Genomic DNA, 54,209 nt, shown 5'->3' on the forward strand with positions numbered 1-54,209 from the left:
CTTGTTGAGGGAGTCGTCAGTATCTACAACGATGCTCTTGAACGCCAGGTTTTACGGGGATGAAATTCAACAGCCTGTTAGCTGCGAAAGCGCTTGCGCGTCAGCGCCAGGGCGACCCAGAAGGCCACCACCGTGGTCACCACCAGCACCAGGCCGTGGCGCCAGGGGTGGGCGGGCCACTGGTCCATGAACAGAGGCCGCACCAGTTCCACCGCATTCGTCAGCGGCAGCCAGTCGGAGATGGCGCGCACGATGGGCGGCAACTGCTCGCGCGGGAAGAACACGCCCGAGAGGAACATCATGGGCGTGAGCACCAGCGTGAAATAGTAGGTGAAGAAGTCGTAGCCCTTGGCCAGCGCGTTGAAGATCAGCGCGATGCTGGAGAACATGATGCCCACGCCGAGCAGCACCGGCCAGGCCACCAGCAGCTTGGGGCTGTGGCTGATGCCCAGCGCCAGCATCACTCCGAGGATGGCGGTCACGGTGAACAAGGCCTTGAAGGCAGCCCAGAGCATCTCGGCCAGCACCACGTCGTCCAGGCGCACGGGGGCGTTCATGATGCCGTCCCAGGTCTTTTGCACATGCATGCGCGAGAAGGCCGAGTACAGAGCCTCGAAGCTGGCGGCATTCATCGCGCTCATGCAGATCGAGCCGCTGGCCAGGAACAGGATGTAGGGCACCCGCGTGCCTTCGCCCACGTTCACCTGGCCCACCAGCGCCCCCATGCCGTAGCCGAAGGCCACCAGCCACATCAAGGGCTCGGCGATGTTGCCCACCAGGCTGGGGATGGCCAGCTTGCGCCAGACCAGCAGGTTGCGCAGGAACACGGGCCACCAGCGCGCCGACAGCGAAGGCGGCATCCACACGGATGGTGTGGGCGGTGGCAGCGGGGCCGATGGGGTGGTGGTCGCGGCGGTTTGCATGTCCCTATTGTGCTGTGCATTGGCCGGGCATGCCCATTGCTTGCGCCTGGCGCATGAGCGCCACCGTCCTGCACCTGCCTCCCTCCGCCCCCACACTGTGGCGCGAGCGGCTCGGGCTGCTGCTCGAATCCACGGGGGAAGGCGTGTTCGGCATCGACCTGGCGGGCGACTGCATGTTCATCAACCGGGCCGGCGCGCGCATGCTCGGCTTTGCGGCCGAGGAGGTGATGGGGCGCAACATGCATGCGCTCACCCACCATTCCCACCCCGATGGCAGCCCCTATGCCGACAGCGACTGCCCCATCTTCAACGCCTTTCGCAGCGGCCTCCCATGCCGGGTGGACAGCGAGGTCTTCTGGCGCCGCGACGGCACGGCCTTCGCGGTGGAGTATTCGAGCCACCCCATCGTGGAGGAGGGGCGGGTGCAGGGCGCGGTGATCACCTTCCTGGACATCAGCGAGCGCAGGCGCGCGGCCAGCGAGCTGCAGCGGGCGCACGACGAACTGGCCCGCGCCAACGACGAACTGGAGCGCCGTGTGGCCGCGCGCACGCAGGAGCTGTCGCAGGCCCTGGGCCAGCTGCGCGAGCTGTCGGCCTACTCGGAACAGGTGCGCGAGGACGAGCGCACACGCATCGCACGCGAGGTGCACGACGAGCTGGGCAGCCTGCTGGTGGCCCTCAAGATGGACGTGAACTGGCTGCACAAGCGCCTGGGCGAGCAGGGCGCCCGCACGCCCGAGGCCGCGGACGGCATGCGCCAGCAGATGCGCTGCAAGTGCCAGAACATGAGCCGGCTGATCGAGAATGCGGTGGACAACGTGGGCCGCATCATCACCGACCTGCGCCCCAGCATCCTGGACCACCAGGGCCTGTGGGCGGCGCTCGAATGGCAGGCCCAGGAATTCGTGCAGTCGGCGGAATTGCAGCTGGACTGGCAGATGGACGTGCCCGAGGCGCTGCACCTGCCCGAGCCGGCCGCCATCGCGGTGTTCCGCATCTTCCAGGAGATGCTGAGCAACGTGGGGCGCCACGCCCAGGCCAATGCCATCGCGGTCCGCATCGCTACCCGGGAGCAGCAATTGCAGTTGTGCGTGCAGGACAACGGCGTGGGCGCCACGCGCCAGGCGCTGGAGGCGCCCACCGCCTACGGCGTGATGGGCATGCGCGAGCGTGCGCGCCAGCTGGGCGGGCACCTCACGATCACCAGCGAACCCGGCGAAGGCTCCTGCCTGCAGCTGAGCATCCCGCTGGAGGCGATGGCATGAGCACCGCCAGCGTGCGCGTGCTCCTCGGCGACGACCACCGCATCGTGCGCGAGGGCCTGAAGCAGGTGCTGGGCGACCCCGCCAACGGCCTGCCCGAGATCGTGGTCGCGGCCGAGGCCACGGGCGGTCAGGAGGTCCTGGACCAGGTGGCCGGGCTCGGCGGCACGGCGGGCCTGGACCTGGTGCTGCTCGATATCGCCATGCCCGGCATGGACGGGCTGGAGGTGCTGCAGGTGCTGCGCAAGGCCTGGCCGGGCCTGCCGGTGCTGATGCTCAGCACCTACCCCGAACGGCAGTACGCGGTGCGCTGCATCCAGATGGGCGCGGCCGGCTACCTGCACAAGAGCGCCGACCCCGACGACATGGTGGCCGCCGTGCGCAAGGTGGCGGCCGGCGGCCGCTACCTCACGGAGGCCACGGCCCAGGCGCTGGCGGGTGCCGTGGAGCGCACCGGGGTGGTGCGAACTGCCCAGCAGGGCATGCCAGCCGGGGTGGACGCGCTATCGTACCGGGAGCACCAGGTGTTCCGCCTGCTCACCGCGGGGCAGAGCGTGGGCGAAATTGGTGCACAGCTCAAGCTCGCGCCCAACACGGTCAGCACCTACCGCGCCCGCATCCTCGAAAAGACCGGCGCGCGCAACGATGTGGAGCTGGCCCTGCTGGCGCGCGGCACGCCAGCGGAGTGATTTCACGGCCTTGCAGGCCCGGTTTGTAGTGCTGCCCCTACACGCTGTAGACAACGCACCTGCGAATTCATGACACCGGGCCGGTGGGGCCGGCAACTGGCCCGTGCCTTGCGTAGCGGCTGGCATCAACTTCACCGAGGTGTGCCATGTCCGAATTCTTCTCGCCTTTCGATGCCGACCGCCCGTTGATGCTCAAGTGCAGCTGCGGCCGCGACCACACGGCGGCCGACCACCATGCCGAGGCGTCGGCCGACGCCGCAGCCGCCACCCTGCGCCAGCGCAGCCTCACGAGCGAGTTCGAGGCCTACAGCAACGAATTCATCGAGGCCACCCTGGTCAAGGCCCTGTTCCCGCAAGACGCCATGCGCCGCCGCTTCATCAAGGCCGTGGGCAAGGGCACGGCCATGGCCGCCATCGCCAGCGTGCTGCCCGTGGCCAGCATGCAGGCCATGGCACAGGAAAAAGGCGCGCTGGAGAAGACCAACCTCAAGATCGGCTTCATCCCGATCACCTGCGCCACGCCGCTGATCATGGCCCACCCGCTGGGCTTCTACAGCAAGCAGGGCCTGAATGTCGAAGTCACCAAGACGGCGGGATGGGCGCTGATCCGCGACAAGATGATCAACAAGGAGTACGACGCCACGCACTTCCTCTCGCCCATGCCGCTGGCCATCTCCATGGGCCTCGGGTCCAACGCCACGCCGATGAACGTGGCCACCATCCAGAATGTGAACGGCCAGGCCATCACGCTGAGCCTCAAGCACAAAGACAACCGCGACCCCAAGAACTGGAAAGGCTTCAAGTTCGCGATCCCCTTCGAGTACAGCATGCACAACTTCCTGCTGCGCTACTACCTGGCCGAGGCCGGCCTCAACCCCGATACCGACGTGCAACTGCGCGTGGTGCCGCCGGCCGAGATGGTGGCCAACCTGCGCGCGGGCAACATCGACGGTTTCCTCGGCCCCGATCCGTTCAACCAGCGCGCGGTGTTCGAGGAAGTCGGTTTCATCCACGTGCTCACCAAGGACCTGTGGAACGGCCACCCCTGCTGCGCCTTCGGCACCAGCACCGAGTTCATCCAGAAGAACCCCAACACCTTCGCCGCGCTGTACCGCGCCGTGCTCACCTCGGCCGCCATGGCGCGCGACCCCAAGAACCGCGAGCTGATCGCCAAGGTGATCGCGCCCCAGGCCTATCTGAACCAGCCCGAGGCCGTGCTCAACCAGGTGCTCACCGGCAAGTTCGCCGACGGCCTGGGCAAGATCCAGAACGTGCCCGACCGCGCCGACTTCGACCCCATGCCCTGGCAGAGCATGGCCGTGTGGATGCTCACGCAGATGCAGCGCTGGGGCTACATCAAGGGCGATGTGGACTACAAGCAGATCGCCGAGAAGGTCTTCCTCATCACCGATGCCAAGAAGCAGATGAAGGCCCTGGACCAGAAGGTGCCTGACGGCGCCTACCCCAAGTTCACCATCATGGGCCGCGAGTTCGATGCCGCGAAAGCGAGCGACTACGCCAAGAGCTTCCCGATCCGCAAGGTGGCTTGAGATGTCTCCGTCCAAGAACCTTCACCTGCGCGCGGGCCTGCTGTCCGTGCTGATCTTCCTGGCGGTGCTCGGCATCTGGTATGTGGCAACGGCCTCGTCCGGATCGGGCGGCAGCGCGGCCGGCATGACGGCCGAGCAGATCGAGTACGCCAAGATGATGGGCAAGGACCCGGGCGCCAGCACCAAGAGCAGCGGCTTCCCCACCCTGGCCGAGATGGGCACCACGGTCTGGGGCCATGTGTCCAACCCGTTCTATGACAACGGGCCCAACGACAAGGGCATTGCCATCCAGCTCGCGCATTCGCTGGGCCGCGTGGCGCTGGGCTTCGGCCTGGCCTGTCTGGTGGCGATTCCGCTGGGTTTCGTGATCGGCATGTCGCCGCTGCTGCGCCGCGCCTTCGATCCCTTCATCCAGGTGCTCAAGCCCATCAGCCCGCTCGCCTGGATGCCGCTGGCGCTCTACACCATCAAGGACTCGTCGATCTCGGGCATCTTCGTGATCTTCATCTGCTCGGTCTGGCCCATGCTGGTGAACACGGCCTTCGGCGTGGCCTCGGTCAAGCGCGAATGGCTCAACGTCTCGGCCACGCTGCAGGTCAACCCGCTGCGCAAGGCCTTCCTGGTGATCCTGCCGGCGGCGGCGCCCACCATCCTCACGGGCATGCGCATCAGCATGGGCATCGCCTGGCTGGTGATCGTGGCCGCCGAGATGCTGGTGGGCGGCACGGGCATCGGCTACTTCGTGTGGAACGAGTGGAACAACCTGTCGCTGACCAACGTGATTTTCGCCATCCTGGTGATCGGCGTGGTCGGCATGCTGCTCGACCTGCTCTTCGGCCAACTGCAGAAGGTGGTGACCTATGTGGAGTGATGTCGCCCAGCGCCCCGCCGCATCCACCACCCCTGATGCCCACCCGCAACGAAAGGCCCCGTCCGTGACCTCCGGTTTCCTTCAGATCGACCGGCTCAGCAAGGCCTTCGTGCCGGCCAAGCCGGTGTTCGCCGACGTCTCGTTCACGCTCGACAAGGGCGAGTTCGTCTGCATCATCGGCCACTCGGGCTGTGGCAAGACCACCATCCTCAACGTGCTGGCGGGGCTCGATACCGCTACTTCGGGCACCGTCATCATGGACGGGCGCGAGGTCGCCGGCCCCAGCCTGGACCGGGGCGTGGTGTTCCAGAGCCATGCACTCATGCCCTGGCTCACGGTGCGCCAGAACATCGCCTTCGCGGTCAAGTCGCGCTGGCCGGACTGGAAGGCCGCGCAGGTCGATGCGCATGTGGAGAAATTCGTTGCCCTGGTGGGGCTCACGCCCGCCATCGACAAGAAGCCCTCGCAACTGTCGGGCGGCATGAAGCAGCGCGTGGGCATTGCGCGCGCCTTTTCCATCCAGCCCAAGATGCTGCTGCTCGACGAGCCCTTCGGCGCGCTCGACGCGCTCACGCGCGGAACCATCCAGGACGAGCTCATGGCCATCGTGCGCCAGACGCAGCAGACGGTGTTCATGATCACCCACGACGTGGACGAGGCCATCCTGCTGTCCGACCGCATCCTGCTCATGAGCAACGGCAACGAGTCGCCCGCGGGCTACCACCCGGGTGGCATCGCCGAGGTGGTGGTGAACCCGCTGCCACGCGAACGCACGCGCAGCAGCCTGCACCACCTGGACGGCTACTACGCGCTGCGCAACCACATCGTGGACTTTCTCGTGACCCGGGCCAAGGCCCACTGATCCCGCCGGCCGCCAGCCCCGCCGTGCTGCCCGACCAGGTGGCAGGGAGGGCTGCACCCCCGATGTTTTCCCCTGCCCTCAGTCAAAACCCATCCAACCCAAGGAGCCATCACCATGAACCGCAACGACGTCACCGAAAAGATCATCAGCACCAAGGTCGCCAAGGGCCTGCAATGGGATGCCATTGCCAAGAAGGTCGGCCAGTCCAAGGAATGGACCACGGCCCTGTGCCTGGGCCAGATGACGGCATCGGCCGAACAGGCCAAGGTGCTGGGCAAGATCTTCGGCCTCACGGCCGAAGAGCAGAAGTGGCTGCAGGTCGTGCCCTACAAGGGCTCGCTGCCAACGCCCGTGCCCACCGACCCGCTGATCTACCGCTGGTACGAGATCGTCAGCGTCTACGGCACCACCATCAAGGAACTGATCCATGAGGAGTTCGGCGACGGCATCATGAGCGCCATCGACTTCAGCATGGACATCACGCGCGAGGCCGACCCCAAGGGCGACCGCGTCAACGTGGTGCTCTCCGGCAAGTTCCTGCCCTACAAGCAGTATTGAGGCGCTCCCGGCCCGCAGCTCAGGGTCAGAGCACCTTGACTGCCCGGCCAATGAACTGGATGGGGCCCGTGGGCTTGCCGATGGGCGAGCCAGTGGGCGGCTCCAGCGTCAGCTCGAAGAGCTGGTTGGGCTGCAGCGGCGGCAGCTTGTCGAGCTGCACCTGCAGCGGCTGGCCAGGCTTGACCAGGCCCAGGGAGACGGGGCCATTCCAGTCGTCGGCCTTGGTCCAGAATTCCAGCGCCTTGTCGGCCGGTACCTCGGCCACGCCCAGCGGTATGAGGCTGATCTCGCGTGGCGAGCTGGCCTGCACTACCCAGCCGGGGGCCTTGTCCTGCGGCGCCACCAGCACCACCATGAAGGTCGGCGGTGCCGCCACGGGCGCGGTGCGGGTGACCAGCACCGCTGCCAGCAGGGCCGCCATGGCAAAGCCGGAGCCTGCGAGCGCGCGCCACAGGCCCAGGTGGTTCCACCAGCCCTCGGAGCTGCTGCGCGCCGGCACCACCGCTGTGGCGGTTTGCGGCTGTTGGCGCAGGCCTTGCAGCGATGCCTCGATGCGCGAGGCCAGGTGCACCGGCAGCGGCACGGGCTCGGCCAACAGGGTCAGCGGCAGCAGCCGCTCCTCCCAGTCGTTCACCGCCTGCTGCAGCTCGGGCTCTGTGGCCAGGCGCTGCGATACGGCCAGGCGTTCGGCCGCGGGCAGCGTGCCCAGCACGTATTCGCCGGCCAGCACTTGCAGGTCGCCATGCGGGTCTTCGGGGTAGGGCGTGCTCATGCCATGCACTCCCGCAGCGAGGTCAGGCTGCGCCGTATCCAGGCCTTCACGGTGCCCAGCGGCGCGCCCAGGCGCTCGGCGATCTCGCCATGCGAACAGCCTTCCACATAGGCGTGCAGCACGCAGTTGCGGCGCGCGGGCTCCAGCGCCTCCAGGCAGTGCTGCAGCCGGCCCAGGCTGACGTTCAGCTCGAAGCTGCTGGCGGCATCGTGGAAGGCCTGCACGGACATGTCGGCCTCCAGGGTGTGGGTGGTTTCCTCGTCGATGTCGACGTGGCGGCGCGCGTTGCGCACGGCGTTGAGCGCCAGGTGGCGCACCACGCTGTAGATCCAGCCGCGCGCGCTGCCCCGCGCCGCGTCGTAGCCTGCGGCCCGGCTCCAGATGTTCACGCAGGCGTCGTGCACGATGTCCTCGGCCAGCGCACGCTGGCGCACGATGCGCAGCGCCACGCCCAGCATGCGCGGGCCTTCGTGCTCGTACAGCCGGCGCATGGCCTGGCGGTCGCCGGCCGCGCAGGCGGCCAGTGCCGCTTCGTAGTCAAAATCGCCAGGGGTTTCAGGCACGGGTTGCGAAGGGCTCGGCACGGTCGTCGAATGGCTGCGTGGCGCAGTGCGCGCACCCAGGGCGTGGCTGCATCCTAGCCCACTAGGCCACGCTTTCGCACGCAATCCCCAGGAGTCCAGGGGATTGCGTTCTTCTCGCTGGAAAGAGTGGCGCTTACGCGGCCTTCCAGAAGATGTAGTCCGCCTGGTACTTCACGATCTGGCGCTCGCCCTTGTTGGCCGCGCTGCATGCGGCCGCGGGGGCGGCGCCGCCCTTCAAGGCCACGCGCTGGATATAGGTCACGCCGGTCATGGCGCCAGAGCCCATGGCCGGGTTGGCTTTCACGAGTTGGTAGGGGATGTTGCCGGCACCGGCCGGGGCCACCGCGACCTGGGTGGCAGTCAGCTTGGAGCCGTCCTTGGATTCCCAGGTGGCGGGTGGGCCGTAGTAGGTGCCTACCTGCTTGCCGCCGCGGTCGTTGAGAACGGCCTTGGGGCCGACGAAGAACCATTCGGTCTGGCCGGGGGCATTGGCCTTGTCGCGGCATTCGTAGGTGATCTCGCCCACGCCCACGGTCTCCATGGCGACCTTGTTGCCACCGGGCACCTTGACGGTGTCCGGCAGGCTGTCCTGCGAGAACATGGGGCCGGACGACATCATCGAACCGCAGGCCGTCAGCAGGGCCGCTGCGGCGATGGCACCGGTCAGGGGGGCGAGACGGGAGAGGGTAGCTGGGTTGGTCATAGCGTTTCTCTTCTTCAAATGGGTTGAAAGAACAGCAGCAAAAGGGGGCTGCTGCAGGTACTACCCGCGAGAACGCCGTTTGGATGCACGTGTGGTGCAATTTCCTGAAAATATTTTTGGAACCCCTTTCTCAGAGGGTCATGGGCCAGGAACTGGTCTTGACGCGTATGGGCAAGGGCCGGTGCTCATAGGGCAGGTCTGCCGCGCCCGTGATCGCGGCGGCGATGGTGCGTGCCTGGCGTGCAATCGGTTCGATGAAACGGCTGGCCTGCCCGCCGATGGTGATGCAGTCGCCCAGGGCATGGATGCCCGGCACGCTGGTCTGCAATTGTTCTGGCGTCACGGCGATGCCACCGTCCCAGGCCAGGCCGGCGCTGTGCGCCAGGCGCGTGGGGGTCTGCAGGCCTGCGGCCACGATCACCTGGTCGGCTGTGAACTGGCGGCCATCGATGGTGGTCAGCTGCAAGGTGCCGTCGGGCGCGGGTGCCGGCAGGGTGTCGAGGGAGGCCACGCGCACGCCGCCCACGAATGCAATGGGAAGCCGGGACCACGCGGCCAGCAGTTCGTGGGCGCGGGCTTCGCCGGCACAGCGTGCCAGGGGCAGGGCTTCGGTGTCCAGCAGCGTGATGCTGTGGCCGCCCAGGGCCAAGTCGTTGGCCAGTTCGCAGCCAATGAGGCCGGCGCCCACGATGAGCACGCGGCGCGGCGTGTGGCCCAGGGCAGTGCGCAGGCGCTGGTAGGCCTGCAGGTGGTTGATGCGCCAGCACAGCGCCGCCGGCAGGCCGGGAGGCAGGGCCGCTTGCGCGCCATGGGCCAGCACCAGGTGCCGGTAGCGCAGGGGGCCGCGCGTGGTGCGCAGCGTGCCGCCGCCGCCGGCGGCGGACGGTTCCACGCGCACGGCGTAGGTGTGGGCCAGCAGGCGCACGTTCAGCCGGGCTGCCGCGGCGGTGCCGGTTTCGCGCACCAGGCGTTCGGGGGGCAGGTGCCTGGCCATGGCGATGGACAGCTGTGGCTTGTCGTACAGGTCCCCGCTGCAGTCGGTCACCAGGGTGATGGGCCGCTGCGGATCCAGCGCGCGCAGGGCCTCGGCCATCTGCCAGCCGGCACGGCCCGCGCCCACGATGAGTACGCCGGGGTCGGTCTGGCGCCGTGCCGGGATCGGCGCGCTGCTGCTGCGTGCCTGGGCCTTGAGCGCCTCCATGCTGGGTGCCAGATAGGGCTCGAAATCGTTCTTGTTCACGCCGCACAGCGGGCAGGCCCAATCGTCGGGAATGTCGGCGTAGCGGGTGCCGGGTGGCAGGCCGCCATCGGGGTCGCCCTGCTCCTCATCGTAGATGTAGCCGCAGGCGTGGCAGATGTACTGCAGCCAGGAGTCGTCGGCCAGCGCGGTGTGGGTGGCTGTGGCTGCGCTCATGAAGGCATCTCCTCGGTGGACAGGCGCGCGATCTCCTTGCGCAGGTGCTTGATGGCCGGCGTGACGATGGCCACGAAGTGCGATTCGCGCACCCGGCGCTGCACGTCGGAGCTCATCAGGTAGCCGCGCGCGCCCTGGTGCATCAGGGCCGATTGGGCGGCGCGCAGGCACAGCTCGGCACCATGGGCGCGCGCGTCCAGCACGTCGATGAAGAATTCGGTACGGGTGTCGAACGGCGTCTCGGCCAGGCGCATCACGCGCGCGGTCAGCGCGTCGAGCTCGGCCTGCAGGGCATCGGGCCGGTCTTCAAGGAACTGGTTCACATGGCCGAGCTGGGCCTCCACCGCCCACATGGAGTCGATGGCACCCTGGGTGACGCCCACGGCCATGCCACATTGCAGCATGACGAAGGCGGCGCGGATGCGTGCGATGGTCGGGCGTGTCGGGTCGGCGATGGTGTGCTCCGCCCCCACGAAGTGGTCCTTGAGCCGCAGCGCATAGGTGCCCGTGCCCTCCATGCCCGAAAAGCTCGGGCACTCGCGCATCTCCACGCCCGGGGCATCGCAGCGCAGCAGGAACATCAGCTCGCGCGGGGCGGCGCCCTCGGGCTGGGCAATCGCGGCTACGGCGCCGCAGTAGTGGTCAGGCCCCAGGTTGCTGACCCAGGGCAGGGTGCCGTTCACGAGGTAGCCGCCGTCCACCGGCGTGGCCTGGAGCAGCAGGCTTTCGATCTGGGCATAGCTCTTCATGGGGTTGGAGAGTGCGGTTCCGCCCAGGCCCGCGCCGCTGGCGTGCCGCTGCAGCACCTCGCCCATCAGCGCCGGATTGCCTGATTGCTGCAGGTACAGCCCGCACACTGCCTGGCACCAGAGCATGAAGCCGGTGGCGCCGCACACGCGCGAGACCTCGGCCATGGCGCGGATGGCCAGGCCATAGTCCGCCGGGCCGGCCGTGCTGTCCAGGTGCACCCCCATGGCACCTACAGCGCCCAACTGTTGCAGTTCGGCGCGCGGGTAATAGCCCACGCGGTCGATGGCCTCGGCCTGCGCGGCCAGCGGGCCCTGGGCGATGGCGCGCACGGCGGCGATCAGGGCGTCGCCCCGCAGGGCGCCTTCCAGGTGGAGTTGGGGAGGGAGGTCGGCGGGTTTCATGGGGGCGGGCTCCTGGGGTGTGCGCGGCAGGGCAAAGACGGCGAGGGGGCTCAGTCGGCCAGGCTGATCTCGAACGGAATGGGGTTGCGCATGCTGTTGGCCACGGGTGAGTAGAAGTTGGCGTGCTGCACGATCTCGTCGAGCACCTCGCGCGGCGCATCGCCTTCGACCAGCACCTTCACGCGGATGGCCTGGAAGCCCATTTCGGGTGGCAGCTTCTGCAGCGCACCGCCGGCACCCCAGGCGGCGGGGTTGCCGATGTCGCCTTCCATGAAGACCTCGATCTTGCTGAGCTTCACCTGCTTCCAGGTGGCCACGGCGGTGATGCCCACGGCCAGGCAGCCGCCCAGGCCCGAGAGCACGATCTCGCCCGGTGCCGGCGCCGTGTCCTGGCCGAACAGGTGCAGCGGCTCGTCCACCACCACGGGCGTGTGGTTGCCCACGGTGCTCAGCGAGCGGTACTGGCCTTCCATCACCGTGTGGACCTTGTTGGTGCCGCGGCTCGCCGGGTTGTTGCGGCCTTTCTCGGCAAAGGCCATCAGGCCATCGCGGTCGATGGGGCGCAGGGCCGTATGGATGGTGGTGACAGGGGCAGCGGGTTCCAGCAGATCGGTGGACATGGTTTTCCTTGGAGGGTTGAGAGACGAGAAAGAAAAAAGGGGGCGGGGCAGGGGCCCCGCAGGGATTCAGGCCGCCAGGGCCAGCGCCGGCTTTCTGGCCGGGCGCAGCAGGGGCAGACCGCTTTCGATGGGCAGCTTGTCGTCGCGCGACCATTCGTTCCACGAGCCGAAATACATGCGCACATCGGCAAAGCCGGCCTGCTTGAGCGCCAGGAAGGTGTTGGACGCGCGTGCACCCTTGAAGCAGTACAGGTACACCGTGTCGCTCGGCGCAATGCCGGCGGTGGCGCATTCCGCGCGCACCTCGTCGGGCGACTTGAACACCGGGCCCTGGGGCGAGGGCTTCATGAAGCGGTACCACTCCACCCACTTGGCGCCCGGCAGGCGGCCCTTGCGCGGCGCGAAATCCTTGCCGTAGGGGCTGGAGCTCTCGCCAATCCATTCGTCCACGTCGCGCACGTCCAGCAGCACGGTGTCGGTGCCCAGGGCCTCGGCCACATCGTCCTTGGTCAGCATCACGTCGGCCGTGGCCAGGGTGGTCGGGAAGATCGCGGGCGTGGGCACCACGGCCTCGGTGGAGACGGGCAGTTCGGCCGCCTTCCAGGCCGAGTAGCCGCCGTTCAATACTTTGACCTTGGGGTAGCCCAGCCAGGTCAGCAGGTAGTAGCCGCGGCAGGACTGGCCGTAGCCGCTGTTCAGGGCGTCTTCGTAGAACACCGCCGTTTCGGCACCCGACAGGCCGATGGCCCCCAGGTGCGCGGCAAAGGTGTCCTTGAGCTCCTGCAGCCCTTCAGGGCTGGACGTGGCCAGGAAGGTGAAGGTCTCGCGCAGGTTGACCGCGCCCGGGATGTGGCCCAGGGCGTAGGTGTCGGCGTCGCGGGTGTCGATCAGCACGACGGGCTCTGCAGCCTGCAGGGCCTGCAGCTGGGTGGGCGAGATCAGGACGGCGTCGGAATCGGTGCTCATGGGAAACCTTTCGGTGCGGTGGTGGGCAGGATGGCCTGCGTCCCTTACCGCAACAGGTGTGCCAAAGGCGCAAAATTGCGTTCTGATCTCTGAGTATTGTTGCCTGTTCTTTGTTGATTGCTATCGTATGAGGAGCAAATTTGACCGTCTTGCATGCGCCGACACCAAGTCACGGCGGGATGCTGTGGACACAGTGTCGACAAATTGTCGACACAGGTACCGCTCAGCGCAGCCCTGCCTTGCGCAGCCGGTAGCTGAACTGGCGCAGGGTCAGCCCCAGGCTCTGGGCAGCGCGCGACTGGTTGCCGTGGTGCTCTGCCAGGGCGCTCCGCAGGGCCTGCGCGCTGTGGGAGTGGGCGGGGGTGTAGTCACGCACCAGCGGAGGCTCTGCGGGGGGCGGTGGCGCCACGGTGGCAGGCGCTGCCGCGCCGGGCAGGAAGCGGTCCAGCTGTGCGCCCGTCACCAGCGTGCCATCGGCCAGCAGCACCAGCCGCTCAATCACATTGCCCAGCTCGCGGATGTTGCCGGGCCAGGGCTGCGCCTCCAGCCGCGCCAGCGCGTCGGGCGCCAGGTTCACGTTGCGCTGGTGCGCCTGGTTGGCCCGGCTCACGAAGTGCAGCGCCAGCGCGCGCACGTCCTCGCGCCGCTCGGCCAGCGAGGGCAGGCGGATCGGGATCACGTTGAGCCGGTAGTACAGGTCCTGGCGGAAGTTGCCGGCCTCCACCTCGTGCGCCAGGTCGCGGTTGGTGGCCGCCACCAGGCGCACGTTGACCTTGATCTCGCGCTGGCCGCCCAGGCGCACCAGCGTGCCCTCCTGCAGCGTGCGCAGCAGCTTGGACTGCAGGGCCAGCGGCAGCTCGCCGATCTCGTCGAGGAAGATGGTGCCGCTGTCGGCCTGCTCGAACCAGCCCGCGCGCGCAGCCGTGGCCCCCGTGAACGCGCCGCGCTCGTAGCCGAACAGTTCCGACTCGAACAGCGCGTCCGGTATGGCCGAGCAGTTGACCTTGATGAAGGGCCGGTCGCGCCGGCCGCTGGCCAGGTGCACGGCGCGCGCGAACAGCTCCTTGCCGGTGCCCGATTCGCCCAGCAGCAGCACCGTGGCCTGCGTCTGCGAGACGCGTTCGAGCTCGCCCAGTGCCTGCAGCAGCGGTGGCGAGTTGCCGATCAGGCCGTAGCGCGCGCTCTTGGTGTTGAGCGCGTTGGCCAGCACGGCATTGCGCGCCTCCAGCTGGCGCGTCTGTTCGGCCACCAGGGCTTCGAGCTGCAGCAGTTGGCCCACCAGCGTGGCCAGCACGCGCAGCACGGCCAGGTCGTCGTTCAGATGGCGCTGGCGGCTGCGGATGCGGTGGCAGGCCAGCACGCCGATGGGCGCGTGGTGGAGCTCGATGGGCAGAGCGATGAAGGCCACGGTCTCGGGCGGCAGCTGGCTGCGCGCCACGGCGCGGGCCAGGAACAGCGGCTCGGCATCGATGTCCTGCACGATGGCCGGCTGGCCCGTGTCCAGCACCCGGCCGGTGATGCCTTCGCCCCAGGCATAGCGCCCGCGCTGCACCTCGGCCTGGGTCAAGCCGTAGGCATGCTGGATCGAGGCCGTGCGCGGCGCGCCAGCCGCAGTATCGTCCACCAGCACGATGCGCCCGCGGTTCAGGCCCAGCAGCTCGCTCATCAGGTGCAGCATTTCGCGCAGCACCAGCCCGGGCGCCAGGCTGCGGCCGATCAGGCGCATCACCTCGCGCATCAGCAGCAGCTCCTGGGCGTGCCAATCGGGCTGCGCGCGCGGGTGGCCGGGAGAAGGCGGGGCGGTCATGCACCGGCTGTTGCAAGTTCTGCGCCACGCGGGCTCCTCCGGGTGCATTAAAGTCGGCACCCACGGGCCGCCTGGCGGCCCTCCCCAATCACCTTCTGTCGAAAGCACCGCCATGACCACCTTCGGAACCCCCCTGTCCCCCCATGCCACCAAAGTCATGCTCCTGGGGTCGGGTGAGCTCGGCAAGGAGGTGCTGATCGCGCTGCAGCGCCTGGGCGTGGAAACCATTGCGGTGGACCGCTACGAGAACGCACCGGGCCAGCAGGTGGCCCACCACAGCCGCACCATCACCATGAGCGACCCGGCCCAGCTCAAGGCCCTGATCGAGGCCGAGAAGCCCCACCTGGTGGTGCCCGAGATCGAGGCCATCGCCACGCCCATGCTCGAAGAGCTGGAGGCTGCCGGCACCGTGCGCGTGATCCCCACGGCCCGCGCCGCGCGCCTGACCATGGACCGTGAAGGCATCCGCGTGTTGGCTGCCGAGACCCTGGGCCTGCCCACCAGCCCCTACCAATTCTGCAACTCGCTCGAAGAGCTGCAGGCCGCCATCGACGCCGGCATCGGCTACCCCTGCATCGTCAAGCCGGTGATGAGCAGTTCGGGCAAGGGCCAGAGCAAGATCGACGGCCCCGATGACGTGAAGAAGGCCTGGGACTACGCCATGGCCGGCGGCCGTGTGAGCCATGGCCGCGTGATCGTCGAGGGCTTCATCGACTTCGACTACGAGATCACCCAGCTCACGGTGCGCGCCAAGGGCGCCGATGGCCAGATCGAGACCCATTTCTGCGACCCCATCGGCCACGTGCAGGTCAGCGGCGACTACGTGGAAAGCTGGCAGCCCCACCCCATGCACCCGGCCGCGCTGGAGAAATCGCGCCAGATCGCCAAGGCTGTGACCGACAACCTGGGCGGCCAGGGCCTGTTCGGCGTGGAGCTGTTCGTCAAGGGCCAGGACGTCTGGTTCAGCGAAGTGAGCCCGCGCCCGCACGACACCGGCCTGGTGACCCTGTGCACCCAGAACCAGAGCGAGTTCGAGTTGCACGCCCGCGCCATCCTGGGCCTGCCGGTGGACACCAGCCTGCGCAACCCCGGCGCCAGTGCCGTGATCTATGGCGGCGTGGAGGCCGTGGGCATCGTCTTCGACGGCGTGGACGAGGCCCTGCGCGTGCCCAACACCGACCTGCGCCTCTTCGGCAAGCCCGAGAGCTTCACCAAGCGCCGCATGGGCGTGGCCCTGGCGCGCGCGGAGAATGTGGACACCGCGCGCGACAATGCCAAGCTGGCCGCCAGCAAAGTGAAGCCGCGCAAAGCCTGACCGGCCTCAACCGTCCTCGCGGATCTGCCGTCCGGTGAGCTTGAGGAACAGGTCCTCCAGGTTCGCCGGCCGGTGCAGGGTGCGCAGATGCGGGTGCGCACCCAGCGCCTGCAGCAGGGGCTGGGCGTTCTGGGTGTAGAAGAACACCGTCTCGCCACTGATCTCCACGCGTGCGGCGAGGGCGCGCAGCGCGGCGTCCTCGGCCAGGGCCACGGCGCCCAGGCCGAAGACCTCGACCACATCGGGCTCCAGGTGCTGGGCGATCAGCTCGCGCGGGCGGCCCTCGGCGATCTTCCTGCCATGGTCCAGCACCAGCAGGCGCGAGCACAGGCGCTCCGCCTCGTCCATGAAGTGCGTAGTCAGCAGGATGGACTTGCCCTGCTGCAGCAGTAGCTGCAGGCGCTCCCACATCAGGTGGCGGGCCTGCGGGTCCAGGCCCGTGGTGGGCTCGTCCAGCAGCAGCAGGCGCGGGTCATTGACCAGGGCGCGCGCCAGGCTCAGGCGCCGCTTCATGCCGCCCGACAGCTCGCCTGGTTTGGCATTCGCCTTGTGCGTGAGGGCCGCGAATTCGAGCAGTTTGGGCACGCGCTCGTCCATGGCTGCGCCCTTGATGCCAAAGTAGCGGCCGAACACGCGCAGGTTCTCCGCGCAGGTGAAGTCCGGGTCCAGGGTGTCGAACTGCGTGACCACGCCGATCTGCGCCTTGATGGCCAGGGCATCGTGCGGCATGTGCAACGGCCCCGCTCCCGCGGCCGGGTGGAAGCGCACGCTGCCGCTGTCGGGGTTGGTCAGGCCCAGGCACATGCGGATGGTGGTGGTCTTGCCTGCCCCATTGGGGCCGATCACGCCCAGGCATTCCCCAGGGGCGATGGCGAACGAGACATCGTTGACCACCGTGGCTTCGCCATAGCTTTTGCGCAGTTCGCGCACGTCGAATAAATCCGTCATGCACCGATTGTGTGCGATGTGGCGGATCGCCGTGCCCGTGGCGCTGTGATGCCCGTCGACCATCGATGATCTGGCGCAGCCAAGGCCAGCGCCCCCGTGCAAGGGCCGCCCCGCCGCACTGGGGGCGTCCCCCTCAGGGGGAAAGGCGCGCAGCGACTCAGGGGGGGTCAGGCTTCCACCATGCGGCCTCTTCCCTGGGCCTTGGCCAAGTAGAGTGCGGCATCGGCCCGTGCCATCAGGTCGGGCAGACGGGTTTCCGCCGGCAGCAGCACGGCCATGCCGGCGCTGTAGTCCAGCGCAAAGCCCAGTTCCGCCATGCTGATGGTCTGCAGGCGGTTGCGCAGGCGCTGGTCGAAGGCGATGCCCGCGGGCGCGCTGTTGTGCAGCAGCAGCACGCCGAATTCCTCGCCGCCCAGGCGTCCGACCAGATCGCCGGTGCGGCAGGTTTCCTCCAGCAGGCGGGCAAACAGCTTCAGCGCGCGGTCGCCGGCCTCGTGGCCGTGCGTGTCGTTGATCTGCTTGAAGTAGTCCAGGTCCAGCACCAGCGCCGTCAGGGGCAGGTGGTGGCGCCAGGCGTGCGAGAGCATGTTCTCGGCCTGCTTGTTGAAGCCGCGCCGGTTGAGCACGCCCGTGAGCCCATCGGTCATGGCCAGGGCGCGCAGCTTCTGCTCGGCTTCGGCGCGCCAGGCCACCAGCACGGCGACCGTGCCCAGCACCAGGCTGACGTTGGTGGCCACGGCGGCGGCCAGGTTGACGGGGTGGGGTGTGCGAAAGCTGGGGTACTGGTCGGTGAAGGCGCCCAGCAGGCCGCGGGCCAGCGTGAACGCGGCCGAGGTGACCAGGCAGGCCATCAGCAGGCGGCGCCAGCGCGGGTCGGCATAGTGCGCCGGGTAGAGCGTGGCGCGGGCCACGATGAGCAGGATGGCGGACATCAGCAGGTTGGCCCAGCCCACGCGCCAGGCGTAGTGGTCGAACGCCAGGGTGTAGCCCAGCGGGGTGATCACCACCAGCACCAGCAGCAAGGATTGCAAGGGGCGCTCGCCCAGCCACTCGCGCAGTGCGCGGTAGAGCATCCACTGCGCCAACGCATTGCAGGCCACCGAGACGGTGGACAGGGCCTGGTCCCACCACGTTCCGGCCGCGATGATGGCGGCCCAGGCCATGGCCTGCAGCAGCATGCTGGCCTGCACATGGCGGGCCGCCGTGCTCACGCCGGGCCCCATGATCAGCGGCAGGGCGGCCGAGATCATGAACAGGTTGGCGGCCATCACCGCCATCAGTGTCAGAAAATCCAGTGGCATGGAGGGGGTGCCGCCTGCGGCAGGCGGCGGTTCTACTGGAAGGCCACCTCGGCAAAGCTGCGCAGCTTGCGGCTGTGCAGGCGGTGGATGCCCCCTGCGCGCAGGATCTCGATGGTGCGCATGCCGATGCGCAGGTGCTGGTCCACGCGCTCGCGGTAGAAGTGGTTGGCCATGCCGGGCAGCTTGATCTCGCCGTGCAGGGGCTTGTCGCTCACGCACAGCAGGGTGCCGTAGGGCACGCGGAAGCGGAAACCGTTGGCCGCGATGGTGGCGCTCTCCATGTCCAGCGCCACGGCGCGGCTCTGGCTGAAGCGGCGCTGGGGCATGTTGTCGGGCAGCAGCTCCCAGTTGCGGTTGTCGGTGCTGGCCACGGTGCCCGTGCGCATGATGCGCTTCAAGTCCGCCTCGGCGATTTGGGTCACGTCGGCCACGGCCTGCTCCAGCGCCACCTGGATCTCGGCCAGCGCCGGGATAGGCACCCACAGCGGCAGTTCCTCGTCGAGCACATGGTCCTCGCGCACATAGGCGTGGGCCAGCACATAGTCGCCCAGTTGCTGGCTGTTGCGCAGGCCGGCGCAGTGGCCCAGCATCATCCAGGCGTGCGGGCGCAGCACGGCGATGTGGTCGGTGATGGTCTTGGCATTGGCCGGGCCCACGCCGATGTTCACCATGGTGATGCCGCTGCGGTCCTCGCGCACCAGGTGGTAGGCGGGCATCTGCGGCAGGCGCGGCGGGGCCACGCCCAGCGCATCGGCGTCTGCCGCGGGCAGCCCGACGCGGCGCGTGACCACGTTGCCCGGCTCGATGAAGGCCACGTACTCGCTGTCGGGCTTGGCCATCTCGGCATGGCCCAGGCGCACGAATTCGTCGATGTAGAACTGGTAGTTGGTGAACAGCACGAAGTTCTGGAACCACTCGGGCGCCGTGCCCGTGTAGTGGCGCAGGCGGTGCAGCGAGTAGTCCACACGCGGCGCGGTGAACAGCGACAGGGGCTGCGCTTCGCCCTGGCGCGGCGCCCAGGTGCCGTTGGCGATGCCGTCGTCCATGGCGGCCAGGTCGGGCAGGTCGAAGACGTCGCGCATCAGCATGCGCCGCTCCTGCGTCAGCGTGCCCTCGATGTGGTCGTGCTCGGCGAACGAGAAGTGGATGGGGATGGGCTGTGCGCTGGTGCCCACTTCCAGTTCCACATTGTGGCTCTTGCGCAGCAGGCGGAACTGCTCGGCATAGTAGTCGCTGAACAGGTCGGGCCGGGTCAGCGTGGTCTCGTAGCGGCCAGGGCCTTCCACGAAGCCATAAGCCAGCTTGGTGTCGGCCCGTGCCACGGTGGTGGTGTGGATGCGCACGAAGGGGTAGAAGGCGCGCACATGCCCTCCCGGCGTCTCGCCGGCCACAAAGCGGTGCATGGCATCGCGCAGATGGCCGATCTGTTGCTGGTAGATGCGCTGCACCTGGGCCAGGGCCTCGGCGGGATCGGTGTGGCGGGTGGGGGCGATGAAGTCGGGAATCAGGGGCATGGACCCTATTGTCCACAAGCGGCGGGGCAACTGGCTGACAGCCGTTGGTTGCGCACCAGAAATTCACGCGAAACCCCCGCAGCCTGGCGCCTGGCGCGGGTTTGCGGGGGTTCAGGCGGCTGTCCGGGCGGAGTGGCCCAGCAGCCATTGGCGGATGGCGGGGGCGTCCATGGGCTCCGAGACCAGGTGCCCCTGGACCAGGTCGCAGTCCAGGCGGCGCAGCAGGGCCATCTGCTCGGCCGTTTCGACCCCCTCGGCCACGGTCTTGAGCTGCAGGCTGCGGCCCATCTGCACGATGGCCGTGACGATGGCCACGTCGTCGGCGCTGCCGGGGGTGTCCATCACGAAGGAGCGATCGATCTTGAGCTTGTCGATGGGGTAGCGCTTGAGGTAGGCCAGCGAGGAGTAGCCGGTTCCGAAATCGTCGATGGAGATGCCCACGCCCAGGTCCTTGAGGGCCTGCAGCGTGCCGAGCACCTGGCCGGTCTGGTGCATCAGCACCGACTCGGTCAGCTCGATCTCCAGGTACTGCGGCGCCAGTCCCGTGGCCTGGAGGGCCGTGGCGATCTCGCCGGCCACGTCGCGCTGGCGGAACTCCAGCGCCGACAGGTTGACCGCCACGGGCACCAGGGCCAGCCCCTCATCCTGCCAGGCCTTGAGCTGGCGGCAGGCCTCGTGCAGCACCCAGCGGCCAATCGGCGTGATGAGCCCGCGCGACTCGGCAAAGGCGATGAACTCGATCGGCCCCACCAGGCCGCGCACCGGGTGGCGCCAGCGCACCAGGGCTTCGAAGCCCCGCAGCGTGCCGTCCTTCAGGCAGATCTGCGGCTGGTAGTGCAGCACGAAGGCGCTGTCTGCGATGGCCTCGCGCAGCAGGCGCTCCTGCTGCAGCACCTCCATGGCGCGCAGGTCCATGCCGGGCTGGTAGAACTGCCGGTTGCCGCGGCCACTGTCCTTGGCCTGCTGCATGGCCGCGTCGGCGCAGCGCAGCAGCGCGTCGCCCGTGGCCCCGTCGTCAGGGAACAGGCTGATGCCGATGGACGGCGACATGGTCAGCGGCAGGTGCCCCACTGTGAAGACGGTGCGCATGGCCTGCAGCACGGCGTCGGCGACGCGGGCGGCATCCTCGGGCGCCTGGATGTGGGTGAGCACCAGCACGAACTCGTCGCTGCCCAGGCGGGCCACGACGTCGGCATCCCCCACGCAGTGGCGCAGCCGGTCGGCCACCTCGCGCAGCAACTGGTCGCCGGCATGGTGGCCGAGCGAATCGTTCACGGTCTTGAAATGGTCCAGGTTCACGAACAGCACCGCCACCCGGTCCTGGCGGTGGCGGACCAGGGCCTTGGCCAACTGGTCCATCAGGTGGCGGCGGTTGGGCAGTTGCGTGAGGGAGTCGTGCAGGGCGTTGAAGGCCTCGCGCTCCTGGGCCTGCTTGCGCGCGGTGATGTCGCGCACCACCACGATGCGGTAGTCCGCATGGTGGAAGGGCATGGTCTTGCCGACCACCTCCACCGGAATGGCGTGGCCGTCCTTGTGGCGGATGGTGACTTCGTAGGGGTCTTCGCGGCCACTGCGCGTGTAGTCGAGGGCCACTGCGCGCCATTCGGGGCTGATGAAGTTGAAGATGGACAGGCCCACCACCTCGTGCAGCGCATAGCCCGTGAGCCGGTAGAGTGCCTCGTTGCCGTCGGAGATCAGGCCGTCGCGGTGGAACACGATGGCCTCGTCGGTCGCCTCGGTGAACTTGCGCATGCGCTCTTCGCTCTCGCGCACCGAGCGCTCGGCGCGCCAGCGCTCGGTGATGTCGGTGATCAGCACGAAAGAGCCCAACTGCCGGTCCTTCTGTGCGGCGTCGAAGTGCGGAATGAGATTGACTTCGATCATGCGCAGCTCGCCATTGGGCAGGGTCTGCTCGCGCGCATACTTGACGTGCTCGCCCCGGCTGGAGCGCTCCACATGGGGCTGTATGGCCTGCCAGGCCTTGTCGCCAATGGCCTCCTGCACCGTGAGGCCGAGGATGGATTCGGTGGAATGGCCGTTGTAGGCCGCATAGCCCTGGTTGGCGAACAGGCAATGCAGGCCGGGCAGGTCGAAATAGGCCATCAGCGCAGGCACGGAGTCCGCGATCAGGCGCAGCAGCAGGTCGCTGGAGCGGCCCTGCTCGGCGGTGCTGGCTGCGTTGATCGTTTCTGGCATGTACCACCCGGTTCCTGCACTGCATTCGTTATAGCCGATCCACCTGACAACGGCGTAAGGTAGTTGCCCCTATGCCGCCGGCAAATGGTCCTTTTGTGGCGTGGCCCGGATAATCGGGTCCATGACTTCCAAAGAAAACCAAGCCGCCGCTGATTTCAGCGCGCTGGCCCTCGGCCCCGCCACGCTGGCCAACCTGCAGCAGCTGGGCTACACGCAGATGACCCCCATCCAGGCGGCCAGCCTGCCGCCCGCCCTGCTGGGCAAGGACCTGATTGCCCAGGCCAGTACCGGCAGCGGCAAGACGGCCGCCTTCGCCCTGGCCCTGCTGGCCAACCTCAACCCGCGCCGCTTCGCCGTGCAGGCGCTGGTGCTGTGCCCCACGCGCGAGCTGGCCGACCAGGTGACCACCGAGATCCGCCGCCTGGCGCGGGCCGAAGAGAACATCAAGGTCGTGACCCTGTGCGGCGGCGTGCCGCTGCGCGGCCAGGCCGTGAGCCTGGAGCACGGCGCCCACATCGTGGTGGGCACGCCCGGGCGCGTCATGGACCACTTGGAGCGCCAGAACCTGTCGGTGGAGGCGCTCAACACCCTGGTGCTCGACGAGGCCGACCGCATGCTGGACATGGGCTTCTTCGACGACATCGCCACCGTGGCGCGCCAGTGCCCCAAGGAACGCCAGACCCTGCTGTTCTCGGCCACCTACCCCGAGGGCATTGCCAAGCTCAGCCAGCAGTTCATGAAGACGCCCGTGCAGATCACGGTGCAGGCCCAGCATGCCGAAGGCAAGATCGCGCAGCGCTGGTACGAGGTGAAGAACTCCGAACGCCTGCACGTGGTCTCGCAGATCCTGAACCACTTCCGCCCCGAGTCCTCGCTGGCGTTCTGCAACACCAAGCAGCAGTGCCGCGACCTCGTGGCCGTGCTGCAGGCCCAGGGCTTCAGCGCCTTGGCGCTCTACGGCGAGCTGGAGCAGCGCGAGCGCGACCAGGTGCTGGTGCAGTTCGCCAACCGCAGCTGCTCGGTGCTGGTGGCCACCGACGTGGCGGCGCGCGGCCTCGATATCGCCAACCTGGCGGCCGTGGTCAATGTGGACGTGACGCCCGACCCCGAGGTGCACATCCACCGCATCGGCCGCACCGGCCGCGGCGATGCCGAGGGCCTGGCGCTCAACCTGGCCAGCATGGACGAGATGGGCAGCGTGGGCAAGATCGAGCAGTTGCAGGGCCGCGAATCGCGCTGGTACCCACTGGCCGAACTCACCCCCACGGGCAGCGGGCCGCTGGTGCCGCCCATGGCCACCATCCAGATCGTGGGCGGGCGCAAGGAGAAGATCCGCGCCGGCGACGTGCTGGGCGCGCTCACCGGCGAAATGGGCTACACGCGCGAGCAGATCGGCAAGATCAACGTCAACGAGTTCTCCACCTATGTGGCGGTGGACCGTTCCATTGCCCGGCAGGCTGCCGACCGGCTCAACAGCGGCCGCGTCAAGGGCAAGGCCGTCAAAGCGCGCCTCGTCACCGACTGAGCATCTGTACCATGGCATCGTAGCCCCGCTGGCGTGCCAGTTGCAGAGGGGTGTTGCCCTGCCGGTCGGTCAGCGCCTTGCTGGCGCCGGCCTGGACCAGGGCCTTGAGCGTGGCCTGGTGGCGCGGCCCGCCATTGCCCAGCACGATGGACTCGATCAGCGCCGTCCAGTGCAGGTTGTTCACATGGTCCAGCGGCGCGCCGGCGGCGATCAGCTGGCGCACCACGCCGTCGTGGCCCAGGTGGGCGGCGGCGATCAAGGCCGTGCCGTCGTAGCGGCTGGTGACCTGTTTCGCGCTGGCGCCCAGCGAGAGCAGCAGGGCCAGGGTCTCTTCGTCGTCGGCCACAGCGGCGATGGTCACGGCGTCGTAGCGGTCGTTCTCCAGCAGGTCCAACCCGGTGCCGGCCTTGGCCAGCACGCGGATGGCCTCGCGCTGGCGCGCGAAGGTGGCCACATGCAGCGGCGTGCGGCCATGGGCGTCGCGGGCATTGAGCTGGGCGGCGCCGGCGCTGGCCAGCAGGCGCTGCAGCGCCGCGCTGTCACCCTGGGCCGCCGCGGCATGCATGCCCTGGTAGGCGGCGATGTCGGCCGGGCTGGGCGGCACCTGGGCCTGGGCCGGCTGCAATGCAGCACAGGTCAGGGCGGCGATGGCGCACAGCGCACGCGCCGTGCTGGCGAAAGAAGGGGCGGTGCGGTGGGCCATGGCGTGCTCGGGTTCGGTTGGTGAGGGCTTACTTGAGCTGGTCCTGCACCTTGGCGATGCCCGCCACGGCGCATTGCTCGTCCAGGTGGCCGCCGGGCGCACCGCCCACGCCCACGGCGCCGATCACTTCGTTGCCCACCTTCACGGGCACGCCGCCGCCCAGCAGCAGGTAACCGGGGATGTTGACCAGGTTGGCAGCGGCGGGGTTCTTTTGCGCGCCTTCCATCATGGCCAGGGTGGTGTTCTTGGCCGATGCCGAGGTGTAGGCCTTCAGGCGGCTGGCTTCCAGCGTGTGCGGGCCGGCGTTGTCGGCGCGGTACACGGCGCGCACGGTGCCGGCACGGTCCACCACGGTGGCGCTCACGGCGTAGCCGTTGGCGGTGCAGGTGGCCACGGTCTGGGCGGCGATCTGCGTGGCCAGGTCCAGCGAGATGTTCTTCTCGGTGCGCACGCCTTCGGCGCTGGCGGCGGTGGCAGCGAATGCGATGGCGATGGCGGCGGCGGTCTTGACGTAGCGTTGCATGGTGTGTTCTCCGGTGGTTTGGAAGGCCGGCCTGGCAGGGTGTCGGGCCGTGGGAGAACTGTAAAAAATGCAGGCCGCCGGCACCATTCGTGCGGCTACGCGCGGGCCTCCGTAGAACTACGGAGCGCCGTCCACCAGCGCCGCATAGCGCCGTATCAGCTGGGCCAGCGATTCGGCCCCGAGCTTGGCGAACAGGTTGGCGCGGTGGGTTTCGACCGTGCGCGGCGAGAGTTCGAGTGCGCGGCCGATCTCCTTGTTGGTCAGCCCCTCGATGATCAGGCCCAGCACCTCGCGTTCGCGCGCCGAGAGCTGGGCATGGCGCTCGCGCGCCTGCTGGTCGGCCTGGTGGCGCTCGCGCGAGCGCACATGCTGGCGGACGGCGTTCTGCAGGGTCTCCAGCAGCACTTCGTCGTCCACCGGCTTTTCCAGGAACTCGGCGGCCCCGGCCTTGAAGGCGCGCCGGCACATGTCCACCGTGCCATGGCCGGTGAGCATCACGACGGGCTGGTCCACACCCTGGGCCAGCAGCTGTTCCAGCAGGGTCAGGCCGCTGGTGCCCGGCATGCGCACGTCGAGCACGATGGCACCGATGCTGGCGCGGTCGAAGCCGGCGGCAAAGGCCAGCGGGTCGGCCCAGGCCTGCACGCGCAGGCCCACGGTGCCGATGAGCAGGGAGAGGCTGTCGCGCACGGCGGCATCGTCGTCCACCAGGTGGATCAGCGGCGACAGGGGCGTGGCGTGGTCGGTCATGGATGCACGGGGGTGGAGAGGGGCGCGGCCGGGTGGGCCACCGAGGGCGCCTGCGCCGTCACTGGCAGCTCCAGCACGAAAGCCGCGCCGCGACCGCCGGCCGGAGCCAGCCAGAGCTGCGCGCCCATGGCCTGTGCCAGGCTTTCGCACAGAGTGAGCCCCAGGCCCAGGCCCCCTTCGCGCGTGGTGTAGAAAGGTTCGAACAGGCGCTCGCGCGCCTCGGCCGGGATGCCCGGGCCATGGTCGCGCACGGTCAGCGCCACCTGGCCCGTGTCCTGCTGCGCCATGTGCAGTTCGAGCCGGCGCTCGCTGGCTGGCACCTGTTCCATGGCCTGCAAGGCATTCATCACCAGGTTGTGCACGATCTGCTGCAGCGCCACAGGCTCGGCCAGCACCGCGGGCAGCTCGGGTTCGGCGGCCAACTCCAGGGCCACGCCGCGCTGGCGGAGTTCGGGCTCCACCAGGTGCAGCACGTCCTGCACAGCGGCCGGCAGTGCCAGCGGCTGGGCCTGGCCGGCCAGGTCGGGCCGCTCCACCAGGCGGCGCAGCCGGCCCACCACGGCCGATGCGCGGCGCGCCTGCTCCACGGCGCGGCCCATGGCTTCGAAGGCCGTGTCCAGGTCGGGCGGTGACTCGCCCAGCAGGCGCTTGGCAGCCTGGGTGCTGGCCAGCAGGGCCGTGAGGGGCTGGTTGAGCTCGTGCGCCATGCCGGCGGCCAACTCGCCCAGGGTGTTGAGCCGGGCCACCTGGCCCAGGCGCAGCAGTTCTTCGGCCCGCTGGCGTGCCACGCGCTGGCGCCACCAAGCCAGGGCCCCGGCCCACAGCGCCGCAGTGAGTGCACACCAGCCCAGCATGGCCCACCAGGGCAGTTCGGCCGGGGTCACGGTGCGTTCGGCCACCACGTCCAGGGGTTGGCTGGGCGATGCCAGCAGCTTGTGCACGCCGAAATGCCAGCCCATGCGGTCGAGGTGGCGGCCTGGCTGGACGATGAAGGCCTGGCCGGACCGTTCGAGCGCCACGCGCACCGGGCTGGTCACCCGGTTCATCGGCCATTCTTCCTGCGGCACGGTGGCGGCCAGATCGATCTGCAGCGCGTAGCTGGCGGGGCTGCCCGCCAGCACCAGGTGGTAGCGGCCGGCGGCCAGATCGGCCAGGGCCATCTCGGCGCGCCCGGTGCGGCGCGAGGTGGCTTCGGCCGCGTCGAGCGCCGCCTTCTGTGCGGTCGGCCAGGCACCGCCGGCCGGGCGCTGCAGCACGGCCAGGATCTGCGGGTAGACAGAGGGCAGGCGCGGCAGGGTCGAGGCCGCTGCCGTGTCGGCCATGGCGCCCGGGACCGGGGGCTGGAGCAGTGCAAGCGTGGCCATCACGGCGTCGTGCTGCACCACGCGCTGGCTCAGCAGCCGGTGCACGATGCGCGCGTCGGTATCGAAGGCCGCGCGCAGCTGTTCCACGCGCGCATGGGCGAGCCAGCCGGCACCGGCTGCGGCCACGAGGGCCCACAACAGCAATCCTGCGAGGCGATGGCGCCATGCCTTGGTCATGGTGCGGATTCTGGCACGCAGGCGGTCTGGTGTAATCCATTCCGCCATGTCCACCGCAGCCCCGTCGCTCCACCCCTGGTTCACGCCCCGCAATCTGCTGTGGGCGTCGGTGGCCGTGGCGCTGGTCACCATCGCGCTCAAGACGCTGGCCTGGTACGTGACCGGCTCGGTCGGCCTGCTGTCGGACGCCATGGAGTCCTTCGTCAACCTGGCCAGCGCCGTGTTTGCGCTGGCCATGGTGACCATCGCCCAGTGGCCGGCCGACGAGAACCACCCCTATGGCCACCACAAGGCCGAGTACTTCTCCTCCGGCTTCGAGGGCATTCTCATCGTCGGGGTGTCGCTGGGCATTCTCTGGGCAGCCGGGCACCGGCTGTTCGCTCCACAGCCGCTGGAGCAGGTGGGCTGGGGGCTGGCGCTGTCGGTGGCCAGTTCGGTCCTCAACGGCGTGCTGGCCTGGCTCATGCTGCGCTCATCGCGTGTGCACCAGTCGATTGCGCTGGAGGCCGATGCGCGCCACCTCTTCACCGATGTCTGGACATCGGCCGGCGTGCTGGTGGGCATCACGGCCGCGGCACTCACGGGATGGCTCTGGCTCGACGCGGCAGCCGCGATCGCCGTCGGGCTCAATATCCTCAGGGAGGGCGTGTCCCTGGTCTGGCGCTCCTCCCAGGGCCTGATGGACGAGGCCGCCGAGCCCGAGGTCCAGGCCGCCATCGAGGCCACGCTGCAGCGCTTCGCGCAGGCCCAGGTGCCCGGGGCGGTGCGCTTCGACCATGTGTCCACGCGGCGCGCCGGCCAGCGCCAGTTCGCCAGCCTGCACCTGCATGTGCCCGCCAACTGGACACTGGGCCAGGCCGCCCGGCTGCGCGGCCAGGTGGAGCAGGCCCTGGTGGCTGCCGTGCCCGGCCTGCGCGCCACCATCGAGCTGCTGCCCAACGATGTAGAGGCGCTTTTCCATGAACCCGAAACCGAGGATGTGACGACGTGATCAGTGTGATTCAGCGCGTGCGCGAGGCGCGCGTGGATGTAGAGGGCCAGACCGTGGGCGCCATCGGCCATGGCCTGTTGGTGCTGGTGTGCGCCGAGCGCGGCGACACCGAGGCCGAGGCCGACCGGCTGCTGGCCAAGCTGCTCAAACTGCGCATCTTCGGCGACGAGGCCGGCAAGATGAACCGCAGCCTGCAGGACGTGGCCGGAGGCCTGCTGCTGGTGAGCCAGTTCACGCTGGCCGCCGACACCACCGGCGGCAACCGCCCGAGCTTCACCCAAGCCGCCGCGCCCGACGAGGGGCGGCGCCTGTTCGACTACGTGGTGGAGCAGGCGCGTGCCCTGCACCCGGTGGTGGCCACCGGCCGCTTTGCGACCGAGATGCAGGTGCACCTCGTCAACGACGGGCCGATCACCATACCGCTGCGCATCGCGCCAGCGGCTGCCTAGGCGGGGTCAGACGCCGACCAGTTTCTGGAACGAGCCCAGAACCGCCGGGCCGTTGAACGGCTTGACGATCCAGCCGCGGATGCCGGCGGCCTTGCCGCGCTCCTTCATGGCGGGCGAGTTCTCGGTGGTCAGCATCACGATGTTGACGCCGGTGTTCTTGAGCTCGCCGCGCACCTTCTCGGCCATGGTCAGGCCGTCCATGTGGGGCATGTTCACGTCGCAGACCACGAGCTTGATGCGTGGGTCCTGCTGCAGTTTGGTGAGGCCATCGCGGCCGTCCACCGCGAACGCGATGTCGAAACCGTTCTGGCCCAGGAAGTTGCCGACTTCGTTGCGCACGGTGCTGGAGTCGTCGACGACGAGGATGTTGGCCATGGTGGTGTCCTTGTAGGAAAGAGAAAAGCGGGTCAGAAGAATTCCAGCTCACCCGCGGTCTCCTGCACCTCGGGGGCCGTCCAGTGGAAGTCCATGGGGGTGTAGGCGCGGGCGCACAGGGTCGCGTACAGGGGCGGGCCGGGCAGCAGGTCGGTGATCTCGAAGTGCTGCAGGTGGTCCGTACCGATCTGCGCCAAGTGCGGCAGGCTGCGGATGTCCAGGACCTGCGGGGTGGACAGGCCCAGGCAGTCGTAGAACGCGCCCAGTTCGCGGTTCAGCGTGCCGCAGCACATGTTGCCGATCTCGCAGACCGCGTCGAGGAACGGCTGGCCACCCATGCCGGATTCGTCCAGGCCGATCCGGCCCGCGATCCAGGCGCGGGTGCGCGCATCGTGTGCGAAGTGCAGTGCGGTGATGATGCGAAAGGAGTAGGAGGCAATCGACAGCACCGCCATGTGGGTGGCTGCCGATGCCGGACCGGGGGCGGCCACGGCGCGGATCTGCGCGCCGGGGTGGTGCTGCGCCATGCTCTGGCGCAGGCCTTCGGCCATCATGCCGTCCAGGCTGTCCCTGGCGCGTTGGCTCAGTGTCATGGTGTCGGAATCAGGCACCCAGGGCGGTCTGGATCTTGCGATTGGTCAGCGCCAGGCCCATGGCCGTGTTGATGACCATCTTGCCGCCGGCCTGCATGTCCTGGAAGGTGGTGGTGGCGATCAGGTCGTTCTTGTAGAGGTTGTCCCGGTAGTGCTTGGACAGGGCCTCTGCGTTCACCGAGAGCGCGCGCATTTCGTTGGCCACCACGGCAAAGCCGCGCCCGGCAGCGCCCGCGCGGGCCGCCTCGATCGAGGCATTGAGTGCCACGATCACCATCTGGCGCACGATGCGCGCAAACTCGTCGTTCTTTTCGTGCATGTCCTTGTTGTGGGCCACGAGCTTGCTCATGTCGGCATGCCAGCGCTCGAAGGTCTTGCTGATGCCCTGCAGCTCGGCCAGGGCCTTGGCCAGCGTCTGGCTGTGGCCCATCGCGCCCTGTACCAAGGCCTGGGTCTGCTGACCGGCGCTGTGCGCGATCAGGCGCTGCTCCTGCTGCCACTGCGTGAGGGCGTCTTCCATGCGGGCCTGGGTCTGCTGCAGCGCACCGTGCAATTGATCGACCTGGGCCTGGAGCCGTGCGTTCTCGCTCTCCAGCGCCCATTGGGCATGCGGGTCCACGACCTCGGCCGCCAGCGCGGCCTGGCGCAGCCGGCGGCGTGACAGCCACCCGACCAGCGCTGCGCCCAGGGCGCCGCCGCACAGCAGCATCAGGATGTCCATCATCGTGCGGCCTCCTCGGCAAACCCCACAGGGATGCGCTGCGCCACGCCGTACTGCGCGGGCAGGTGGATCACGGTCTGGAACGGCACATGCTCCGAACCCTCTCTGGTCGGCCCCAGTTCGAGCGCGATGCTGCCACCCAGGGACTCGACAAAAGTCTTCACCGCATCCATGCCGACCCCGCGGCCCGAGATGGCGGTCACCGCGCTGGCGGTGGAGAAACCGGGGGCAAAGACCAACTGGGCCGTTTCGGCGGGCGTGAGGCGGCTGCCCTCTGGCACCAGTCCCGAGGCGATGGCTTTGTCACGGATGCGGCTGAGGTGGAGGCCCCGGCCGTCATCGGACAGCCGCAGCGCGAGCTGCGCGCCGGCCTGGTGCAGGCGGATTCCGATCCGGCCCTGCGGCGGCTTGCCGTTGGCGGCGCGCTCTGCCGCTGCCTCGATGCCGTGGTCCATCGCGTTGCGCAGCAGGTGCATGAAGGTGTTGCGCAAGACGTCGGCGACCTGGGTGCGCAGCACCACGCCACCATCGGCGATGGCGACCTGGGGTGCCTCCTTGCCCAGTTCTTGCGCCAGCCCGGGCAGCGAGGCGAGCACCGGCTCCAGCATGTCCTGCAGCGGGCTGGTGCCCAGCAGTTGCAGTGCATGCTGCACCTCTTCGAGCAGGGCACGCGGGGCGTTGGCGTCGCCGCTCTGGAGGGCGTTGCCAGCGTCTTGCAGCAGCGCGTCGATGCGTTCGCGCGGCACCATCAGGTACTTTTCCACGCTGCCACGGCGCCCCGGGCCCTTGCGGCCGAGTGTGGTGTCGTTGATCTGGGCATAGTGCTCCAGCGATGCGCGCACCGCCTGCAGTTCGGCATCGAGTGCCGCACTGTCCCAGCCCGAGAGGTCCTGGCGCAGGGCGTCGTAGCGCTGCTCGGCCGTGTGGGCCACGTCCGCCAGCTGCAGCAGGCCGTAGGTGCGGGCATTGCCCTTGAGGGTGTGCATGTTGCGAAACAGCTCCGCGACAGCGGCGCTGCGGGCCGGCGCATCGGTGGCTGCGGCGTCCAGCAGGCGCTGGTTGTGCAGCACGAAGGAGGCCGAGCTGTCCGCGAAATCCTGGAATTTTTCCTGCTGCACGGCCAGCACCTCGCCGATCATCGCCAGCTCCTGCTTTTGCGCCTGGGCGGCGCGTGCCAGCTCGCGCAGCTCGGTCACGTCGCGCACGCAGAGCATCAGGCGCTCGATGCTTCCGTCGGCCGCGGCGATGGGTGACCAGCTGAGGTCCAGCACCTTGGGCCGCCCGTCCGCGAAACACGCGCTCACCTCGCCGGGCAGCAGGTGGGCGTTGAATTCGAAGTTCATCACGTCTTCGCCGATGCATGCGTCGATGGCCGTGGTGGCCTGCGAGAGCGCATCCGCACCCAGATCGGTGTGGGTGAACAGCAGATCGACCACACTGCGCCCGGCGATCTCGCGGGTGCCGACGATGCTGGCCAGGTGGTCCGAGTATTCGGGGTGGACCAGGCCGCCGGCCTGCAGCGTCAGGATGCCCTGGGGAATGGTGTGCAGCATGACCTGGATGTCGGCCGTCCGCTGGCGGACCAGCTCGGTGCTTTCTTCGATCTTGGCCACCATGAGGTTGAAGGCCGTGAGCGAGCGCCCGATCTCGTCCATGCGCGCCACCGGCACGCGGTGCGAGAAGTCCTGGCTGGTGGCGATCTCGGTCATCTTGCGCTCCATCTCGCCGATGGGCCGCACGATCTGGCGGTACAGCATGAGCCCGATGCCCGCCATGCCCAGCACCGCCACCAGCGTGATCGCGCTCAGCGTGGTCGTGGTTTCGCGCAGGTTGGTGTTCAGCGAGGCGATGGCCTGGTCCTTGCCGCGGCGCTTTTCCACCTGCACGGCCTCGATCATCTGGCCCTGCTCGCGCAGGTACTGGTCCACGGTGGCGGCCATGGTGGCCTCGGCGGCCTCCTGCTGGCCGGCCAGCTTGAACTGGGCCGTGCTGTCGATGGCCTGGAAGTAGTTCTCCAGGCTCATCTCGGCTTCCTTGATCAGGCCGCGCTGGGCGTCGCTGTCGGCCTGGCGCATCTGCTCGGCCAGGGCCTTCTGCAGGTCCGCCTTGCGCGTGGAGAGGGCTTCGTGCAGGGTCTTGGCGCTGGCTTCGTCGGGCGCCGAGACCATGGCCATGGTGGCGATGTGCACGTCCTTGAGCTGGCCCATCAGTTCCACCGACTGGATGGTGCTGGGCACCACGCCTTCGGTGACCGCCTTGACCTGCTGGGCCCCACGGGACGACTGGTACAGCGCAAAGCCGCCGATGGCGCACAGCGCCAGGAAGGTGAGGGTGATGAGCAGGGTGATGCGCAGGCGGACGGTCATGGGCAGGACTGGCGGCTGAACCAATGTAACAATTTGATTCAACTGTCGCCGCCACGCGTTGCGGCTTGATGACAGTGCCCCCGGGCAGCCAAGGGGCAAGCCCTGCCTGGTTCGGCGCAGAAAGCCGGCGCTCCAGGCCTGCGCGGGCCGCTACGGCAAGGTGAAGGCCAGCGCGAAAGGCAGGAACACCAGTGCGCCCAGGTTGCCGATGAGCACCATCGACGCCACCTTGTCGGGCTCCTGCTGGTAGCGCTCGGCCAGAATGAAGTTGATCACCGCGGGCGGCAGCGCACCGAAGACCAGCAGCAGTCCCTGCTCGCGCGGCGCCAGGCCCATGCCCCAGGCCACGGCCCACGCGATGGCCATGCCCGCCACCGGGCGCAGCACGGCACCGAAGACGCCGAAGCCGATGGAGTGGATGCGCGAGTCCGCCATGCGCACCCCGAGCGCGAACAGCATCAGCGGGATGGAGATGTCGCCCACCATGCGGATGGCCGTGAGCAGGGGCGGCCACAGCTCCCAGCCCGCCAGGCCCACGACCAGGCCTGCGATGGCCGCCAGGATGGCGGGCGAGGCCCACACCGTGCGCAGCCGTGCCTGGTGGTCCAGCAGCCAGATGCCGAACGAGAACTGCAGCGCGTTGGAGACCACGAACATCGCCACCGCCGGTGCCAGCGCTTCCTGGCCGAAGGCCAGCACCGCCAGCGGCAGGCCCAGGTTGCCGCAGTTGTTGAACATCATGGGCGGCACCAGCGTCTTGGGGTCCATGCGCAGCGCACGTGCCACCAGCCAGCCCACCACGCCCGTGCCGGCGATGAGCAGCAGCGTGGCCGCCAGCAGCGGCAGGTGGTCCTGGGCGCGGAAATCCTTGCTCGCGATGGCGCCGAACACCAGGGCCGGCGCGAACACGGCCAGGTTGAGCTCGTTGGTGGTGGAGAGATCGGGCTTCATGCGCCGCCCGACGGCATAGCCCAGGGCTGCAATGGCGAACAAAGGAAACAGGATGGAGAGAATGCGCAGCAGCATGGAAACCCGGGGAGCGATTCCCCGAGCTTAAAGCACCTGCGCCAGGCCTGCAGGGGCAGGCCTCAGCCGTCGGCGATCGCCAGCACTTGGCGCAGGCGACCCGCGTCGATCATTTTCCGGGTGCCCCGAGGCCGGGCTGCATCCACCACCGCCCCGCTGTCATTGCCGCCAGAAGAACAAGCCCGCCATCACCAGCCCCGTGGCCACGATGCCGCCGCGCAGCCAGTGCGCGGGGATGCGCCGCGCCACGCGCGCACCGCCGTAGCCGCCGGCCGTGGCGGCCAGCATCATCATCAGGGCCTGGGGCCACTGCACCACGCCGCCGGCCGCGTAGATGGCCACGGCAATCGCCGTGAGCAGGGCCGAGACCCAGTTCTTGAGGCCGTTCATGGCATGCAGGTTCGCCTGCCCGAGCAGGCCGAACAGGGCCAGCAGCAGGATGCCCAGCCCGCCGTTGAAATAGCCGCCATAGGCCGCCACGGCCAGCAGGCCGGCGACCGCCTTGGGGGTGGAGGGGGCGCCGCCCGCCAGCCGTTGCCGCAGCCAGGGGCCAAAGGCGAACAGCGCCGTGGCGGCCAGCAGCAGCCAGGGCACCACGCGGCGGAAGGTGGACTCGGGTGTGACCAGCAGCAGGGCCGCGCCGGCCGCACCGCCCACGAGGGCCAGCACCACCAGCAGCCGCATCGACAGCCCCGGGGGCGGTGCCGTCTCTTCGCGGAACCCCCAGGCGCCCGCCATGTAGCCCGGCAGCAGCGCCACCGTGCCCGTGGCATTGGCCACTACGGGCGGCACCCCTGTGAACACCAGGGCCGGCAGGGTCAGGAAGCTGCCGCCCCCGGCAACGGCATTGAGGGCGCCGGCCACGAAGGCAGCGGCAAGCAGCAGGGCAATTTCAGGCATGGAGCGCGGGGATCGGTGGTGCAAAGGAAGCGCCAGCCCAGGCTGGCGTGGCGCGCATCTTAGGGGGAGATGCAGCGCCCTGCGCGGTCACGGCGCATGGATCGGGTAAAAGGTGTTTTGCCTCAAAAAGGGAAATTCCTCGGGCCTCCCCTGCTTCACCATGCGCACCCTGTATTTCATCAGCCACCCCGATGTCGTGATCGACCCTGCTGTGCCCATCACCCGCTGGCCCCTGTCGGCGCGTGGCAGGGACCGCATGGCGGCGGCGCTCGCGCTGCCCTGGGTGGCGGGCCTGTCGTCCATCTACTGCAGCACCGAGCAAAAGGCCATCGATGGCGCTGCCATCCTGGCAGCGCATTGCGGGCTGGGGTTCACCCAGGATCCAGCGCTGGGCGAAAACGACCGCTCCTCCACGGGCTACCTCCCGCGGGCCGAGTTCGAGGCCGTGGCCGATGTGTTCTTTGCGCAGCCCGGCGCATCGGTGCGTGGCTGGGAGACGGCCCTCGATGCGCAGGCCCGGATCACGGGGGCCGTGGCCTCCATTGCCGCCAGCGACACCACGGCCGGCAGTATCGCCATCGTCTCGCACGGTGTCGTGGGAACCTTGCTGTACTGCCACCTCACCGGTCAGCCCATTGCACGGCGCTGGGACCAGCCTGCCAACGGGGGCGGCAACTACTTCACGGTCCAGTGGGGTGCGCAGCCCCGCGCTCTGTCCTGGTGGCAGCCGGTGGATGGGGTGGACTGCTAGCGCTTGCGGGCCTTCGCTGGCTTGGCTGCTACGGGCTTGGCGTCGTAGGGGTCGGCAAAGCCCAGTTCCTGCAGGATGGCGGTCTCGTAGGCCTCCATCTCGTCGGCATCGGCCGCGCTGGTCTCGTGGTCCCAGCCCTGGGCGTGCAGTGCGCCGTGCACCAGCATGTGGGCGTAGTGCTCTTCCAGGCTCTTGTTCTGCTCCTTCGCCTCGCGCTCGATCACCGGGGCGCACAGCACCAGGTCGGCCGTGACCAGGGGCTCCTGGGTGTAGTCGAAGGTCAGCACATTGGTCGCATAGTCCTTGTGCCGGTAGTCCTTGTTGAGCTGGCGGCCTTCCTCGGCATCGACGATGCGCACGGTGATCTCGGCGTCGGTGGCCAGGGCGTGGCGTATCCAGCGCGCAACCTTGTGGCGTGGCAGCACGGCGCGGTGGGCGGCGGCGCCGTCGAAGCGGCCGAATTGCAGCGACAGAGACAGTTGGTTCAATGGCATGGCAGGTTCTCTGTGCTTACTCGCCGCGTGCGCGGGTGGAGGCCGCGCTGCGGCGTGTGGTCGAGGCTTCGTAGGCATCGACGATGCGTGCCACCAGCGGGTGGCGCACCACGTCGGCGCTGGTGAAGCGGGTGACGGCGATGCCCTTGACGCGCTTCAGGATCCGCTCGGCGTCCACGAGGCCGCTCATCGCGCCCTTGGGCAGGTCGATCTGGCTCACGTCGCCCGTGACCACGGCGCGCGAGCCGAAGCCGACGCGCGTGAGGAACATCTTCATCTGCTCGGGCGTGGTGTTCTGGGCTTCGTCCAGGATCACGAAGGCGTTGTTCAGCGTGCGCCCGCGCATGAAGGCCAGCGGTGCGATCTCGATGGCATTGCGCTCGAAGGCCTTCTGCACCTTGTCGCTGCCCATCAGCTCGTACAGCGCGTCGTAGAGCGGGCGCAGGTAGGGGTCCACCTTCTGTGCCAGGTCGCCGGGCAGAAAGCCCAGGCGCTCGCCGGCTTCCACGGCCGGGCGGGTCAGCACGATGCGCTGCACATTGCTGCGCTCCAGTGCATCTACCGCGCAGGCCACGGCCAGGTAGGTCTTGCCGGTGCCGGCCGGGCCGATGCCGAAGGTGATGTCGTGCGTGGCGATGTTCTGCAAATACAGGTTCTGCGTGGGCGTGCGCCCGCGCAGGTCGGTTCGGCGCGTGTTGAGCACGATGGCGCCGTCCGGCGCTTCCAGCAGCTCGCTGTCGCCCGCCAGCATGAGCTGGATGTGGTCTTCGGGAATGGGGCGCTCGGCCATCTCGTACAGCGCCTGCAGCAGCTCCATGGCCTGGGTCGCCTTGGCCTTGGGTCCATCGACCTTGAACTGCTCGTGCCGGTGCGCGATGCTGACCTGCAGCGCCTCCTCGATGGTGCGCAGGTGCGCATCGGCCGGCCCGCACAGGTGGGTGAGCCGGGTGTTGTTGTGGGGAGTGAAGGTGTGGCGCAGGATCACGCTGATAATTCCCGTCAGGCAATGGAAACGGCCGCAGGCACGGTGCATGCGGCGGCGCCGCGCGGCACGCCAGCGTCGGCAAAGGACATCAATGATAGGCAAATTGACCGGCACCCTGCTGGAGAAGAATCCCCCCGAGGTGCTTTTGGACTGCCACGGCGTGGGCTACGAGGTGAATGTGCCCATGAGCACCTTCTACAACCTGCCCTCGGTGGGTGAGCGCGTGAGCCTGCTCACGCAGTTCATCGTGCGCGAGGACGCGCAACTGCTCTATGGCTTTGGCACGCCCGAAGAGCGCCAGGCCTTTCGCGAGCTGATCAAGATCTCGGGCGTGGGTCCGCGCACGGCGCTGTCCATCCTGAGCGGCATGGGTGTGGGCGACCTGGCCCAGGCCATCACGCTGCAGGAGGCGGGGCGCCTGGTCAAGGTGCCCGGCATCGGCAAGAAGACCGCCGAGCGCCTGCTGCTGGAGCTCAAGGGCAAGCTGGGTGCCGACATGGGGGGCGCGCACCACCACGCCGCCAGCGATGCCCAGGCCGACATCCTGCAGGCCCTGCTGGCCCTGGGCTACAACGACAAGGAAGCGGCCGCCGCGCTCAAGGCCCTGCCGACCGACGTGGGCGTGAGCGACGGGATCAAGCTGGCACTCAAGTCACTGGCCAAATAGCTACTGGGACTCGCGTACCAGGCGGCCATGGGTCGCCTGCACGGGCCGTGCGTTGGGCGGCGACACGCGCTGCAGCAGGCGCAGCTGTTCGAGCCCTATGCTCACCGGGGCCTTCATCACGATGCGCAGCACGCCCTCGGTGCAGGGCGGGGCGCTCAGGGAGCCCGCATACTGGTAGTAGCGCCGGTCCTGCGGCAGCAGCTCGCCCACGGAAAGCACCGGCTGCGGCAGGCGCACGCGGTCCTGCGCATCCAGGGGCATGTGCGTCCAGATGCGGGTGATGAAGGCGTTGGGGCTGCCCAGCTGCATGGGCACGCTCACCACGGCCATCTGGCCGTTCGGGCCCTGGTACACCAGTTCGGTGGCCATGGGGTAGTTCTGCAGGTGCACCCGCTCCTCCGCCGGGTGGCGGAACTGCATGCGCACCAGGCGCCAGGGGGCTCCGCGCAGGGGCAGGATGCTGGCGCCTTCCACCTCCAGTTCCAGGCCGTGCCCCGTATTCCACACTGTGCCGCCGAAGAACTGGTGGCCGAAGGGCAGGGGGTCGGCCGGGCCCGTCGCCACGTCCTGGGCCGTGATGTGGATCGGTGACTGCCGCGTGCCCTGGCTGCAGGCCGCAAAGTCCGGGTGCAGGCTGCCCCAGGCCTGGGGTCCCCGGTCGCCGCTGGCGTGGTCCCAGCGCACCGTGCGCGGGTCGGCGGGCGGTGGTGGCGGGGCCGGCGGCGCGGCGGCCGCCAGTTCGGCTGCCCGCGTCTGGATGTAACGGCGGCTGGCTCCAGGGTCCTGCACAGCCGGTCGGGGCGGGGCCGGCGGAGAAATTTCGGCCTTGGCCGGCTTGCGCGGGCGCTCGGGCGGAATGCGCACCTCCACGCTGGGCAGGGGCTCGGCCCGCCGGCGTGCGCCTGGCGGGGTGGGGGCCGCATTCCGGGCCTTGGCGCGCTGGATGGCCTCGTCGATGCGGGTGGCCAGGGTGGCCTTGTCCTGCGGGTTCTCGATGCGGATCGTGCCGCTGGCGGCTCGGGAGGGTGGGGGCGGCGCGGTCTGGGCGGTCGCGGCGAGGGCGGTGGCGCCACAGGCCGCCAGCGCGGCCAGCTGTTGCAACAGCAGTGGCCGGGGCAGGCGGGTGGGCGCGGGCATCGTCTTTTTCATGGTCTTCTTCCTCTATCGGCGCCGCTCCCGCTTACTTTACCCCTGGGGGGACGCCCGGGCGATATAGTTCCAGCCTGCCCGCCCGCGCGGGCATTCGACCCCCGGACAGAACCACTGTGACCATCCAGACCGACGATTTCGCCCCCGTGCCACCGCCCAAGCGCGTGGTGTCCGCCGCGCCCGCCTCCCCGCAGGAGGAGGCGATCGAGCGTGCCCTGCGGCCCAAGCTGCTGCAGGAGTACGTGGGCCAGGCCAAGGCGCGCGAGCAACTGGAGATCTTCATCGGCGCGGCGCGCAAGCGCGAAGAGGCGCTGGACCATGTGCTGCTGTTCGGCCCGCCGGGCCTGGGCAAGACCACGCTGAGCCACATCATCGCAGCCGAACTCGGGGTGAACCTGCGCCAGACCAGCGGCCCGGTGCTCGAAAAGCCCAAGGACCTGGCGGCGCTGCTGACCAACCTGGAAAAGAACGACGTCCTCTTCATCGACGAGATCCACCGCCTCTCGCCCGTGGTCGAGGAAATCCTCTACCCCGCGCTCGAGGACTACCAGATCGACATCATGATCGGCGAAGGCCCGGCCGCGCGCAGCATCAAGCTCGACCTGCAGCCCTTCACCCTGGTGGGGGCCACCACGCGCGCCGGCATGCTCACCAACCCGCTGCGCGACCGCTTCGGCATCGTCGCGCGGCTGGAGTTCTATACCTCCGAGGAGCTGGCGCGCATCGTGCAGCGCAGCGCTGGCCTGCTCAATGCCCCCATGGACGAGGCGGGCGGCTTCGAGATCGCACGCCGTTCGCGCGGCACGCCGCGCATCGCCAACCGCCTGCTGCGCCGCGTGCGCGACTATGCCGACGTCAAGGGCGATGGCCGCATCACCAAGGAGATCGCCAATCGCGCCCTGGCCATGCTCGATGTGGACCCGCAGGGCTTCGACGTGATGGACCGCAAGCTGCTCGAAGCCGTGGTGCACCGCTTCGATGGCGGACCTGTGGGCCTGGACAACATTGCCGCCAGCATTGGCGAGGAGGCCGGCACCATCGAGGACGTGATCGAGCCCTACCTCATACAGCAAGGCTTCCTGCAGCGCACCACGCGCGGCCGCGTGGCCACCCTGGCCGCCTACCGGCACCTGGGCGTGACGCCGCCCAGGACCGGCGGGCAGGACCTGTTCGAGGGCTGAGCCGTCCCGAGGACCCCGAATGGCCCGCTCCAGCCGCCGCCGCAAGCACCTGCGTGAGCGTGACAGGGCCCATGCCCCGGTCGCCCGCCATGTCACGGGCATGGACTGGGTGCCCGCACTGAAGGCCCGGTGGAACGCCTTCGCACCGCAACAGCGGTTTCTCGGCACGTGCGGGCTGGCCCTGGTCATCGGTACCTTGCTGTTGCATGGGCTGGGCGGGGTGCTCTATGGCCAGCTCACCGTGTTCCTGTTCGAGGGCTTCGAGGACCTGCCCGGCTGGGTGGCTGTATGGGGAGCGGCCAGCGTGTGGTGCCTGGCTGCAGCCCTGGCCACCTACCTTGCCAAGGGGCTCGTGCCCACATTGGATGCGCTGCGATGGGCGTGCTGGCGGCTGTGGGCAGCGCTGGCCTCTGCGGCGCTCGCGGCCATCAGCCTGCTGCTGTGGCTGTTGAGCACGCCTGGCATGTGGGGTTCGCTGGCCACTTGGCCAGGGGCAATGCCACGCTCCGAGTGGTTGCTGCAACCCTTGCCCTGGGCTTGGCCCTGGGTGCTGCCTGTGGCCAGCGATTTCGTGCAGCCCTGGTGGCTGGGCATTGCGGTGCTGGGTGTGGCAGCGGGCCTGTGGTTCTTCACTGCTGGCAAGCGGCCGCGTGCCGGGCTGGCCTGCCTCGGTGTGGCACTGCTCGCCCTCGGTCTGTGGGCACTGGGTGGCGCGGCCTACCACTATGTGGCGGGCCGGGGGCTCGCCGGGGTGGTCGAGGAGGTAGCGGCGCTGAACCTGCAGTCCCACCCCGGCCAGCGCAACGCCGATACCTTTCTGTGGCTGCTCAGCGCCTGGTTCTTTCTGGGCTGGGGGGCATTGCTCATGGCTGGGGCGCTGCATACCCCGCCGACGGCACCGGCGCGCTCGCAGCAGAGCCTTCCCCGATGACTTGCGCGCGGTGCTGGCTGCGCGCCCCTTCCAGCATGCCCGCCACGATCAGCACCTGCGCAATGTAGTAGGTGGACAGCACCCACAGTTGCGCGAGCGGCAGGGGCTGCACGAAGCGGTTGGTGGCCAGCGTGGCATCGCTGAGCATGAAGAAACCCGCGCCGATGGCCACCATCCAGGCCCCGCACCCGCCGAGCACGGGGGCCCGGCCGATGGCCTGGGCGGCCATGAGGGCGATCACCAGCACATAGGCCGCCACCGGCCCGCGCAGGGCCGCAGGCAGCCCGCCCAGCCAAAGGAAGGCGTACATGCCCACGCCGATGGCCAGCGTGGCCACCAGCGCGCCACGCCGTGCGAACCACGGCACGCCCTTGCGGAACAGCACGATGTAGCCCAGGTGGGCGAGCAGAAAGCTCACCAGCCCGGGGATGAAGAAGCCACCGAACATCAGGAACACGTCGCCCGCGAGCGAGCCGGCCAGCGCGGCGATGAGCCAGCGGCCTTCGGACCGGCCGAGCCCGCTGCCGGGCGCCGCCGCGCGCAGGTGGCCGGCGACCACGGCGATGGCGATCACTATGGTCAGGGGCTTGAACAGCCAGTGCCATTCCTGCAGCCCGAGCACGCTGGTCGCCGTGGCCAGGGCGGCCGATTCGATGAGGAGCGCCATGCCCATGCCGATGCGGCCCTGCACCGCTGCACCCAGGGCCCATTGGGCAGCCAGCAAGGTGGCAAACCAGACGGCGTTGTCCGCCAGCGGCGCCGCATCGGCCTGCCAGAGAAAGGCCGCCACGCCCGCCAGCATGAGCGCGAACTGCACGCCGGCAAACCACTGCAGGGCGCGCGGCATGGGCGGGTGGTACAGCGGCATGTGGGCGATGTCGAACGCCGGCTTGGGAAAGCGCTCGGCCACATCGGCCGGGCGCCAGCCCGGTGGCTTGATCCAGACCCGGAGCTTGTCGAGCCAGCTGCGCGCATGCCAGCTGTCGTGCGCCAGGCCGGCGTACACCTGGGCATTGGCCCACAGCGGGTCCCAGCTGTTGAGCAGGCCGCGCGTGCCGTACACGCATGGCTCCCGATCGTCCTCGTCCTTGAAGGTGCCGAACATCCGGTCCCAGAGGATCAGGATGCCGCCGTAGTTCTTGTCCAGATAGACGTCGTTCACGGCATGGTGCACGCGGTGGTTGCTGGGGCTGCAGAACCAGCGGTCGAACCAGCCCAGGCGCCCCACCTGCTCGGTGTGCACCCAGAACTGGTAGAGCAGGTCGACCAGCGCCACGATGGTGAACACCAGTGGCGGCACGCCGGCGAGCGCCATGGGCACATAGAACATCCAGCCCAGCAGCGCGCCCGAACTGGTCTGGCGCAGCGCGGTGGACAGGTTGTAGTCCTGGCTCTGGTGGTGCACGGCGTGCGCGGCCCAGAGCACGGCCGACTCGTGGCCCATGCGGTGCAGCCAGTAGTAGCAGAAGTCGTAGAACACCAGGGCCAGCAGCCAGCCTGGCAGGCTGAGCCAGAAGGCATCGTTGCGCCACAGCGCAACATGCTCGAACACGGCGGTATAGATGCCGATGCGCAGCAAGCGCGTGAATACCGCGCTGGTCTGGCTCAGCATGCCGAGGCTGATGCTGCTGATGGCATCGGGCAGCCGGTAGGTGATGCGCTGGCGCTTGTAGCCCACCGCCAGTTCGATGGCGATCAGCAGGAAGAAGACCGGGGTGGCGAGAACGATGATCTGGTTGGGGCTCATTGAAGGGCGAACACGGAGGTTTCGCCGATTCTTGCCCCAATCAGGTCAGCGCGCCTCTGGCATCAACCCTGATGATGCGCTCCACCGTGCCCAGCGCCAGGCCGCCGCGCACGCCGATCAGGTGGTCGTGCAGGTTCACCGTGGGATCGCAGTGGCCCGGAATGAGCCAGAGCATGCGGCCCAGGGCCGGCAGCCGGGTCTTGGGGCTCTCGGCATGGAGCAGGCCATGCTCGTCGCCGCCATTGGCGTAGCGCAGCGCGCGGTCCGGGGGCAGCAGGGCCACCACGGGCAGGCCCGAGTCGATGGCGTGGCTCTTGTGGCCCGCGTCGCACACCGCATGGGTGTCGCAGACCGAGATCACCTGGGTCTTGACGAACAGCGCGTGCTCGAACTGGGGTTGCGCAGGCTCGCGCTCGTTGCGCGCGTAGTCGGCATCCATGAAGAGGAAGGAGCCGGCCTGCAGCTCGCCATACACCCCGCTGGCGGCCTCGTGCACCAGGGTGCCGGTGCCCGACCCGGTGATGAGCGGCACGGGAATGCCCGCGGCCTCGATGCGCTGGCGGGTGTCGGCCGCGGCACGCACCACGCCGGCAATGGCCTCGCGCCGCTCGGCCATGCCCGGCAGGTGCTGGGCGCGGCCATGGTAGGCCTGCAGCCCGGCAAAGCGCAGGCGCGGGGCGTGGCGCGTGATGGCCTGGGCCAAGGGAACGGAGGCGTCGCCCGGGGGCACGCCGCAGCGGCCCTGGCCGACATCGATCTCCACGAAAACGTCGATGCTGGCTTCGCCACCGGCCAGCACCATGGCCTCGGCCAGGCGCTCGATGCCCTCGGGGCTGTCCACCGCGATCGCCAGCCGGCCGCCACGTGCCGCCAGCTGCGCGGCCAGCCGGGCGGTGCGCAGCAGCTTGGGCCCGGCCACGACCTGGTTGCTGATGTAGATGTCGTTCACGCCCCCGGCGGCCAGCGCCTCGGCTTCGGCCACCTTCTGCACGCACACGCCCTGGGCGCCGGCCTGCTGCATCAAGAGGGCCAGCTCGGCGCTCTTGTGCATCTTGGCGTGCGGGCGCCAGCGCACCCGGTGCTTGCGTGCGAACTCGGCCATGCGCTGGATATTGCGCTCCATGGCGTCCAGGTCCACCACCAGGGCGGGGGTGTCGATCAGGTCCACCCGCGCGCCGATGCTGGCGCGCAAGGCTTCAGGTAATGCTTTCATCGCGCGCTGCGTTGTCCAGGTGTTGGGTATCGGCCCAGCCGACCAGGGTGAGGCCATCCGGGGTCCAGAGCAGGCGGTTGATGGCCGCGTTGGACAGCTGCCAAGTGCGCGGCGCCTGGATCTCCTGGCGCGTGGCCAGGCGGTAGAGCACGTCGAGCACACCGCCATGCGCCACCATCAGCACCTGCTCGCCAGGGTGCTTTTCGGCCAGCGCGAACACGGTGCGCTCGATGCGCTCGCGCAGCATCACCAGCGATTCACCGCCCTCGGGCGTGTAATCGGGCTCGCGCGTGCGCCAGCGCCGTGCGTCATCGGGCAGTTCGGCCTCGATTTCCTTGAAGGTGCGGCCCTGGAAGTGGCCGAAGCTGCGCTCGCGCAGCCCCTGCTCGGGCGTGATGGGCGCCCCCGTGGCATCGGCCACGGCCTGGGCGGTGGCGAAGGCGCGCTGCAGGTCGCTGGCGTAGATGGCGTCAATGGCCTCACCGGCCAGCGCCTGGGCCAGTTGCCGGGCCTGCCACTGGCCGGTCTCGTTCAAAGGGATGTCCAGGTGACCCTGGATGCGGGTATCGACATTCCAGGCGGTTTCGCCATGGCGTACGGCAATGATGCGGGTGGCTTGCATTCAGAAGGGATCAGGGTGGTGGGGGCGCCAGGGGAATGCGCACCTGGCGGGGACCGCCGGAGGGTTTGGGGAAGCCGGTCAGCGCCGCGTCGAACAGGATGCCGAACACGGCGGGGTCTGCCACCCACACGTCTTCGTGCACGGCCGAGGTCTCGTACACCGTGGCCTGGGTGGCGGCATCGCGCATCACCAGGCTCACGGCGCGGCGGTGCAGGGGTGTGGGCTCGCCCATGCGCCATAGCCCGCCCACACCCCAACCACCGTGCCAGCCTCTGCCATACCAGCCGCCATAACCCCAGCCGTAGTAGCCGCGGTAGGGGCCGTAGAAACCATGGGGGCCATAGGGCCAGTAGGGGTCGTAGCGCGGCACCGTGCCGGCCTGCACGCCGATCTGTACCAGCAGCCGGGGCGCGGCATCGTCGCGCTGCAGTCCGGCACGCGCCAGCGACTGCTCGGCCAGCGCGGCAACGGCGTCGAAGGCCGGCGTCTGCTGCGAGGGCAGGCGGTCGATGCGGTAGGTGGCCGGGCTGGGCGCGGTCGCCAGGGTGGAAAAGCTTTGCACCTGGCCTTCCACCACGCGGGTGGTGCTGCAGCCGGCCAGGGTGGCAGCGGCAAGGCCAAGCAGCAGGGCGGGAATCCAGCGACGGGTCATGAAAATCTCCTGGGCGTTTCCATCTTGGAGCGCGATCCAGTTCCGAGGTTCACGACAGCTGCACCACCTGCACACCGGGTAAGGAGGGGCTGGGCGCCGAAAACTCTTCCTTGTCGAAGGCCTTGTCCCCGTCTTCATTGGCCACGCCCGTGGCGCGCGCATTCTTGAAGTCGTACTGGCTGCCGTCCAGCAGGTGCGAGGGCACCACGTTCTGCAGGGCGTTGAACATGTTCTCCACACGGCCGGGGAACTTCTTCTCCCACTCGCGCAGCATCTCACCCACCTGCTTTCGCTGCAGGTTCTCCTGGCTGCCGCACAGGTTGCAGGGAATGATGGGGAAATTGCGCTGCGCGGCCCAGCGCGTGGTGTCCTTCTCGGTCACGTAGGCCAGGGGGCGGATCACCACGTGGCGGCCATCGTCGCTCACCAGCTTGGGCGGCATGCTCTTCATCTTGCCGCCGAAGAACATGTTGAGCAGCAGGGTCTGCAAAATGTCGTCGCGGTGGTGGCCCAGCGCAATCTTGGTGCAGCCCAGCTCGTCGGCCACGCGGTAGAGAATGCCCCGGCGCAGGCGGCTGCACAGACTGCAGGTGGTCTTGCCCTCGGGGATCAGGCGCTTGACGATGCTGTAGGTGTCTTCGTTCTCGATGTGGAAGGGCACGCCGGTGCTGGCCAGGTACTCGGGCAGCACATGCTCGGGAAAGCCGGGCTGCTTCTGGTCCAGGTTCACGGCGACCAGGTCGAAATGGATGGGCGCGCGCGCCTTGAGCTTGATCAAAATGTCCAAGAGGGCATAGCTGTCCTTGCCGCCGGACATGCAGACCATGACCTTGTCGCCTTCTTCGATCATGTTGAAGTCGACAATGGCCTTGCCCACCTCGCGGCACAGGCGCTTTTCGAGCTTGTGGGCCTCGCGTTCGATCTTCAGGCGCGCAGGGCCGGACGCGGCCGCGCCGGCATCGGCGCCAGCGTCTGCCAGCTCGGGGGGCTCTGCGGTCCAGCCGGCCTGGGTGGTTTCGTTGATCACTGCGCTCATGGAAAGGGTGGACTCTGGGGTCGGGTGAAGCGGTGCGCCCGGGCGGGGGGCTCCGGGGCCAAAAAAGACGGAAATAGCCCCCAATTGTCGGCGAAACCGCGCGCCCGTGGGCTGGGGCGGGCTCTCCAGAGCCTTCCGTCCCCGGCTTGGCGGGTTATTTTCCCGCTTCTGGAGGCTCGCTGCCAGAGGGGGCTTCGGGCACCGGCGGTGCCCGTTCTGCCAGCCACAGCCGCATCTCGCGCTTGCCTTTGGCATTGGCCGCACGCCAGGCCTGGCGCGCCAGGTCCAGAAAGCGCTCTTCCGCCGGGTCGGGGTGCGCCGTGGCGTGCTCCGCGTCGAGCCAGCCGAGCTCCACCTGCGCGTGGCGCTCGATCTGGCGTGCCAGCGTATTACCGATGGGGCGGGCGCTCTTGATCTGGCTCCACATGCTGGGCGAGATCTCGAGCGAGGCGGCAAATGCCTGGTCCAGGCCCTTGGCGGGCTTGCCGGCGGCGATCTGCTGTTCGAGGAAAAGGCGGTGCAGCACCAGCACATTGGTGCGGCGCAGGACGGTGAGGGAGGGCGGGGTCACAACGAAAAAAACAACAAACGCGAAAAAAGATTGTGCCGGGTGTTGACCGCTGCGTAAAGACTATTTACAGTCCCCATCCATCAGGACTCCGTGTCCTCCACCTCTGGATCACCACCGAACCACTTTTCGCCGAAAGCCCATCGTGAACGCCATCCGCACCGCCATCCTCCGCCGCCCCTGCCAGGGCGCCGTGGCCGTGCGCGGGTCGTCGCCGTTCTCCCATGTGCATTCGGCATCCATGCCGTCCCTGGCCAAACGACTGTCGGCATCGCAGCAGCGCATGGCGTTGAGTGCGTACTTGCAGGGCAATGGCAGCCAGCCGCAGTGGCTGGGCAGCAATGGTTTCGAGGATACCGCTCCACCCCCGGGCGGAGGTTGCAACGCAGGGCAGTAGCCCCCGAGCGTTCTCCCTCCCGATCTCTCCAGCAGAGGCCCGGCAACCAGGTGGTTCCGGGCCTTTTTCATTGCGTTTTCATTTCCACCTTTTCGCAGCGCCAGCGCTGCCCCCAAGGGCATCGACCCACCGGGGACCCCGTTCTTTAACAGTTTGCTGCAGGCGGCCTGCTCCACCGGAGCCATGGCTGGCCTGCCCATCGAAAGCAGAGAGGGCAGCGTGTAGCGCACGCCTGGGTCCTCTCTCCATTTCGGGTGTGCCTTTGCTTTTACTGCCGGAGATGGCCGCATGCGCGGCCCGGCGGGATGTGCTGGGATTGATCACCCAGTGCAGCGACGTGCATGCGCGGTGCCCTTGAGGGCCGCGGTCGCGTGAAGACACAACCGAAATGGAGATGCGCTCCGGCAGGAGCGCGTGTCGCTTCATGGTTCCTTTCTACGCGTGTAGCTCAACTGGCAGAGCACCGGCCTCCAAATCCGACGGTTGAGGGTTCGACTCCTTCCGCGCGTGCCAATCTTTTTTCCTGGCAATGCCAGGCATGCCGTAGCAGCCCTGTCGGATGGGGCGCCTGGTCTCATGGCCGGGGATTGCAGGTTCGACTCCTGTCTGCGGCTCCTCCTATTTCCCTTTCTTGTTGACCGGTCGCCAAGTGGTAAGGCAGCGGATTTTGATTCCGCCACACGGAGGTTCGATCCCTCCCCGGTCTGCCCCTTTTCATCAACCCACCCACCTCGTTCCATTCATCCCATCACCCTTCAGGAGACCACCATGGCCATCCAGCATTCCTTTTCCCTTGGTGCCCCACGGCGCCGTTCCGGCCTCGCCGGCTGGCTGGCCCGCCTGGCATCCGTGCGCGCTCGTCTGCCTCGCGCGGCCGTCCGCGCTGCTCCTGCCTCTCGCAGGCTGGAGCACATGGACCTCGACCAGCGCGTGCGCGAGGTCGGCGAGTGGTAGCGGCGTGTGCGCTCGTGCGCCCACTGCCTGCCCCAACGCATCCACCTGGGCGTCCATCGATTGCCGATGGACGCCCGCTCTTTCCATTGATTGACTGTTGTTGTTGAACCGGGGCGTGCGCTTGGCTGGGCGGCTGCGCCCGGCATTGCCAAGAAAGCAAGAAAGGAAGCACCATGCCCCGCACCGAACCCGAAACCCCCACCCGAAAGCCCCAGGCCCCGACACCGCGCGTGCTGCAGCTGGACCTGCATGGCACGCCCCAGTCGTGGATGCCGCTCGAGCAGGCCGCCGTGCATTACGCCAGCGGCGCCGTGGCCTGGGATGCCGGCCTCGAAGCCCTGGCCACATTGCGTGGCGGGCACAACGCGGCAACGGGCCGCCAGTCGGTGCTGGAGATCGCACCCATCATCGCGCTGCGCGGCGTGTCCCGGATCAACCTCTTTGACGTGGTGCCGGGGCTCACCAAGCGCCGCCTGCTGCGCCGCGACCGCCACACCTGCGCCTACTGCGGCGATGCCTTCGCGGAAGAGGCCCTGCAGTGCGAGCACATCGTGCCGCAGTCGCGGGGTGGCGCCACCGCGTGGACCAACCTCGTGGCGGCCTGCGCCGGCTGCAACGGCTACAAGGCCGACCGCCTGCCCGAGGAAGCCGGCATGCGCCTGCTGTACCTGCCCTATGTGCCCAGCCGGTACGAGTCCTTCCTGCTGGACGGGCGCAACGTGCGTGCGGACGTGCACGAGTGGCTGGCCAAACGGCTGCCCAAGGGCTCCCGCCTCCATTGAGGGGGTGGGAAAAGACGAGGGCCGTGGTCGGTGACCACGGCCCTTTCTTTTTCCATGGCTGGACCGCCCAGGCTCCCACGCCTTTTGCAGGCCGGGCCTGGCTATTCCTGACCGATCATTTGGTGCACCAGCTTTCCGAGGATACGGGTGCCCCTGACCACCCTGTCGGCGGCCGTGGAGCAGTAGTTCAAGCGAATGCAGTGGGCAAACCGCCGGTCGGCTGAAAACAGGGATCCGGGCATGAGGCTCACCCCGGCCGCCATGGCCGAGCGCATGAGATCGAGGGCGTCTATGCGCCTGGAAAGTTCCACCCACAGGAAGTAGCCCCCTTCGGGTTGCGTGACCTTGGTGCCCGCTGGAAAGGACTCTGCAATGGCGTCGACCATCAGCGCCCGGTGATGGAGAATCGTCTGCCGGATGCGACGCAGGTGCAGGTCATAGCCCCCCTGTGACAGATAGTCGGAAATGGCTGCCTGGGACGGGATCGACGCGGAAAGGCTGCTCATCACCTTCAGCCGCTCGATATCGCGGGTCCACCGTCCTGCGCATGCCCACCCCACGCGGTAGCCTGGCGCCAAGGTCTTGGAGAACGACGCGCAATGGATGACCCAGCCGTCGCGATCGAACGCCTTGACCGGTCGTGGCTTGCGGGACCCGAAATACAGGTCGCGATAGACGTCATCCTCGATCAGGGGGACCTGGTACCTGGCCAGCAAGTCCGCCAGCGACTTCTTCTTCTCGTCCGGCATCAATGCCCCGAGCGGGTTCTGGAAGGTAGGCATGAACCAGCAGACCTTGACCTCCCCCGTCGCCAGCGCCGCCTCCACGGATTCCAGGCTCACGCCATCGGAAGGGCTGGTCGGCAGTTGCAGGGCGCGCAGCTTCAGGCGCTCGATGGCCTGCAGCGGGGCATAGAAAGTAGGCGCCTCCAGAAGCACCAGGTCGCCAGGTTGCGTCACAGCCTGCAGGCTGAGATTCAGCGCATCCATCGCGCCATTGGTGATGATGATCTCGTCGACACCGGCATGGATTCCGTCGGCCGCATAGCGCTGTGAAATCTGCTGGCGCAGGCGCAATTGCCCCGTGGCCAGCTCTTCAATGAGCTTCGCTGGCGCCAGCCGCCGCATGGCGGTGCCCAGTGAGCGGGCCAGCCGGTCCACAGGGAACAGCGTGGGATCCAGGAAGGCCGAGCCCAGGGGCACCACCTGGCTGCCATGCGGCTGGTTCAGAAGCGCAACCACGAGGTCGTTGATGGCCACGCCGTGGGGGCGCGGGGACGGGCGGCTCGTCTTGGGGCGCTGCAAGGATGCCGGAATCCGAGGGCGCACGTAGTAGCCCGAACGGGGGCGGGCTTCGATCAGGCCACGGGACTCCAGCAGGTAGTAGGCCTGGAAAACGGTGGAAGGGCTCAGTTGCCGCCGCTCGCTGGACTGGCGCACCGAGGGCAGTCGATCTCCCACCCGCAATGACCCCGAATGGATCAGTGCATGGATTTCATCCGCAAGCTGCTCGTACTGCGTCATGGCCGGGGTGGTCGCAAAGGAAGCGCCCAGAATAGCCGAGGGGCGGCATGCGACCATGGCGCGTGGCCGACGCGGGGGAATCCTGCACTGCAGGGGCCCGGCAGAGAAGGCGATTGCATTCGCGCAATGCCACGAGGCGGTGAGCGGCTACCCGGGGCTGGGGTGTCCGCTCTCGGAAGGACTCGTCCTACCAAGGCCCTCTGCGGGGATGGGTCGACTGCTCGGAGGCGCCCGGGGGGTGATCGGCGGGTGCCTGCGCTTCGCTGGCTTCCTTTTTCTTCTGCTTGCCTTGGTCGTAGTGCCACTTGATGGCAAAGAACATTCCCGTGCCGAACACGAGAACCTTGAACGTCACGAAGACGATGGGGACCCAATCCATGTTTGAGTATTTCCTGGCAATGGCTTGACACGCTGCGTCGTGGGGCGCACGACCCCCAACGCTGCTTGCGCCGCTTCATCCCTGGTCACACCGCGATAGGGCCTGGCCGAAGCTTCGAAAGCATGGGGCGATGCTATCTCGCCCTCTGTCCAGGCGAACACATCAGCTCTGCTGGATTTTTTCCATAGCAGATGGCGAGCACTGCACTTGTCTTCGGCAAAGAGGTCACCACTGCCCGGTTTCGATGCGGATCGCCACTTCGCAGTCGTCGAAGATCTCCAGCTTGGCGATCTTCACGCGCACGCCCAGCACGCCGGGCAGCTGCATCAGGCGGTTGGCGAGCTTGCCGATCAGGCTCTCCAGCAGGTTGACATGCTCGGCGCGGCATTCGTCGATGATGATCTGGCGCACCTTGCGGTAGTCCAGCACGTGCAGGATGTCATCGTCGCGCGGCGACAGCGGCTGCACGCCCAGGCTCAGCTCGGCATCCACCTGGATGGGCTGGGGATCGGTCTTCTCGTGCGAGAGGATGCCCAGGTTGGCGTCGAAGCGCAGGCCGGTGAGGGTAAGGATCTGGGTGCCGGTGGCGTGGGTGGTCGTCATGGGGTGGTGTCCTGTGCGGGCGCAGGCCCGCTCACATCAGCGAAAAATCGCGCTCGAACTTCATCAGGTGCTGGCCGCCGTCCACCATCAGGGTGGTGCCGGTGATGGAGCGGTTTTCCAGCGCAAAGCGCACGGTGGCGGCCACGTCGTCGGGGGTGGAGGAGCGGCCCAGCGGGCTCAGGGCGTGCAGCTGGGCGAATTTTTCGTCGCTGAGCATGTGGCTCGTGAGCGTGAGGCCCGGGGCCACGCCCACCACCCGCACGCGGGGCGCCAGGGCCAGCGCCAGCATGGTGCCGGCCGCCTCCAGCGCCGCCTTGGACAGCGTGTAGCTCATGAAGTCGGGGTTCTGGTTCCACAGCTTCTGGTCGAGCAGGTTGACCACAGCGCCCTGGGCATCGGTCTCGCCCGCGGCCACGCGCGCCTGCAGGTGCTCGTGCAGGGCCTGGGCCAGCAGCACGGGGGCGCCGGCATTGCTGCGCAGGTGCTTTTCCAGGGCCGTGTAGCCCAGGGTGGCGGCGTTGTCGTGCTCGAACAGCGAGGCATTGTTGACGACCGCATCCAGCGCGCCGAAACGCTCCACCACGCGGGGCACCAGGGCGCGCACGGCGGCCTCGTCGTCGAAGTCTCCATCGAAGTGCGCGCTGGTGGCCGAAGACAGGCGTGCGCATTCCGCCGCCGTGGCCATGGCGTCCTGCTCGGAGCTGCGGTAGTGCACGGCCACCTGCCAGCCACCGGCGGCCAGCGCCAGCGCAATGCTGCGGCCCAGGCGCTTGGCGGCACCGGTGACGAGCACCGTACGGGGGCGGGGGGAAGAGGGCATGAGGGACAATGCGGGCCGTGACGACGAAAACACCCGACAGTTTAACGACCGCCTTGCAGGCGCACATTGCCGACGCCATCGCCGCCGCGGGCGGCTGGATCGGCTTCGACCGGTTCATGGCCCTGGCCCTGTACACGCCCGGCCTGGGCTACTACGCCAACGACTCGGCCAAGTTCGGCCTGCTGCCCGAGTCGGGCAGCGACTTCGTGACCGCGCCCGAGCTGACGCCCCTGTTCGGCCAGACCCTGGCCGTGCAGGTGGCCGAGGCCTTCGAGCGCACCGGGACCAATGAGGTCTGGGAGTTCGGCGCCGGCTCCGGCGCGCTGGCGCTGCAACTGCTCGACGCCCTGGGCGACCGCGTGCAGCGCTACACGATCGTTGACCTGTCGGGCAGCCTGCGCGCGCGCCAGCAGGCGCTGTTGGCAGCACACGCGCACAAGGTGCGCTGGGTGGATGCGTTGCCCGAGCGTTTCGAGGGTGTGGTGGTGGGCAACGAAGTGCTCGACGCCATGCCCGTGCAACTGCTGGCGCGCCATGGTGGCCAGCAGGGCGGCGTGTGGCATGAGCGCGGCGTGGCGCTGCACGAGGGCGCCTTCACCTGGGCCGATCGGCCCACCGCATTGCGCCCGCCCGTGGAGGTCGAAGGCCCGCAGGACTACCTGACCGAGATCCATGCCCAGGGCGAGGGCTTCATCCGCACCCTGGCCGACCGCCTCACGCGCGGCGCGGTGTTCCTGCTGGACTATGGTTTTGGCGAGAGCGAGTACTACCATCCGCAGCGCCACATGGGCACGGTGATGTGCCACCAGGGCCACCTGGCCGATGGCGACCCGCTGGTGGCAGTGGGCCGCAAGGACATCACCGCCCACGTCAACTTCACCGCCATGGCCCTGGCCGCGCAGGATGCCGGCCTGCAGGTGCTGGGCTACACCACGCAGGCGCACTTTCTCATCAACTGCGGGCTGGCGCAGCGCATGGTGGAGCTGCCGGCGCTGGAACGCGCGACCGCCGCCAAGCTCATCATGGAGCACGAGATGGGCGAGCTGTTCAAGGTCATTGCCCTGGGCGTGGGCGAGGCCTGGGAGCCCGTGGGCTTTGCCCAGGGCGACCGCTCGCACCGCCTCTGAGGCACGGGATCAGTTCAGGCGTGCGCCGCTTGTAGCGTCGAAAAGGTGCGCTTGCGCCGCCATGGGCCGCAGCCAGAGTGCATCGCCCGGCCGCACATCGACGCGGTCGCGGAACGCCGCCAGGATGTCATGCCCGCCCGCCAGCCGCACGGCGACCTGGGTCTCCGAGCCGGTGGGCTCCACCACCCTGACCTGGGCGGGCAGGCCGTCGCCGCTGGCCTCCAGAGCGAAGTGCTCGGGCCGTGCGCCATAGAGCACGCTGTCGCCGTGGCGCCCCTGCGGGGGCTGGGCCAGGGGCAGGTGCAGGCCATCGTCCGTCACCACGCGCGCCGCACCATCCAGGTGCAGCCGGCCGGGGATGAAGTTCATGGCCGGCGAGCCGATGAAGCCCGCCACGAAGGCATTGGCCGGCCGGTCGTAGAGTTCGAGCGGCGCGCCCACCTGCTCCACCAGCCCGTCCTTGAGCACCACGATGCGGTCGGCCAGCGTCATGGCCTCCACCTGGTCGTGCGTGACGTAGACCGTGGTGGTGCGCAGGCGCTGGTGCAGGGCCTTGATTTCGGTGCGCACCTGCACGCGCAGCTTGGCGTCCAGGTTGGACAGGGGCTCGTCGAACAGAAAGGCGTCGGGCTGGCGCACGATGGCGCGGCCCATGGCCACGCGCTGGCGCTGCCCGCCCGAGAGCTGGCGCGGCGTGCGGTCCAGCAGTTGCTCCAGGCCCAGGATGGCCGCCACCTCGCCCACCCGGCGCTGGATGGCTGCCTTGTCCTCGCCCTGCAGCTTGAGCGAGAAGCCCAGGTTCTGCGCCACCGTCATGTGCGGGTACAGCGCGTAGTTCTGGAACACCATGGCGATGTTGCGGTCCTTGGGCGCCACGTCGTTGATCGCGCGCCCGCCCAGGCGGATTTCGCCGCTGGTGATGGCTTCGAGCCCCGCGATGGCGCGCAGCAGCGTGGACTTGCCGCAGCCCGAGGGGCCGACCAGGGCGACGAACTCGCCGTCCTGGATGGCGATGTCCACGCCGTGGATCACGGGCGTGCTGCCGTAGTGCTTGACGATCTGGTGGAGGGAAAGGGCAGCCATGTCGGTCAGTCTTTCACGCCGCCGGCGGTGAGGCCGCGGACGAGGTAGGTGCGTACCAGCACCGTGAAGATCACCA

56 protein-coding genes and 3 tRNA genes (1 of these 59 running past the window's edge) are annotated in these 54,209 nt (G+C 68.6%); 21 read left to right on the forward strand and 38 right to left on the reverse strand.

The window, feature by feature from the left end; translation table 11 throughout:
- Positions 1-77 precede the first annotated feature (77 nt).
- Positions 78-923 (reverse strand): ABC transporter permease, encoded by an 846-nt coding sequence (locus AC3WOH_RS03310; protein ID WP_492227988.1) that lies wholly within the window; start codon positions 921-923, stop codon positions 78-80.
- Positions 924-976: 53 nt separating this feature from the next.
- Here AC3WOH_RS03310 and AC3WOH_RS03315 point away from each other — a divergent pair, with 53 nt between their 5' ends.
- From AC3WOH_RS03315 to cynS, 6 genes are all read left to right on the forward strand, one after another.
- Entirely contained in the window at positions 977-2,188 is a 1,212-nt protein-coding gene (locus AC3WOH_RS03315; protein WP_492227989.1) for a sensor histidine kinase, read from the forward strand.
- Positions 2,185-2,874 (forward strand): response regulator, encoded by a 690-nt coding sequence (locus tag AC3WOH_RS03320; RefSeq protein WP_492227990.1) that lies wholly within the window; start codon positions 2,185-2,187, stop codon positions 2,872-2,874. The genes AC3WOH_RS03315 and AC3WOH_RS03320 overlap by 4 nt, the downstream gene beginning before the upstream one ends.
- A gap of 146 nt (positions 2,875-3,020) precedes the next feature.
- Positions 3,021-4,424 (forward strand): CmpA/NrtA family ABC transporter substrate-binding protein, encoded by a 1,404-nt coding sequence (locus AC3WOH_RS03325; protein WP_492227991.1) that lies wholly within the window; start codon positions 3,021-3,023, stop codon positions 4,422-4,424.
- A 1-nt stretch (position 4,425) separates the two neighbouring features.
- A complete protein-coding gene (ntrB, locus tag AC3WOH_RS03330; protein ID WP_492227992.1) occupies positions 4,426-5,295 on the forward strand; it encodes a nitrate ABC transporter permease in 870 nt (289 codons plus the stop codon).
- Complete coding sequence (locus AC3WOH_RS03335) at positions 5,285-6,157, forward strand: ABC transporter ATP-binding protein (RefSeq protein ID WP_492227993.1); 873 nt, start codon at positions 5,285-5,287, stop codon at positions 6,155-6,157. The genes ntrB and AC3WOH_RS03335 overlap by 11 nt, the downstream gene beginning before the upstream one ends.
- A 114-nt stretch (positions 6,158-6,271) precedes the next feature.
- Positions 6,272-6,715 (forward strand): cyanase, encoded by a 444-nt coding sequence (gene cynS / locus AC3WOH_RS03340; RefSeq protein ID WP_184858990.1) that lies wholly within the window; start codon positions 6,272-6,274, stop codon positions 6,713-6,715.
- Between the two features lie 25 nt (positions 6,716-6,740).
- On the opposite strand, the gene AC3WOH_RS03345 is transcribed toward cynS, so the two are convergent.
- The 8 genes from AC3WOH_RS03345 to AC3WOH_RS03380 all read right to left on the reverse strand — a co-directional run bounded on the left by AC3WOH_RS03345 (position 6,741) and on the right by AC3WOH_RS03380 (position 14,732).
- A complete protein-coding gene (locus AC3WOH_RS03345) occupies positions 6,741-7,487 on the reverse strand; it encodes an anti-sigma factor (RefSeq protein ID WP_492227994.1) in 747 nt (248 codons plus the stop codon).
- Positions 7,484-8,050 (reverse strand): sigma-70 family RNA polymerase sigma factor, encoded by a 567-nt coding sequence (locus tag AC3WOH_RS03350; protein WP_492227995.1) that lies wholly within the window; start codon positions 8,048-8,050, stop codon positions 7,484-7,486. The genes AC3WOH_RS03345 and AC3WOH_RS03350 overlap by 4 nt, the downstream gene beginning before the upstream one ends.
- Before the next feature lie 154 nt (positions 8,051-8,204).
- Complete coding sequence (locus AC3WOH_RS03355) at positions 8,205-8,774, reverse strand: DUF3455 domain-containing protein (protein WP_492227996.1); 570 nt, start codon at positions 8,772-8,774, stop codon at positions 8,205-8,207.
- 130 nt (positions 8,775-8,904) lie between these two features.
- Positions 8,905-10,188, reverse strand: a complete 1,284-nt coding sequence (locus AC3WOH_RS03360) for an FAD-dependent oxidoreductase (RefSeq protein WP_492227997.1) — start codon at positions 10,186-10,188, stop codon at positions 8,905-8,907.
- Entirely contained in the window at positions 10,185-11,339 is a 1,155-nt protein-coding gene (locus tag AC3WOH_RS03365) for an acyl-CoA dehydrogenase family protein (protein ID WP_492227998.1), read from the reverse strand. The genes AC3WOH_RS03360 and AC3WOH_RS03365 overlap by 4 nt, the downstream gene beginning before the upstream one ends.
- Before the next feature lie 50 nt (positions 11,340-11,389).
- A complete protein-coding gene (locus AC3WOH_RS03370; protein ID WP_492227999.1) occupies positions 11,390-11,959 on the reverse strand; it encodes an OsmC family protein in 570 nt (189 codons plus the stop codon).
- 66 nt (positions 11,960-12,025) lie between these two features.
- Complete coding sequence (locus AC3WOH_RS03375; protein ID WP_492228000.1) at positions 12,026-12,925, reverse strand: sulfurtransferase; 900 nt, start codon at positions 12,923-12,925, stop codon at positions 12,026-12,028.
- 223 nt (positions 12,926-13,148) lie between these two features.
- Positions 13,149-14,732 (reverse strand): sigma 54-interacting transcriptional regulator, encoded by a 1,584-nt coding sequence (locus tag AC3WOH_RS03380; protein WP_492228001.1) that lies wholly within the window; start codon positions 14,730-14,732, stop codon positions 13,149-13,151.
- Positions 14,733-14,844: 112 nt separating this feature from the next.
- Here AC3WOH_RS03380 and purT point away from each other — a divergent pair, with 112 nt between their 5' ends.
- Entirely contained in the window at positions 14,845-16,047 is a 1,203-nt protein-coding gene (purT, locus tag AC3WOH_RS03385; protein ID WP_492228002.1) for a formate-dependent phosphoribosylglycinamide formyltransferase, read from the forward strand.
- Positions 16,048-16,053: 6 nt separating this feature from the next.
- Here the strand turns inward: purT and AC3WOH_RS03390 are convergent, their stop codons facing one another.
- From AC3WOH_RS03390 to AC3WOH_RS03405, 4 genes are all read right to left on the reverse strand, one after another.
- A complete protein-coding gene (locus tag AC3WOH_RS03390) occupies positions 16,054-16,995 on the reverse strand; it encodes an ATP-binding cassette domain-containing protein (protein ID WP_492228003.1) in 942 nt (313 codons plus the stop codon).
- A 167-nt stretch (positions 16,996-17,162) separates the two neighbouring features.
- Positions 17,163-18,296 carry a GGDEF domain-containing protein gene (locus tag AC3WOH_RS03395; RefSeq protein WP_492228004.1) on the reverse strand — a complete coding sequence of 378 codons (1,134 nt, stop codon included), beginning with the start codon at positions 18,294-18,296 and terminating at the stop codon, positions 17,163-17,165.
- A gap of 32 nt (positions 18,297-18,328) precedes the next feature.
- Complete coding sequence (locus tag AC3WOH_RS03400; RefSeq protein ID WP_492228005.1) at positions 18,329-19,810, reverse strand: AMP nucleosidase; 1,482 nt, start codon at positions 19,808-19,810, stop codon at positions 18,329-18,331.
- Between the two features lie 111 nt (positions 19,811-19,921).
- Complete coding sequence (locus AC3WOH_RS03405) at positions 19,922-22,006, reverse strand: putative bifunctional diguanylate cyclase/phosphodiesterase (RefSeq protein WP_492228006.1); 2,085 nt, start codon at positions 22,004-22,006, stop codon at positions 19,922-19,924.
- 121 nt (positions 22,007-22,127) lie between these two features.
- Between AC3WOH_RS03405 and dbpA the strand changes: the two genes are divergently transcribed.
- Positions 22,128-23,531, forward strand: a complete 1,404-nt coding sequence (gene dbpA, locus AC3WOH_RS03410; protein WP_492228007.1) for an ATP-dependent RNA helicase DbpA — start codon at positions 22,128-22,130, stop codon at positions 23,529-23,531.
- Here the strand turns inward: dbpA and AC3WOH_RS03415 are convergent.
- From AC3WOH_RS03415 to AC3WOH_RS03430, 4 genes are all read right to left on the reverse strand, one after another.
- Positions 23,521-24,234: an ankyrin repeat domain-containing protein gene (locus AC3WOH_RS03415; RefSeq protein ID WP_492228008.1), complete on the reverse strand. Its 714-nt coding sequence runs from the start codon at positions 24,232-24,234 to the stop codon at positions 23,521-23,523. The genes dbpA and AC3WOH_RS03415 overlap by 11 nt on opposite strands.
- Before the next feature lie 28 nt (positions 24,235-24,262).
- Positions 24,263-24,757: a GlcG/HbpS family heme-binding protein gene (locus AC3WOH_RS03420; RefSeq protein WP_492228009.1), complete on the reverse strand. Its 495-nt coding sequence runs from the start codon at positions 24,755-24,757 to the stop codon at positions 24,263-24,265.
- A gap of 117 nt (positions 24,758-24,874) precedes the next feature.
- Complete coding sequence (locus tag AC3WOH_RS03425; protein WP_492228010.1) at positions 24,875-25,507, reverse strand: response regulator transcription factor; 633 nt, start codon at positions 25,505-25,507, stop codon at positions 24,875-24,877.
- Positions 25,504-27,048, reverse strand: a complete 1,545-nt coding sequence (locus AC3WOH_RS03430) for a sensor histidine kinase (protein WP_492228011.1) — start codon at positions 27,046-27,048, stop codon at positions 25,504-25,506. Before AC3WOH_RS03430 ends, AC3WOH_RS03425 begins: the two co-directional genes overlap by 4 nt.
- A gap of 46 nt (positions 27,049-27,094) precedes the next feature.
- Here AC3WOH_RS03430 and AC3WOH_RS03435 point away from each other — a divergent pair, with 46 nt between their 5' ends.
- Together AC3WOH_RS03435 and dtd are read left to right on the forward strand one after the other, a co-directional pair.
- Positions 27,095-28,039, forward strand: a complete 945-nt coding sequence (locus AC3WOH_RS03435; RefSeq protein ID WP_492228012.1) for a cation diffusion facilitator family transporter — start codon at positions 27,095-27,097, stop codon at positions 28,037-28,039.
- Complete coding sequence (gene dtd / locus AC3WOH_RS03440) at positions 28,036-28,488, forward strand: D-aminoacyl-tRNA deacylase (protein WP_492228013.1); 453 nt, start codon at positions 28,036-28,038, stop codon at positions 28,486-28,488. The genes AC3WOH_RS03435 and dtd overlap by 4 nt, the downstream gene beginning before the upstream one ends.
- Positions 28,489-28,494: 6 nt before the next feature.
- Here dtd and AC3WOH_RS03445 read toward each other — a convergent pair whose 3' ends face one another.
- The 6 genes from AC3WOH_RS03445 to AC3WOH_RS03470 form a co-directional block, all read right to left on the reverse strand.
- Complete coding sequence (locus tag AC3WOH_RS03445) at positions 28,495-28,863, reverse strand: response regulator (protein ID WP_492228014.1); 369 nt, start codon at positions 28,861-28,863, stop codon at positions 28,495-28,497.
- Between the two features lie 32 nt (positions 28,864-28,895).
- Positions 28,896-29,456 (reverse strand): hypothetical protein, encoded by a 561-nt coding sequence (locus AC3WOH_RS03450; protein ID WP_492228015.1) that lies wholly within the window; start codon positions 29,454-29,456, stop codon positions 28,896-28,898.
- Between the two features lie 10 nt (positions 29,457-29,466).
- Positions 29,467-30,180, reverse strand: coding sequence for a methyl-accepting chemotaxis protein (locus tag AC3WOH_RS03455; RefSeq protein ID WP_492228016.1), 714 nt, complete (start codon positions 30,178-30,180; stop codon positions 29,467-29,469).
- Positions 30,177-32,543, reverse strand: coding sequence for an ATP-binding protein (locus tag AC3WOH_RS03460; protein WP_492228017.1), 2,367 nt, complete (start codon positions 32,541-32,543; stop codon positions 30,177-30,179). Before AC3WOH_RS03460 ends, AC3WOH_RS03455 begins: the two co-directional genes overlap by 4 nt.
- A gap of 150 nt (positions 32,544-32,693) precedes the next feature.
- Positions 32,694-33,569: an AEC family transporter gene (locus tag AC3WOH_RS03465; RefSeq protein WP_492228018.1), complete on the reverse strand. Its 876-nt coding sequence runs from the start codon at positions 33,567-33,569 to the stop codon at positions 32,694-32,696.
- 159 nt (positions 33,570-33,728) lie between these two features.
- Complete coding sequence (locus tag AC3WOH_RS03470) at positions 33,729-34,469, reverse strand: sulfite exporter TauE/SafE family protein (RefSeq protein ID WP_492228019.1); 741 nt, start codon at positions 34,467-34,469, stop codon at positions 33,729-33,731.
- A gap of 160 nt (positions 34,470-34,629) precedes the next feature.
- On the opposite strand from AC3WOH_RS03470, the gene AC3WOH_RS03475 reads away from it, so the two are divergent.
- A complete protein-coding gene (locus AC3WOH_RS03475; protein WP_492228020.1) occupies positions 34,630-35,220 on the forward strand; it encodes a histidine phosphatase family protein in 591 nt (196 codons plus the stop codon).
- Here the strand turns inward: AC3WOH_RS03475 and ybeY are convergent.
- The gene (gene ybeY / locus AC3WOH_RS03480) at positions 35,217-35,714 is read right to left on the reverse strand and encodes an rRNA maturation RNase YbeY (RefSeq protein WP_492228021.1); all 498 of its coding nucleotides are present in this window, start codon (positions 35,712-35,714) and stop codon (positions 35,217-35,219) included. The genes AC3WOH_RS03475 and ybeY overlap by 4 nt on opposite strands.
- 16 nt (positions 35,715-35,730) lie before the next feature.
- Positions 35,731-36,699, reverse strand: coding sequence for a PhoH family protein (locus AC3WOH_RS03485; RefSeq protein ID WP_492228022.1), 969 nt, complete (start codon positions 36,697-36,699; stop codon positions 35,731-35,733).
- Positions 36,700-36,790: 91 nt separating this feature from the next.
- Between AC3WOH_RS03485 and ruvA the strand changes: the two genes are divergently transcribed.
- On the forward strand, positions 36,791-37,366 hold the full coding sequence (gene ruvA / locus AC3WOH_RS03490) for a Holliday junction branch migration protein RuvA (RefSeq protein ID WP_492228023.1): 576 nt from the start codon (positions 36,791-36,793) through the stop codon (positions 37,364-37,366).
- Here the strand turns inward: ruvA and AC3WOH_RS03495 are convergent, their stop codons facing one another.
- On the reverse strand, positions 37,367-38,515 hold the full coding sequence (locus tag AC3WOH_RS03495) for a carbonic anhydrase family protein (protein ID WP_492228024.1): 1,149 nt from the start codon (positions 38,513-38,515) through the stop codon (positions 37,367-37,369).
- A 116-nt stretch (positions 38,516-38,631) separates the two neighbouring features.
- On the opposite strand from AC3WOH_RS03495, the gene ruvB reads away from it, so the two are divergent.
- Together ruvB and AC3WOH_RS03505 are read left to right on the forward strand one after the other, a co-directional pair.
- Positions 38,632-39,696 (forward strand): Holliday junction branch migration DNA helicase RuvB, encoded by a 1,065-nt coding sequence (gene ruvB / locus AC3WOH_RS03500; protein WP_492228025.1) that lies wholly within the window; start codon positions 38,632-38,634, stop codon positions 39,694-39,696.
- A gap of 19 nt (positions 39,697-39,715) precedes the next feature.
- A complete protein-coding gene (locus AC3WOH_RS03505) occupies positions 39,716-40,627 on the forward strand; it encodes a hypothetical protein (RefSeq protein ID WP_492228026.1) in 912 nt (303 codons plus the stop codon).
- On the opposite strand, the gene AC3WOH_RS03510 is transcribed toward AC3WOH_RS03505, so the two are convergent.
- From AC3WOH_RS03510 to AC3WOH_RS03535, 6 genes are all read right to left on the reverse strand, one after another.
- Entirely contained in the window at positions 40,560-42,374 is a 1,815-nt protein-coding gene (locus AC3WOH_RS03510) for a lysoplasmalogenase family protein (RefSeq protein WP_492228027.1), read from the reverse strand. The genes AC3WOH_RS03505 and AC3WOH_RS03510 overlap by 68 nt on opposite strands.
- 40 nt (positions 42,375-42,414) lie before the next feature.
- Positions 42,415-43,587: a DSD1 family PLP-dependent enzyme gene (locus AC3WOH_RS03515; protein WP_492228028.1), complete on the reverse strand. Its 1,173-nt coding sequence runs from the start codon at positions 43,585-43,587 to the stop codon at positions 42,415-42,417.
- On the reverse strand, positions 43,571-44,209 hold the full coding sequence (locus AC3WOH_RS03520) for a histidine phosphatase family protein (protein WP_492228029.1): 639 nt from the start codon (positions 44,207-44,209) through the stop codon (positions 43,571-43,573). Before AC3WOH_RS03520 ends, AC3WOH_RS03515 begins: the two co-directional genes overlap by 17 nt.
- A 10-nt stretch (positions 44,210-44,219) precedes the next feature.
- Complete coding sequence (locus tag AC3WOH_RS03525) at positions 44,220-44,861, reverse strand: DUF4136 domain-containing protein (RefSeq protein WP_492228030.1); 642 nt, start codon at positions 44,859-44,861, stop codon at positions 44,220-44,222.
- 49 nt (positions 44,862-44,910) lie between these two features.
- The gene (ttcA, locus tag AC3WOH_RS03530; protein WP_492228031.1) at positions 44,911-45,897 is read right to left on the reverse strand and encodes a tRNA 2-thiocytidine(32) synthetase TtcA; all 987 of its coding nucleotides are present in this window, start codon (positions 45,895-45,897) and stop codon (positions 44,911-44,913) included.
- A 154-nt stretch (positions 45,898-46,051) separates the two neighbouring features.
- Positions 46,052-46,468 (reverse strand): hypothetical protein, encoded by a 417-nt coding sequence (locus tag AC3WOH_RS03535; RefSeq protein WP_492228032.1) that lies wholly within the window; start codon positions 46,466-46,468, stop codon positions 46,052-46,054.
- Between the two features lie 142 nt (positions 46,469-46,610).
- On the opposite strand from AC3WOH_RS03535, the gene AC3WOH_RS03540 reads away from it, so the two are divergent.
- The 6 genes from AC3WOH_RS03540 (at position 46,611) to AC3WOH_RS03565 (ending at position 48,598) form a co-directional block, all read left to right on the forward strand.
- Entirely contained in the window at positions 46,611-46,862 is a 252-nt protein-coding gene (locus tag AC3WOH_RS03540; protein ID WP_492228033.1) for a hypothetical protein, read from the forward strand.
- Positions 46,863-47,299: 437 nt separating this feature from the next.
- Positions 47,300-47,375, forward strand: a tRNA-Trp gene (locus tag AC3WOH_RS03545).
- A gap of 27 nt (positions 47,376-47,402) precedes the next feature.
- Positions 47,403-47,476 (forward strand) — tRNA-OTHER (locus AC3WOH_RS03550).
- Positions 47,477-47,498: 22 nt separating this feature from the next.
- A tRNA-Gln gene (locus tag AC3WOH_RS03555) sits at positions 47,499-47,569 on the forward strand.
- Positions 47,570-47,630: 61 nt separating this feature from the next.
- The gene (locus AC3WOH_RS03560) at positions 47,631-47,816 is read left to right on the forward strand and encodes a short-chain dehydrogenase (RefSeq protein ID WP_492228034.1); all 186 of its coding nucleotides are present in this window, start codon (positions 47,631-47,633) and stop codon (positions 47,814-47,816) included.
- Between the two features lie 173 nt (positions 47,817-47,989).
- Positions 47,990-48,598: an HNH endonuclease gene (locus tag AC3WOH_RS03565; RefSeq protein ID WP_492228035.1), complete on the forward strand. Its 609-nt coding sequence runs from the start codon at positions 47,990-47,992 to the stop codon at positions 48,596-48,598.
- Positions 48,599-48,699: 101 nt separating this feature from the next.
- On the opposite strand, the gene AC3WOH_RS03570 is transcribed toward AC3WOH_RS03565, so the two are convergent.
- The 4 genes from AC3WOH_RS03570 to AC3WOH_RS03585 all read right to left on the reverse strand — a co-directional run bounded on the left by AC3WOH_RS03570 (position 48,700) and on the right by AC3WOH_RS03585 (position 51,923).
- A complete protein-coding gene (locus tag AC3WOH_RS03570; RefSeq protein WP_492228036.1) occupies positions 48,700-50,121 on the reverse strand; it encodes an aminotransferase-like domain-containing protein in 1,422 nt (473 codons plus the stop codon).
- 187 nt (positions 50,122-50,308) lie between these two features.
- Positions 50,309-50,500 carry a hypothetical protein gene (locus AC3WOH_RS03575; protein WP_492228037.1) on the reverse strand — a complete coding sequence of 64 codons (192 nt, stop codon included), beginning with the start codon at positions 50,498-50,500 and terminating at the stop codon, positions 50,309-50,311.
- A gap of 225 nt (positions 50,501-50,725) precedes the next feature.
- On the reverse strand, positions 50,726-51,103 hold the full coding sequence (locus AC3WOH_RS03580) for a dihydroneopterin aldolase (RefSeq protein WP_492228038.1): 378 nt from the start codon (positions 51,101-51,103) through the stop codon (positions 50,726-50,728).
- 31 nt (positions 51,104-51,134) lie between these two features.
- Positions 51,135-51,923 carry an SDR family oxidoreductase gene (locus AC3WOH_RS03585; protein WP_492228039.1) on the reverse strand — a complete coding sequence of 263 codons (789 nt, stop codon included), beginning with the start codon at positions 51,921-51,923 and terminating at the stop codon, positions 51,135-51,137.
- Between the two features lie 8 nt (positions 51,924-51,931).
- On the opposite strand from AC3WOH_RS03585, the gene AC3WOH_RS03590 reads away from it, so the two are divergent.
- Entirely contained in the window at positions 51,932-53,050 is a 1,119-nt protein-coding gene (locus tag AC3WOH_RS03590; protein ID WP_492228040.1) for a class I SAM-dependent methyltransferase, read from the forward strand.
- 9 nt (positions 53,051-53,059) lie between these two features.
- Here AC3WOH_RS03590 and AC3WOH_RS03595 read toward each other — a convergent pair whose 3' ends face one another.
- Positions 53,060-54,133, reverse strand: a complete 1,074-nt coding sequence (locus AC3WOH_RS03595) for an ABC transporter ATP-binding protein (RefSeq protein WP_492228041.1) — start codon at positions 54,131-54,133, stop codon at positions 53,060-53,062.
- A gap of 5 nt (positions 54,134-54,138) precedes the next feature.
- Positions 54,139-54,209, reverse strand: the 3' portion of a protein-coding gene (locus AC3WOH_RS03600; protein ID WP_492228042.1) for a carbohydrate ABC transporter permease. Its footprint extends 823 nt past the window's final position; 71 of the gene's 894 nt are visible here — the last part of the coding sequence; its start codon lies beyond the right edge, outside the window; it ends in the stop codon at positions 54,139-54,141.

It is taken from the genome of Acidovorax sp. FW305-C-20-28 (genome assembly GCF_058783375.1).

Excerpts from the sequence above, each read along its gene's own strand:
- AC3WOH_RS03310 (WP_492227988.1), bottom strand. The coding sequence starts at position 923 with ATGCAAACCGCCGCGACCACCACCCCATCGGCCCCGCTGCCACCGCCC.
- AC3WOH_RS03315 (WP_492227989.1), top strand. The coding sequence starts at position 977 with ATGAGCGCCACCGTCCTGCACCTGCCTCCCTCCGCCCCCACACTGTGG.
- AC3WOH_RS03320 (WP_492227990.1), top strand. The coding sequence starts at position 2,185 with ATGAGCACCGCCAGCGTGCGCGTGCTCCTCGGCGACGACCACCGCATC.
- AC3WOH_RS03325 (WP_492227991.1), top strand. The coding sequence starts at position 3,021 with ATGTCCGAATTCTTCTCGCCTTTCGATGCCGACCGCCCGTTGATGCTC.
- ntrB (WP_492227992.1), top strand. The coding sequence starts at position 4,426 with ATGTCTCCGTCCAAGAACCTTCACCTGCGCGCGGGCCTGCTGTCCGTG.
- AC3WOH_RS03335 (WP_492227993.1), top strand. The coding sequence starts at position 5,285 with ATGTGGAGTGATGTCGCCCAGCGCCCCGCCGCATCCACCACCCCTGAT.
- cynS (WP_184858990.1), top strand. The coding sequence starts at position 6,272 with ATGAACCGCAACGACGTCACCGAAAAGATCATCAGCACCAAGGTCGCC.
- AC3WOH_RS03345 (WP_492227994.1), bottom strand. The coding sequence starts at position 7,487 with ATGAGCACGCCCTACCCCGAAGACCCGCATGGCGACCTGCAAGTGCTG.
- AC3WOH_RS03355 (WP_492227996.1), bottom strand. The coding sequence starts at position 8,774 with ATGACCAACCCAGCTACCCTCTCCCGTCTCGCCCCCCTGACCGGTGCC.
- AC3WOH_RS03360 (WP_492227997.1), bottom strand. The coding sequence starts at position 10,188 with ATGAGCGCAGCCACAGCCACCCACACCGCGCTGGCCGACGACTCCTGG.
- AC3WOH_RS03365 (WP_492227998.1), bottom strand. The coding sequence starts at position 11,339 with ATGAAACCCGCCGACCTCCCTCCCCAACTCCACCTGGAAGGCGCCCTG.
- AC3WOH_RS03370 (WP_492227999.1), bottom strand. The coding sequence starts at position 11,959 with ATGTCCACCGATCTGCTGGAACCCGCTGCCCCTGTCACCACCATCCAT.
- AC3WOH_RS03375 (WP_492228000.1), bottom strand. The coding sequence starts at position 12,925 with ATGAGCACCGATTCCGACGCCGTCCTGATCTCGCCCACCCAGCTGCAG.
- AC3WOH_RS03380 (WP_492228001.1), bottom strand. The coding sequence starts at position 14,732 with ATGACCGCCCCGCCTTCTCCCGGCCACCCGCGCGCGCAGCCCGATTGG.
- purT (WP_492228002.1), top strand. The coding sequence starts at position 14,845 with ATGACCACCTTCGGAACCCCCCTGTCCCCCCATGCCACCAAAGTCATG.
- AC3WOH_RS03390 (WP_492228003.1), bottom strand. The coding sequence starts at position 16,995 with ATGACGGATTTATTCGACGTGCGCGAACTGCGCAAAAGCTATGGCGAA.
- AC3WOH_RS03395 (WP_492228004.1), bottom strand. The coding sequence starts at position 18,296 with ATGCCACTGGATTTTCTGACACTGATGGCGGTGATGGCCGCCAACCTG.
- AC3WOH_RS03400 (WP_492228005.1), bottom strand. The coding sequence starts at position 19,810 with ATGCCCCTGATTCCCGACTTCATCGCCCCCACCCGCCACACCGATCCC.
- AC3WOH_RS03405 (WP_492228006.1), bottom strand. The coding sequence starts at position 22,006 with ATGCCAGAAACGATCAACGCAGCCAGCACCGCCGAGCAGGGCCGCTCC.
- dbpA (WP_492228007.1), top strand. The coding sequence starts at position 22,128 with ATGACTTCCAAAGAAAACCAAGCCGCCGCTGATTTCAGCGCGCTGGCC.
- AC3WOH_RS03415 (WP_492228008.1), bottom strand. The coding sequence starts at position 24,234 with ATGGCCCACCGCACCGCCCCTTCTTTCGCCAGCACGGCGCGTGCGCTG.
- AC3WOH_RS03420 (WP_492228009.1), bottom strand. The coding sequence starts at position 24,757 with ATGCAACGCTACGTCAAGACCGCCGCCGCCATCGCCATCGCATTCGCT.
- AC3WOH_RS03425 (WP_492228010.1), bottom strand. The coding sequence starts at position 25,507 with ATGACCGACCACGCCACGCCCCTGTCGCCGCTGATCCACCTGGTGGAC.
- AC3WOH_RS03430 (WP_492228011.1), bottom strand. The coding sequence starts at position 27,048 with ATGACCAAGGCATGGCGCCATCGCCTCGCAGGATTGCTGTTGTGGGCC.
- AC3WOH_RS03435 (WP_492228012.1), top strand. The coding sequence starts at position 27,095 with ATGTCCACCGCAGCCCCGTCGCTCCACCCCTGGTTCACGCCCCGCAAT.
- AC3WOH_RS03445 (WP_492228014.1), bottom strand. The coding sequence starts at position 28,863 with ATGGCCAACATCCTCGTCGTCGACGACTCCAGCACCGTGCGCAACGAA.
- AC3WOH_RS03450 (WP_492228015.1), bottom strand. The coding sequence starts at position 29,456 with ATGACACTGAGCCAACGCGCCAGGGACAGCCTGGACGGCATGATGGCC.
- AC3WOH_RS03455 (WP_492228016.1), bottom strand. The coding sequence starts at position 30,180 with ATGATGGACATCCTGATGCTGCTGTGCGGCGGCGCCCTGGGCGCAGCG.
- AC3WOH_RS03460 (WP_492228017.1), bottom strand. The coding sequence starts at position 32,543 with ATGACCGTCCGCCTGCGCATCACCCTGCTCATCACCCTCACCTTCCTG.
- AC3WOH_RS03465 (WP_492228018.1), bottom strand. The coding sequence starts at position 33,569 with ATGCTGCTGCGCATTCTCTCCATCCTGTTTCCTTTGTTCGCCATTGCA.
- AC3WOH_RS03470 (WP_492228019.1), bottom strand. The coding sequence starts at position 34,469 with ATGCCTGAAATTGCCCTGCTGCTTGCCGCTGCCTTCGTGGCCGGCGCC.
- AC3WOH_RS03475 (WP_492228020.1), top strand. The coding sequence starts at position 34,630 with ATGCGCACCCTGTATTTCATCAGCCACCCCGATGTCGTGATCGACCCT.
- ybeY (WP_492228021.1), bottom strand. The coding sequence starts at position 35,714 with ATGCCATTGAACCAACTGTCTCTGTCGCTGCAATTCGGCCGCTTCGAC.
- ruvA (WP_492228023.1), top strand. The coding sequence starts at position 36,791 with ATGATAGGCAAATTGACCGGCACCCTGCTGGAGAAGAATCCCCCCGAG.
- AC3WOH_RS03495 (WP_492228024.1), bottom strand. The coding sequence starts at position 38,515 with ATGAAAAAGACGATGCCCGCGCCCACCCGCCTGCCCCGGCCACTGCTG.
- AC3WOH_RS03505 (WP_492228026.1), top strand. The coding sequence starts at position 39,716 with ATGGCCCGCTCCAGCCGCCGCCGCAAGCACCTGCGTGAGCGTGACAGG.
- AC3WOH_RS03510 (WP_492228027.1), bottom strand. The coding sequence starts at position 42,374 with ATGAGCCCCAACCAGATCATCGTTCTCGCCACCCCGGTCTTCTTCCTG.
- AC3WOH_RS03515 (WP_492228028.1), bottom strand. The coding sequence starts at position 43,587 with ATGAAAGCATTACCTGAAGCCTTGCGCGCCAGCATCGGCGCGCGGGTG.
- AC3WOH_RS03520 (WP_492228029.1), bottom strand. The coding sequence starts at position 44,209 with ATGCAAGCCACCCGCATCATTGCCGTACGCCATGGCGAAACCGCCTGG.
- AC3WOH_RS03525 (WP_492228030.1), bottom strand. The coding sequence starts at position 44,861 with ATGACCCGTCGCTGGATTCCCGCCCTGCTGCTTGGCCTTGCCGCTGCC.
- ttcA (WP_492228031.1), bottom strand. The coding sequence starts at position 45,897 with ATGAGCGCAGTGATCAACGAAACCACCCAGGCCGGCTGGACCGCAGAG.
- AC3WOH_RS03560 (WP_492228034.1), top strand. The coding sequence starts at position 47,631 with ATGGCCATCCAGCATTCCTTTTCCCTTGGTGCCCCACGGCGCCGTTCC.
- AC3WOH_RS03565 (WP_492228035.1), top strand. The coding sequence starts at position 47,990 with ATGCCCCGCACCGAACCCGAAACCCCCACCCGAAAGCCCCAGGCCCCG.
- AC3WOH_RS03570 (WP_492228036.1), bottom strand. The coding sequence starts at position 50,121 with ATGACGCAGTACGAGCAGCTTGCGGATGAAATCCATGCACTGATCCAT.
- AC3WOH_RS03575 (WP_492228037.1), bottom strand. The coding sequence starts at position 50,500 with ATGGATTGGGTCCCCATCGTCTTCGTGACGTTCAAGGTTCTCGTGTTC.
- AC3WOH_RS03580 (WP_492228038.1), bottom strand. The coding sequence starts at position 51,103 with ATGACGACCACCCACGCCACCGGCACCCAGATCCTTACCCTCACCGGC.
- AC3WOH_RS03585 (WP_492228039.1), bottom strand. The coding sequence starts at position 51,923 with ATGCCCTCTTCCCCCCGCCCCCGTACGGTGCTCGTCACCGGTGCCGCC.
- AC3WOH_RS03590 (WP_492228040.1), top strand. The coding sequence starts at position 51,932 with ATGCGGGCCGTGACGACGAAAACACCCGACAGTTTAACGACCGCCTTG.
- AC3WOH_RS03595 (WP_492228041.1), bottom strand. The coding sequence starts at position 54,133 with ATGGCTGCCCTTTCCCTCCACCAGATCGTCAAGCACTACGGCAGCACG.